General features: G+C 38.4%; 56 protein-coding genes (2 of these 56 only partly in view). 6 read left to right on the plus strand and 50 right to left on the minus strand.

The features are described 5' to 3' along the window. Positions 1-604 carry the 5' portion of a bifunctional glutamate--cysteine ligase/glutathione synthetase gene (gene gshAB / locus IGJ03_RS11425; protein ID WP_002368430.1) on the minus strand. The gene continues 1,667 nt to the left of window position 1, outside the view, so 604 of the gene's 2,271 nt are visible here — the first part of the coding sequence; its start codon is at positions 602-604; its stop codon lies off the left edge, out of view. A 170-nt stretch (positions 605-774) separates the two neighbouring features. On the opposite strand from gshAB, the gene IGJ03_RS11430 reads away from it, so the two are divergent. Then, entirely contained in the window at positions 775-1,281 is a 507-nt protein-coding gene (locus IGJ03_RS11430) for a cysteine hydrolase family protein (protein WP_375804769.1), read from the plus strand. Between the two features lie 189 nt (positions 1,282-1,470). Continuing rightward, a complete protein-coding gene (locus IGJ03_RS11435; protein WP_002365354.1) occupies positions 1,471-2,367 on the plus strand; it encodes a YitT family protein in 897 nt (298 codons plus the stop codon). 50 nt (positions 2,368-2,417) lie between these two features. On the opposite strand, the gene IGJ03_RS11440 is transcribed toward IGJ03_RS11435, so the two are convergent. The 25 genes from IGJ03_RS11440 to IGJ03_RS11560 all read right to left on the minus strand — a co-directional run bounded on the left by IGJ03_RS11440 (position 2,418) and on the right by IGJ03_RS11560 (position 31,566). Beyond that, positions 2,418-2,816, minus strand: a complete 399-nt coding sequence (locus tag IGJ03_RS11440) for a VOC family protein (RefSeq protein ID WP_010707014.1) — start codon at positions 2,814-2,816, stop codon at positions 2,418-2,420. Positions 2,817-2,935: 119 nt separating this feature from the next. Beyond that, positions 2,936-3,421: a cupin domain-containing protein gene (locus IGJ03_RS11445; RefSeq protein WP_438711142.1), complete on the minus strand. Its 486-nt coding sequence runs from the start codon at positions 3,419-3,421 to the stop codon at positions 2,936-2,938. Between the two features lie 158 nt (positions 3,422-3,579). Then, complete coding sequence (gene ftsY, locus IGJ03_RS11450) at positions 3,580-4,908, minus strand: signal recognition particle-docking protein FtsY (RefSeq protein ID WP_375804770.1); 1,329 nt, start codon at positions 4,906-4,908, stop codon at positions 3,580-3,582. A gap of 2 nt (positions 4,909-4,910) precedes the next feature. After that, positions 4,911-5,738, minus strand: coding sequence for a Cof-type HAD-IIB family hydrolase (locus IGJ03_RS11455; protein ID WP_002359053.1), 828 nt, complete (start codon positions 5,736-5,738; stop codon positions 4,911-4,913). 24 nt (positions 5,739-5,762) lie between these two features. After that, positions 5,763-9,341 (minus strand): chromosome segregation protein SMC, encoded by a 3,579-nt coding sequence (gene smc / locus IGJ03_RS11460; RefSeq protein ID WP_113848589.1) that lies wholly within the window; start codon positions 9,339-9,341, stop codon positions 5,763-5,765. 20 nt (positions 9,342-9,361) lie between these two features. Continuing rightward, complete coding sequence (gene rnc / locus IGJ03_RS11465) at positions 9,362-10,054, minus strand: ribonuclease III (RefSeq protein ID WP_375804798.1); 693 nt, start codon at positions 10,052-10,054, stop codon at positions 9,362-9,364. A 329-nt stretch (positions 10,055-10,383) separates the two neighbouring features. After that, a complete protein-coding gene (gene opp2A, locus IGJ03_RS11470) occupies positions 10,384-12,162 on the minus strand; it encodes an oligopeptide ABC transporter substrate-binding protein Opp2A (protein ID WP_002395965.1) in 1,779 nt (592 codons plus the stop codon). Positions 12,163-12,190: 28 nt separating this feature from the next. Beyond that, complete coding sequence (gene opp2C, locus IGJ03_RS11475; protein WP_002365358.1) at positions 12,191-13,114, minus strand: oligopeptide ABC transporter permease Opp2C; 924 nt, start codon at positions 13,112-13,114, stop codon at positions 12,191-12,193. Between the two features lie 27 nt (positions 13,115-13,141). Then, positions 13,142-14,104, minus strand: coding sequence for an oligopeptide ABC transporter permease Opp2B (opp2B, locus tag IGJ03_RS11480; protein WP_002354943.1), 963 nt, complete (start codon positions 14,102-14,104; stop codon positions 13,142-13,144). Continuing rightward, complete coding sequence (gene opp2F / locus IGJ03_RS11485) at positions 14,104-15,048, minus strand: oligopeptide ABC transporter ATP-binding protein Opp2F (RefSeq protein ID WP_002354942.1); 945 nt, start codon at positions 15,046-15,048, stop codon at positions 14,104-14,106. Before opp2F ends, opp2B begins: the two co-directional genes overlap by 1 nt. Continuing rightward, a complete protein-coding gene (gene opp2D / locus IGJ03_RS11490; protein ID WP_002367425.1) occupies positions 15,048-16,088 on the minus strand; it encodes an oligopeptide ABC transporter ATP-binding protein Opp2D in 1,041 nt (346 codons plus the stop codon). Before opp2D ends, opp2F begins: the two co-directional genes overlap by 1 nt. Positions 16,089-16,351: 263 nt before the next feature. Continuing rightward, the gene (gene acpP, locus IGJ03_RS11495) at positions 16,352-16,591 is read right to left on the minus strand and encodes an acyl carrier protein (RefSeq protein WP_002354939.1); all 240 of its coding nucleotides are present in this window, start codon (positions 16,589-16,591) and stop codon (positions 16,352-16,354) included. A 136-nt stretch (positions 16,592-16,727) separates the two neighbouring features. After that, positions 16,728-17,729 (minus strand): phosphate acyltransferase PlsX, encoded by a 1,002-nt coding sequence (gene plsX, locus IGJ03_RS11500; RefSeq protein ID WP_002395966.1) that lies wholly within the window; start codon positions 17,727-17,729, stop codon positions 16,728-16,730. 102 nt (positions 17,730-17,831) lie between these two features. Beyond that, entirely contained in the window at positions 17,832-19,868 is a 2,037-nt protein-coding gene (recG, locus tag IGJ03_RS11505; protein ID WP_375804771.1) for an ATP-dependent DNA helicase RecG, read from the minus strand. Between the two features lie 115 nt (positions 19,869-19,983). Next, positions 19,984-21,660 (minus strand): DAK2 domain-containing protein, encoded by a 1,677-nt coding sequence (locus tag IGJ03_RS11510; protein WP_002354936.1) that lies wholly within the window; start codon positions 21,658-21,660, stop codon positions 19,984-19,986. Positions 21,661-21,742: 82 nt separating this feature from the next. Beyond that, positions 21,743-22,105 carry an Asp23/Gls24 family envelope stress response protein gene (locus IGJ03_RS11515; protein ID WP_002354933.1) on the minus strand — a complete coding sequence of 121 codons (363 nt, stop codon included), beginning with the start codon at positions 22,103-22,105 and terminating at the stop codon, positions 21,743-21,745. Between the two features lie 211 nt (positions 22,106-22,316). Beyond that, positions 22,317-23,036 carry a LytR/AlgR family response regulator transcription factor gene (locus IGJ03_RS11520; protein ID WP_438711144.1) on the minus strand — a complete coding sequence of 240 codons (720 nt, stop codon included), beginning with the start codon at positions 23,034-23,036 and terminating at the stop codon, positions 22,317-22,319. A 1-nt stretch (position 23,037) separates the two neighbouring features. Continuing rightward, positions 23,038-24,366: a sensor histidine kinase gene (locus tag IGJ03_RS11525; RefSeq protein ID WP_438711146.1), complete on the minus strand. Its 1,329-nt coding sequence runs from the start codon at positions 24,364-24,366 to the stop codon at positions 23,038-23,040. A gap of 228 nt (positions 24,367-24,594) precedes the next feature. Next, positions 24,595-25,836: an ABC transporter permease gene (locus tag IGJ03_RS11530; protein WP_375804774.1), complete on the minus strand. Its 1,242-nt coding sequence runs from the start codon at positions 25,834-25,836 to the stop codon at positions 24,595-24,597. Beyond that, a complete protein-coding gene (locus tag IGJ03_RS11535; RefSeq protein WP_002370094.1) occupies positions 25,829-26,719 on the minus strand; it encodes an ABC transporter ATP-binding protein in 891 nt (296 codons plus the stop codon). Before IGJ03_RS11535 ends, IGJ03_RS11530 begins: the two co-directional genes overlap by 8 nt. Before the next feature lie 16 nt (positions 26,720-26,735). After that, complete coding sequence (locus tag IGJ03_RS11540; RefSeq protein WP_010821913.1) at positions 26,736-27,449, minus strand: SDR family oxidoreductase; 714 nt, start codon at positions 27,447-27,449, stop codon at positions 26,736-26,738. Between the two features lie 22 nt (positions 27,450-27,471). Next, positions 27,472-28,395 carry a hypothetical protein gene (locus tag IGJ03_RS11545; protein WP_002370096.1) on the minus strand — a complete coding sequence of 308 codons (924 nt, stop codon included), beginning with the start codon at positions 28,393-28,395 and terminating at the stop codon, positions 27,472-27,474. Beyond that, entirely contained in the window at positions 28,388-29,623 is a 1,236-nt protein-coding gene (locus IGJ03_RS11550) for an aminotransferase class III-fold pyridoxal phosphate-dependent enzyme (RefSeq protein WP_002370098.1), read from the minus strand. Before IGJ03_RS11550 ends, IGJ03_RS11545 begins: the two co-directional genes overlap by 8 nt. Further along, entirely contained in the window at positions 29,613-30,374 is a 762-nt protein-coding gene (locus IGJ03_RS11555) for a class I SAM-dependent methyltransferase (protein ID WP_002380958.1), read from the minus strand. The genes IGJ03_RS11550 and IGJ03_RS11555 overlap by 11 nt, the downstream gene beginning before the upstream one ends. Next, positions 30,367-31,566 (minus strand): hypothetical protein, encoded by a 1,200-nt coding sequence (locus IGJ03_RS11560; RefSeq protein WP_375804775.1) that lies wholly within the window; start codon positions 31,564-31,566, stop codon positions 30,367-30,369. Before IGJ03_RS11560 ends, IGJ03_RS11555 begins: the two co-directional genes overlap by 8 nt. Before the next feature lie 621 nt (positions 31,567-32,187). Between IGJ03_RS11560 and IGJ03_RS11565 the strand changes: the two genes are divergently transcribed. Together IGJ03_RS11565 and rpmB are read left to right on the plus strand one after the other, a co-directional pair. After that, entirely contained in the window at positions 32,188-32,316 is a 129-nt protein-coding gene (locus tag IGJ03_RS11565) for a hypothetical protein (RefSeq protein WP_002386259.1), read from the plus strand. A gap of 503 nt (positions 32,317-32,819) precedes the next feature. Further along, the gene (rpmB, locus tag IGJ03_RS11570; protein WP_002354928.1) at positions 32,820-33,008 is read left to right on the plus strand and encodes a 50S ribosomal protein L28; all 189 of its coding nucleotides are present in this window, start codon (positions 32,820-32,822) and stop codon (positions 33,006-33,008) included. A gap of 103 nt (positions 33,009-33,111) precedes the next feature. On the opposite strand, the gene IGJ03_RS11575 is transcribed toward rpmB, so the two are convergent. The 11 genes from IGJ03_RS11575 to gmk form a co-directional block, all read right to left on the minus strand. Further along, positions 33,112-33,756 carry a thiamine diphosphokinase gene (locus IGJ03_RS11575; RefSeq protein ID WP_002361010.1) on the minus strand — a complete coding sequence of 215 codons (645 nt, stop codon included), beginning with the start codon at positions 33,754-33,756 and terminating at the stop codon, positions 33,112-33,114. Beyond that, the gene (rpe, locus tag IGJ03_RS11580; RefSeq protein ID WP_002354925.1) at positions 33,753-34,406 is read right to left on the minus strand and encodes a ribulose-phosphate 3-epimerase; all 654 of its coding nucleotides are present in this window, start codon (positions 34,404-34,406) and stop codon (positions 33,753-33,755) included. The genes IGJ03_RS11575 and rpe overlap by 4 nt, the downstream gene beginning before the upstream one ends. Positions 34,407-34,429: 23 nt before the next feature. Beyond that, the gene (gene rsgA / locus IGJ03_RS11585) at positions 34,430-35,323 is read right to left on the minus strand and encodes a ribosome small subunit-dependent GTPase A (protein ID WP_002359046.1); all 894 of its coding nucleotides are present in this window, start codon (positions 35,321-35,323) and stop codon (positions 34,430-34,432) included. A 248-nt stretch (positions 35,324-35,571) separates the two neighbouring features. After that, the gene (gene ireK / locus IGJ03_RS11590) at positions 35,572-37,728 is read right to left on the minus strand and encodes a serine/threonine protein kinase IreK (RefSeq protein ID WP_002370103.1); all 2,157 of its coding nucleotides are present in this window, start codon (positions 37,726-37,728) and stop codon (positions 35,572-35,574) included. Further along, complete coding sequence (locus IGJ03_RS11595; protein ID WP_002354922.1) at positions 37,725-38,474, minus strand: Stp1/IreP family PP2C-type Ser/Thr phosphatase; 750 nt, start codon at positions 38,472-38,474, stop codon at positions 37,725-37,727. The genes ireK and IGJ03_RS11595 overlap by 4 nt, the downstream gene beginning before the upstream one ends. A gap of 1 nt (position 38,475) precedes the next feature. Then, positions 38,476-39,855 carry a 16S rRNA (cytosine(967)-C(5))-methyltransferase RsmB gene (rsmB, locus tag IGJ03_RS11600; RefSeq protein ID WP_375804776.1) on the minus strand — a complete coding sequence of 460 codons (1,380 nt, stop codon included), beginning with the start codon at positions 39,853-39,855 and terminating at the stop codon, positions 38,476-38,478. A 5-nt stretch (positions 39,856-39,860) separates the two neighbouring features. Then, entirely contained in the window at positions 39,861-40,802 is a 942-nt protein-coding gene (gene fmt / locus IGJ03_RS11605) for a methionyl-tRNA formyltransferase (RefSeq protein WP_002365369.1), read from the minus strand. Further along, positions 40,795-41,289 carry a peptide deformylase gene (gene def, locus IGJ03_RS11610; protein ID WP_002371656.1) on the minus strand — a complete coding sequence of 165 codons (495 nt, stop codon included), beginning with the start codon at positions 41,287-41,289 and terminating at the stop codon, positions 40,795-40,797. The genes fmt and def overlap by 8 nt, the downstream gene beginning before the upstream one ends. Positions 41,290-41,315: 26 nt before the next feature. Then, positions 41,316-43,748, minus strand: coding sequence for a primosomal protein N' (gene priA, locus IGJ03_RS11615; RefSeq protein ID WP_002365371.1), 2,433 nt, complete (start codon positions 43,746-43,748; stop codon positions 41,316-41,318). A 154-nt stretch (positions 43,749-43,902) separates the two neighbouring features. After that, positions 43,903-44,205 (minus strand): DNA-directed RNA polymerase subunit omega, encoded by a 303-nt coding sequence (gene rpoZ, locus IGJ03_RS11620; protein ID WP_002354916.1) that lies wholly within the window; start codon positions 44,203-44,205, stop codon positions 43,903-43,905. A 4-nt stretch (positions 44,206-44,209) separates the two neighbouring features. After that, positions 44,210-44,824 carry a guanylate kinase gene (gene gmk, locus IGJ03_RS11625; RefSeq protein WP_002354915.1) on the minus strand — a complete coding sequence of 205 codons (615 nt, stop codon included), beginning with the start codon at positions 44,822-44,824 and terminating at the stop codon, positions 44,210-44,212. A gap of 222 nt (positions 44,825-45,046) precedes the next feature. Between gmk and IGJ03_RS11630 the strand changes: the two genes are divergently transcribed. Then, the gene (locus IGJ03_RS11630) at positions 45,047-46,528 is read left to right on the plus strand and encodes a DUF1958 domain-containing protein (protein WP_002403258.1); all 1,482 of its coding nucleotides are present in this window, start codon (positions 45,047-45,049) and stop codon (positions 46,526-46,528) included. Positions 46,529-46,571: 43 nt separating this feature from the next. Here the strand turns inward: IGJ03_RS11630 and IGJ03_RS11635 are convergent, their stop codons facing one another. The 13 genes from IGJ03_RS11635 to gnd all read right to left on the minus strand — a co-directional run bounded on the left by IGJ03_RS11635 (position 46,572) and on the right by gnd (position 56,639). Further along, positions 46,572-46,877, minus strand: a complete 306-nt coding sequence (locus IGJ03_RS11635) for a hypothetical protein (protein ID WP_002383233.1) — start codon at positions 46,875-46,877, stop codon at positions 46,572-46,574. 55 nt (positions 46,878-46,932) lie between these two features. Then, a complete protein-coding gene (locus tag IGJ03_RS11640; RefSeq protein ID WP_002365374.1) occupies positions 46,933-47,817 on the minus strand; it encodes a YicC/YloC family endoribonuclease in 885 nt (294 codons plus the stop codon). A 16-nt stretch (positions 47,818-47,833) separates the two neighbouring features. After that, positions 47,834-48,052: a YdbC family protein gene (locus IGJ03_RS11645; RefSeq protein ID WP_002381076.1), complete on the minus strand. Its 219-nt coding sequence runs from the start codon at positions 48,050-48,052 to the stop codon at positions 47,834-47,836. Positions 48,053-48,227: 175 nt separating this feature from the next. Beyond that, the gene (locus tag IGJ03_RS11650; protein ID WP_002354908.1) at positions 48,228-48,698 is read right to left on the minus strand and encodes an ASCH domain-containing protein; all 471 of its coding nucleotides are present in this window, start codon (positions 48,696-48,698) and stop codon (positions 48,228-48,230) included. Positions 48,699-49,013: 315 nt separating this feature from the next. After that, entirely contained in the window at positions 49,014-49,667 is a 654-nt protein-coding gene (locus IGJ03_RS11655) for a bifunctional 4-hydroxy-2-oxoglutarate aldolase/2-dehydro-3-deoxy-phosphogluconate aldolase (RefSeq protein ID WP_002354907.1), read from the minus strand. Between the two features lie 4 nt (positions 49,668-49,671). Next, positions 49,672-50,745, minus strand: a complete 1,074-nt coding sequence (gene uxuA, locus IGJ03_RS11660; protein ID WP_033600546.1) for a mannonate dehydratase — start codon at positions 50,743-50,745, stop codon at positions 49,672-49,674. A 23-nt stretch (positions 50,746-50,768) separates the two neighbouring features. After that, positions 50,769-51,221, minus strand: coding sequence for a PTS sugar transporter subunit IIA (locus tag IGJ03_RS11665; protein ID WP_002354905.1), 453 nt, complete (start codon positions 51,219-51,221; stop codon positions 50,769-50,771). A gap of 77 nt (positions 51,222-51,298) precedes the next feature. Beyond that, entirely contained in the window at positions 51,299-51,805 is a 507-nt protein-coding gene (locus tag IGJ03_RS11670) for a PTS system mannose/fructose/N-acetylgalactosamine-transporter subunit IIB (RefSeq protein ID WP_002354904.1), read from the minus strand. 21 nt (positions 51,806-51,826) lie between these two features. Then, a complete protein-coding gene (locus IGJ03_RS11675) occupies positions 51,827-52,699 on the minus strand; it encodes a PTS system mannose/fructose/sorbose family transporter subunit IID (protein WP_002354903.1) in 873 nt (290 codons plus the stop codon). A 20-nt stretch (positions 52,700-52,719) separates the two neighbouring features. Further along, positions 52,720-53,556, minus strand: a complete 837-nt coding sequence (locus tag IGJ03_RS11680) for a PTS mannose/fructose/sorbose/N-acetylgalactosamine transporter subunit IIC (protein WP_438711148.1) — start codon at positions 53,554-53,556, stop codon at positions 52,720-52,722. Between the two features lie 12 nt (positions 53,557-53,568). After that, complete coding sequence (locus IGJ03_RS11685; RefSeq protein ID WP_375804778.1) at positions 53,569-54,675, minus strand: iron-containing alcohol dehydrogenase family protein; 1,107 nt, start codon at positions 54,673-54,675, stop codon at positions 53,569-53,571. A 14-nt stretch (positions 54,676-54,689) separates the two neighbouring features. After that, positions 54,690-55,691, minus strand: coding sequence for a D-isomer specific 2-hydroxyacid dehydrogenase family protein (locus IGJ03_RS11690; protein WP_282897130.1), 1,002 nt, complete (start codon positions 55,689-55,691; stop codon positions 54,690-54,692). Positions 55,692-55,703: 12 nt separating this feature from the next. After that, entirely contained in the window at positions 55,704-56,639 is a 936-nt protein-coding gene (gene gnd / locus IGJ03_RS11695) for a phosphogluconate dehydrogenase (NAD(+)-dependent, decarboxylating) (protein ID WP_025190639.1), read from the minus strand. 376 nt (positions 56,640-57,015) lie between these two features. Here gnd and IGJ03_RS11700 point away from each other — a divergent pair, with 376 nt between their 5' ends. Continuing rightward, a protein-coding gene (locus tag IGJ03_RS11700) for a MurR/RpiR family transcriptional regulator (protein ID WP_002383224.1) crosses the window boundary here: on the plus strand, positions 57,016-57,671 show its 5' portion. Its footprint extends 232 nt past the window's final position; only the first 656 of its 888 coding nucleotides appear in the window; it begins with the start codon at positions 57,016-57,018; its stop codon lies beyond the right edge, outside the window.

Here is a 57,671-nt window from a genome sequence, read left to right on the forward strand (position 1 = left end):
CTTCACTAACTGGTGAAGCCCCAAAAAGATACGTAATTAACCAGCGATAACGTAAAAAGTTACGGGCAACTTTCATGTACACTTTCGTTTTAAATTGTTTGCAATCTGTCACTTCGGATTGTTCATCATATAATTGCTGAATCAGGGCTTGGTCATATTCAAAATTAAAATGAATTCCGCTGACCATTTGTTTTCGTTTGCCATACTCTTTTGCCAAATAACGACGATATAACACTGCATCATATTGATCTAATTTAGCAATTTTAATCTCTTCATCTTTTGTTGGTAATTGTGGCGGCATACTTAATGGCCACAACATTTCATCTTCTGGAATCGAACGACGAGCAACATCGTGAATGGCATCTAAAAAACGAAGCATTTCTGTGCCGCTATTTGCTACAGGCGTGATTAGTTCTAATTGTGTTTCACTAAAATCTGTTTGAATATATGGATGATAAGAACGGTTACCAAAAACCGTGGGATGATCAGTTGTCGCTAAAAGCCCTTCTCGTGTACTACGTTGGTTTTCTTTTTCTAAACCAAAACGAGCCATCAATACGTAAGGACGAACATTTTTCTTTTGCATTAATTCTCTATAATTCATCTTGTCGCCTTTCTTTCTACAAACTATCTGTTTCTCTTACTATTATATAGGAAAATGAGTAAATATGCTGTTTTTTTGAACGTTCGCTTGAGAATTTTCGAGACACTTTTAGAGAGCGCCTTTTTCCGTTATACTGAAAACAACTAGTTTATAGAAAGTGGGGATTGCCCATGAAAAATCGTGCATTACTTTTAATTGACTTTCAAAAAGGCATCGAAAGTCCGTCGCAGCAATTGTACCGTCTGCCAGCAGTATTGGATAAAGTCAATCAGCGTATTGCTGTCTACCGCCAACACCATGCGCCCATTATTTTTGTTCAACATGAAGAAACCGAATTACCTTTTGGCTCAGACTCTTGGCAACTTTTTGAAAAGCTGGATGCACAGCCCACAGATTTTTTCATCCGCAAAACACATGCGAATGCCTTTTACCAAACAAATTTAAATGATTTATTGACGGAACAAGACATTCAAACGTTAGAAATCGCTGGTGTCCAAACCGAGTTTTGTGTAGACACTACAATTCGGATGGCTCATGGTTTAGGCTATACGTGTTTGATGACACCGAAAACCACTTCCACCTTGGATAATGGACATTTAACCGCGGCACAAATTATCCAACATCATGAAGCTATTTGGGCTGGCCGCTTTTTGACTTTTTTGCCTTCAATAAATTGAGGGCTTTTCCAAAAAATTGTTTGTTCACTATGTTTTCTTGTCGTATTTCATGTTAGTATAAGGAAAAAGTGTTCAGTTGATTAGTTGAAGATTTAGAGTGTGGGACATAAGTCGATTAGGCTTGTCTCTCATGTTCTGTCTTTTTTTATGTCATCATTCACTAAACTAATAAATAATTGGAGGTATTTTATGAACAAATTTTTTACAGCCCAACGTTTAAAAGACACCGCCTATGTAACAGTTGGTGCATTCATTTTGGCCATTTCAATCAATGCGGTCTTATTGCCAAATAAACTTGTCGCAGGCGGAGCCAATGGCATTAGTATTGTTATTAATTATGTTTTCGGGATTAGTCCCGCCATTGTTCTTTACGCCATCAATATTCCTCTTTTAGTGCTTTGTTTCTTACTTCTTGGGAAAGAGGTCGGTGTCAAAACCATTTATGGCAGTCTTATTTATCCATTTTTTGTAGGAATTACTTCAGGGATGCCTGTTTTAACACATAATATTTTTCTTGCAGCATTATTTGGCGGTATTATTACAGGTGCTGGCCTAGGCTTGGTTTTCCGTGGCAATGCTTCAACTGGTGGCACAGCAATCATTTCACAAATTGTCAATAAATACTTCAAAGTTTCCTTAGGTATTGCTATTTTATTCGTCGATGGTTTAGTCATTTTATCAGCAATGTATGCTTTTAATGCAGATATTGTGTTATTCTCTTTAATTTGTTTATTTACAATTGGTCGTGTCGTTGACATGATTCAAGTTGGTCTGGTTCGCTCGAAGAATGTGATGATTATTTCACCAAAATATGTCGCTATTCAAGAACGCTTATTACGTGAACTAGATAAAGGTGTGACCTTGGTGCCAATCGAAGGCGGTTATCGAAGCGCGAAAGGCATGCTCTTAATGACTGTCATTCGTGAAAAAGATTTTCCCCGCTTAAAAGAAGCCATTCTTGAGATTGATGAAGAAGCCTTTTTGATTTCAATGAGTGCGAGTGAAGTCTACGGAAAAGGATTTAGCTTGAAAAAAGTAGCTGATTCTTATGGCGTTGAAGCTACTAATGCCAATAATTTACAATAGTTTTTTGTAGGAAAAGAGCCGCAAAATCTGTAGAGATTTTGCGGCTCTTTTTACATCTTCATCCAGACAGGTTCTAAGCTATTGCCATCCAAATCTTGCACTTCTAAGCCATACATTTGCTCTTCTGGTATTTCCATATCAACTCGGTAGCAGTTGCCTCCGTTAGCTTTGGCGGTTTCGCCAAACTGTTTTACAGCTTCGGCACTCTCTAAACTAAAGGAAATTAATGCTCCACTGGTTGTTTGCGCATCAATAATTTGCTTTTCTTGGATAAATTTCCCATAAAAATCATGGTTCAACAACATAATCCAAAATTGATCATCCCACATCATCGAACTAGCTTCCTCTGTTGAAAATTCCTCGTTCTTTTTGAATCCAAGTTTTTCATAAAATGCTGTAGAACGTTGGACATCCGCTACTGGGAAGTTAACAAAAACCATTGTGCCCATGTGATTCATCCCTTTCTTTTAATCATCTACGACAGCTAAGTGTGCGTTGCGACAAAATCAACAAGCTTGTTTGATTTATACTAGCATATTCATAAAAGAAATGTTACTAAAACGTTTTCTTAAGGTAATTCTCGATAAGCCAAGTGCTGAATGATTTCACTATGTTGTGGATAATCGTTTAACAATTCCGCTTGAGTAAATAACTCGAAGTCTTCAAACTCAAAGCCTGGTGTAACCACACAACTGACTAACGCAAATCCTGTCGCTACTGTAGAGCCAAAGATTGTGCCGGCAGGAACTGAGAACGAAAGCTGTTGTCCTTGAACTAAGTCTTTCCCTAACTGAACAGCTTGATACGTTCCATCAGGAAAAATACAGTGAACGGTTAACGGCTGACCATCGTGAAAAAACCATAATTCATCCGCTTTTAAACGATGAAAATGTGACGGACTTTCTGTATTTAATAGAAATAAAATCGCTGTATGCAACGCCCGTTCGCCTCGTTTGGTCGGAATCAATTGTTCACTTTTATTGGTTTGTTTAAAATAACCGCCCTCAGGATGCGTTTCTAATCCTAACTTCTCAATCCACATTTGTTCTGTCATCTTCTCCCTCACTCCTTCATTTTTTCAGAAACAATTTAGGAAGAACTTAGAACATCCGTCCTAATCCTAAAATAAACGGCGGGACAGGAGTAGCTTCTTCATTCTTGAAGCTAAATACTCCTGTCCCACGTTCTTCCCAAACCTGTTATTTTCTACAACTAAACATCTTTTAATAAGCCTTTAAATAAGCCCATTGCGAAATCGTTGGCATTGAATGGTTCTAAATCGTTAATGCCTTCACCTAGACCAACTAATTTCACTGGCAAGTGTAATTCATTCCGAATAGCAATGACAATACCACCTTTGGCTGTTCCGTCTAGTTTGGTTAAAACTAAGCCAGTGACATCGGTTGTTTCTTTGAACTGTTTGGCTTGTGTCATCGCATTTTGCCCAGTAGTTGCGTCCACGACTAAGAGAACTTCGTGAGGCGCATCTGGAATTTCTCGTTGAATGACTCGTTTGATTTTTTCTAATTCCTTCATTAAGTTGACTTTATTTTGTAAACGACCTGCTGTATCCACTAGCAAAACATCGGCCTGTTCTGCTTTGGCACGTTCTACTGCATCGAAAACGACCGCTGCTGGATCGCCGCCAGCATTCCCACGTACAACTTCAACGCCAGCCCGTTCGCCCCAAACAACTAATTGATCGATGGCGCCCGCTCGGAACGTATCGGCAGCGGCCATTAAAACTTTCTTTCCTTCCAACTTGTATTGATGGGCTAATTTACCAATGCTGGTTGTTTTACCAACTCCATTAACACCGACAAATAAAATCACGGTTAAGCCATTTGGCTGTAAGTTAATTGCATTATTTTCATTAATTCCTGCTTCTTCATACAAATCAACCATTTTTTCAATGATGGTATTTTGAACTTGAGCTGGTTTTTTCACGTTTCGCAGTTTCACTTCTTGCCGCAAGGCTTCTGTAATTTTTAAGGATGTATCAAAGCCTACGTCTGCACCAATTAACGTTTCTTCTAATTCTTCAAAGAAATCTTCATCAACGCTTCGGAAATTAGCAAACAATTCGTTCAACCGTTGACCAAATGTTTTACGCGTTTTTTCCAAACCTTTTTCATATTTTTCTTGGACTTGTTCTTCTTTCGACTCTTCAATTTCTTCTGAAACCTGCGTGTCTGTTGGTTCTGCCAACGGAGTCACGACGCTATTTTCTTCCTCAGGCGCTTCCACAACAACTTCTTGTGTTTCCTCTGTCAGGATTTCTTCTGGCTCTTCATCTAACGCTTCTTCTACATCAGCTAATTTTTCCATTTCAGCGTTATCTGTTAAATCGGCTGTTTCTGCAACTTCTTCTGCTGTCGTTTCTGGCGTTATTTGCGCCTCTTCTGTTGCGGTTTCTTTTGATTCAGCAGGCGCTGATTCATCACTAGGTGTTTCGTCTACTGTTTCTTCAATTATCTCTTGTTTTTCTTCTTCCTTTTTTTCAGCGGAAAAAGCTTTTTTAATTTTATCAAAAAATCCCATTCTTATTGGCCTCCTTCCAACGGCGTTAAAATATATTTTTCGACCGCTTTGGCAACGCCATCTTGGTCATTCGTGTCTGTGACGACATCTGCGGCTTCTTTAACTAATGGAATCGCATTTGCCATGGCGACACCTAAGCCAGCGTATTCGATCATCGGTAAATCATTTTCTTCGTCCCCTAGCGTCATGATTTCTTCTGCACGGATTCCTAAATCTTTGGCTAACAAGGAAATACCATAGGCTTTCGTAATCCCTTTTGGCATAAATTCTAATAAGTTATTTCGCGTTTTAATAATTTCAAAGCGCTCATAAAAAGAGGCCGGAATTTCCTTGATGCGTTCATTTAAATACGCTTCATCAATCGCAACAACAACTTTGTTATAAATTCGATTCGGGGTTAACTCTTCTAATTTGTAGGACTCAAAGGTTAATAATTTGTTTAGAGAACTATAAATTGAAGGATAATTAGGTGCAGAAGGCAGTTGCATCACGACCTCATCGGATAAGACATCAAACGGCATGTTGAGTGTGGTTGCTAATTGGTACAGCTCATGAATCGCTTCCAAGGGCATCAATGTTTTCTCAATAATGGCCCCTGTATCATTTTTTTGAACCAATCCGCCGTTAAAAGTAATGCTATAATCGCCTTCATCTTGTAAACCTAATTCTTCTAAGTAAGGACCAATGGCTGCCAAAGGTCGACCTGTGCAGATAACAACTTTCACGCCTGCTTGTTTCGCAGCCATCAGTGCTTGTTTATTCCGTAAAGAAATCTCTTTTTGGCTATTTAATAATGTTCCATCTAAATCAATAGCAACTAATTTTATCAAACGTTCGCTCCTCCTTGCTTCTGGCTAATTGCTTTTTTCAATTGCGCCACCTTCTTTGACCTCTTCCAAGCGAACTGAAACGATTTTTGAAACCCCAGATTCTTGCATAGTCACGCCATATAAAACATCTGCGGCTTCCATTGTCCCTTTACGATGCGTCACCACAATAAACTGTGTGCCATCTTCAAATTCGCTTAAATAATGGCCAAAACGAGCAACGTTGGCTTCATCTAAAGCTGCTTCTACTTCATCTAAAATACAGAACGGAACTGGTCGAACACGAATAATTGAAAAGAGTAACGCAATCGCCGTTAATGCCCGTTCGCCTCCAGACAACAAGCTTAAATGTTGTAATTTTTTCCCTGGTGGTTGCGCCTCAATCTCAATCCCTGTATTCAAGAGATCCTCTGGGTTGGTTAGCACCAGTTCTGCCCGTCCGCCACCAAACATATTGGGAAATACCACTTTGAACTGGCCACGAATTGCTTCAAAGACTTCTTTAAACCGTTCTTTCACTTCTTGGTCCATTTCATCCATGGTTTCAAATAATTGTTCTTTCGCATTTAATAAATCATCTCGTTGACTGACTAAAAATTGATGGCGTTCATCGACTTGTTCAAATTGCTCGATGGCACTTAAGTTAACAGGTCCTAACCGCTCAATTTCTTGTTTTAGGCGTTTCACTGTTTGCTGTGCTTGCGCTAAATCATCGATTGGGAAATACGCTTCATAGGCAGCTTCAAAGGTTAAGCTGTATTCTTCCTGTAAGTAACTTAATGAGCTATCTAATTGCATTTCTGCACGATTTTTTAGGACTTCAATTTGTGTTTTATCTGCTAAATACTGTTGTTGGCGTTTGTTTTCTTCCGCTAATTTTGTATCTAACTCGTCTACTTCTTCTTGCAACGCTTGTCGGTGACTACGTGCCGTTTGTAAAGAGGTTTGCAACGCTGTTTGTTTCTCCGCTAATTGCGCGACTTGTGCCGCTAAGCCTTCTTCGGTTAACTGGTGATCGCTAGAATGGCTACTTAGTTGTTGTAGCTGTTGACGGATGGCCGTTTCTCGAATCAACAATTCGTCCAATTGTTCTTGTTTGTCTTGCTTTTGACGAGCAAAATGGGCACATTGTTCCGCCGCTACTGCTTGTTCTGCTTGAACTGTCGTCAAGCGTTCTTGCGCTTGGGCTTTAAAGGTTTCCATTTGGCTAGCTTCTTGTTCCACTTGTTTCATTTCAGCATCTAAACGTTCTTTCGTTGCCGTTAAGTTTGCTTGTTGCTCTGTCAATGTGGCTTTTTTCGTTTGATATTCGGTTAAGAATTGATGCAATTCCCGTGATTCATATTCAAACAGACGTTTTTCTTTTGTTAAACGAGTAATCGTTTCTGTTTGATTGGCTAATTTATTATCAATTTCTTGTTGTTTTAAACGATTTTGTTCACCAGCAGAGCGCAACATTTCTGCACGTTCCGTGGCTGTTTTCACTTCTTGCGAGAGCGCTTGGACTTCTTGTTCTACACTTCTTAGTTGTGTTTCTAATTGAGTCATTTGTTCAGTAATTGTTTGAAGTTCTTGCGCTTGTGAAAATAGGCTTCCTTGGTTGCCACGTTTATTGGCTCCCCCAGTCATCGAACCGCCAGGATTCATCACATCGCCTTCCAATGAGACAACGCGATATTGGTAATTGACTAATTTTGCTAACTGGTTGGCACTCGTTAAATCTGCCGCTAAAATCGTGACGCCTAAGAGATTTTGAATAACGGTTTGTACTTGTTCTGGATAACGAACTAATTCACTGGCAATCCCCACGAAGCCCGGTGCACCAGCCAAACGATTCTGAACCATCGCCGATACAGAGCGCGGCTTAATGGTAGTCAATGGTAAAAAGGTTGCTCGGCCACTGTGTTGTTGTTTTAAGAAGGTGATGCCTGCTCGACCATCTTTCTCATTTTCCACAACAATATGTTGCGCCGCACCACCTAAGGCCGTTTCAATCGCCAACGTATATTCTTTAGGCACTTCAATTAACTCAGCCACTGCGCCAACAATCCCAGTTAGTTGGTTTTTGTGACGCAATACAGCTTTCACGCCTTGATAGAAGCCAGCGTAATTTTCTTGAATTTCTTGCAAACTTTTTTGGCGTGCCTTCGCTTGTTGCACTTGATTCATCGCTTGGTACATATCATTTTGACGCTGTGCTAATCGTTCACGTTTGGCTTCAAGCGTTGCTTTCAACGCAGTGTATTCTTCCAGCTGTTCTTGTAAGCCTTGTTTTGCAACTTTTTGCTCTTTTTCTAGCGTCTCTTTCATTGCGAGAGCTTCAACCATCTGTTCTTCTAGCGCTTCGTGTTTTGCTAGCGATTGTTGATTTTTAGCTGTTTCTTGTTGATATTGTCGTTCTAAATATTTTAAGTCATTGGCTGTATTGGCTTGTTCTTGCATGACTTCCACATACTGGCTGCGCAATTCCTCCATCAATTCTTTAGAAGACTTACTATATTTTTCCACATCTTTCGTTGCCAAAGCCAATGCTTCTTTTAACGTCTGACGTTGTGCCGTTTTTTCTGCGATTGCTGTTTCCAGCGTCTGCAATTCTTCTCGATAACGAACAATTTTTTCGGCCGTTTCTGCCAATGTCTCTTCGTATTCGCTTGCCGTTTGGGAGGTGTGTTTGGAACGTTCAATTAAAACATTTTTTTGTCCTTCTGCTTGTTTCAACGCTTCTGTCACTTGTAATAATTGTTGTTGTTCCGTTTCAATTTGTTCATCTAAACGATTGCGCTTGCTGCGTAAACGTACCAATTTGCCTTCTAAGTCATGGACTTGCTTACTTGCGCCGGCTAACTTTTCTTCAATGGCTGTTAATTCTTGCGTTTTCGTTTCCCAAATAGCTTTTGCTTCTTGAATTTCGGTCACAGTTAAATTGACATCAATTTCGGTAAGTTCTTCTTTCAAAGCTAAATACTTTTTAGCCGCATCTGCTTGGGCGGCTAGAGGAACTAATTGGTCTTCCAACTCGTAAATGATATCTTGGACACGGCTTAAGTTGTCCTCAGTTTCGAAAAGCTTTTGTTCAGCCTTTTTCTTCCGTTGTTTGTATTTTAAAACGCCCGCTGCTTCTTCAAAGATCCCACGACGGTCTTCAGGTTTACTATTAAAAATCGCTTCAACTTTCCCTTGTGAAATAATTGAAAAAGATTCTTTGCCTAACCCTGAATCCATAAATAAATCTTGAATGTCTTTTAAACGGCACGCTTGTTTATTAATAAAAAAGTCACTTTCGCCCGTTCGTTTTAAACGACGGGTGACACTAATCTCACTATAATCCAATGCTAAATAATGGTCGCTGTTGTCTAACGTCACGGTAACTTCCGCAATATTTAGCGGCTTACGACCTTCCGAACCGGCAAAGATAATGTCGTTCATTTTGCCACCGCGAAGGTTTTTCGCAGATTGTTCACCTAATACCCAGCGAACAGCTTCCGTGATATTACTTTTCCCACTTCCATTCGGACCAACCACTGCTGTCACATCATCTTCAAATTCAATAATGGTTTTATCTGCAAATGATTTAAATCCTGTAATTTCAATTCGTTTTAAATACACGAATATTGCTCCTTCCAGCCTTACTGAGGAATACTTTTCAGTGCCCGCTCAGCGGCATCCTGTTCAGCTAACTTCTTCGATTTTCCTTGGCCTAACCCAATGAGTTCACCATTCATGTAAACTTCAGTGAAAAAGGTGCGGTCATGAGCAGGGCCTTCTTCTTTAATTAAGCGATATTCAATTGAAACATCGCCTTTGCGTTGTAAAACTTCTTGTAATTGTGTTTTGTGATCCATCTCATGTGAAAAAGCACCGGCATCAATTTTCGGAAAAATAACGTCTTCAATAAATTTCTTGGCTGCGCCAAATTTTTGGTCTAAGTAGAGGGCACCTAAAAAGGCTTCAAATAAGTCACATAATAATGATGCACGTGTTCGTCCGCCCGATGCTTCTTCTCCTTTACCTAATAAAATGTAGTTGTCGAAGTGACATTCTTTCGCAAATTTGGCTAAACTATCTTCCCGAACGATGGCTGCGCGCATCTTCGTTAATTTTCCTTCTAGAAGTTCTGGGAATTTTAAATACAAATATTGTGAAACAATTAATTCTAAAACTGCATCTCCTAAAAATTCAAGACGTTCATTATCGGATAATTTTAAATAGCGATGCTCATTCACATAGGATGAATGAGTAAAAGCTTGCTCTAATAGATTGACATCATGGAAAACAATGCCGTAACGTTCTTTTAACTCTGTTGTTAACTGATTGTCCATTCTCCACATTCCTTTACATTTATTTACACCTTGTTTCATTATACTTTTTTTTTCACTTTTTTTAAATGGTTCTATTCAGAAAAAGCCTGTTATTCACTGTGTTCTCATTATTTTTTAGAAAAAAATAAATAAATAGAGCTATGACTGAGATAAAAGCGTTTGTTTACGTAAGAGATAGAAAGAGCGTGGGACAAAAATCACTTTGGATTTTTGCGCCACGCTCAAAAACTGATAAACGGCGGGAACAGAAGCAACTCCTCCTTATTTCTCGGAGTTAAACACTTCTGTCCCGACCTCGTTCTATCTCTATTAAATCAGCGGAACGTTGTTTAACGTTTTTCCGCAGTGACACCCACCGTTGCCCATGGATTATCTTTCGTATCAACTGCCCAAGTAAAGTCAACTACACGGTCGTTGACAGGCAAGACTTCATTTCTGTAAAGCGTTGGGATTACAAACGCTTCATCAATGGCATACTCTTGCCAATCGTAGAAGGCTTTTTTACGTTTTTCTTCATCAAATGATGCTTTTGAATCAATCGCATCAAGTAATTTAGTATTTTCTTCTGACTCAAAACGTGTATAGTTAAAGGCTGAGTTTGGACCATATAAGCCGGTTGGTGAAGGATCTGAACCTGTGCCCCACGCGCCTTGATAGATATCTACTTCTGGGTCATCATTTTTCAATTTATCATAGAAGGCTTGGAAATCAATTAAGCGTCCTGTTGTATACGTTACGTTTAAGCCAATTTCTTTCCATTGTTGGACATAGTAATCAGCAAGTGGTTGTGCAGTTTCGCCGCCTGACATTGAAGCAAACTTGATTTCTAGTGGTTTGCCTTCTTTGTCTTCGCGAATGCCATCGCCGTCTACGTCTTTATAACCAGCATCGTCTAATAATTTTTTCGCTTTGTCTAAATCAAGCGTATAGCCTTTCGCTTCGCTATCATGCAAGCTCTTGAAGACTGGTGGGATTAACGTTGTTGCCCCTGTTCGTAAGCCGTTGTAGAATTTTTGGCCGACTGCATCATTGTCAATTGCATAGCCCATGGCTTGACGTAAGCTTTTATCTGCCATTTTAGCTTTTGGATTGTATTTCACTGTATTGGTTTCTTTGTCAAACGTACCCATTTTAAAGCCAATATACGTGTAGGCTTGTTCGGGACGTCCTAAGATTTGATACCCTTCAGTATCTTTGTATGTTGGATACGTATCTGTTGGCATTGATAATGCAATATCGTATTGTTTCGCTTTCATCGCTTCTACAATGCTCGCAGAAGGAACAGATTTGAACACTAATTTATCTAATTTAGGTTTGCCACCGTAGTAATACTCATTTGGTAGGTATTCAACAGATTCACCTGTCACAATATTACTCATGTAGTATGGTCCAATAGTCACAGGGTTTTTACGAACTGCATCGCTTGACTCCATGTCTTTGACAGCAATTCCTTCAAAGGCATGTTTTGGTAAAACTGAACCCCAAACACCGCCACCTAATTGTTGCATTCCTGGGTGAACTTCTTTATAAGTGATTTTAACTTCTTTATCATTGACTTTTTCTATGCCAGAAATGGTTGGCGATTTACCAGCATGGTAGTCTTCCATACCAACAATATTCGTAAAGTTATCATCATAACGAATCCCTGTATAGTCTTTATGACCAATGACTTCATAAGAGAAAATCACGTCATCTGCCGTCACATCTTTACCGTCAGACCATTTCAAATTGTCACGTAATTTAATGGTTGCTGTATTGGCATCTTCATCTAATTTCAGATCCGCAGGACCCCCATCGACAATCTTAAAGTCTGCATCATTGTTAAATAATGGCTGTACCGTTGGAAGCATGTATTGTGCATCATAGTTGTCTTGATAAAATTCTTGCTGGAAAAGTCCTTGGAATTGTGTATCCATAACTACAGCGACATCTAATGTCCCGCCATCAATTGCTTTTTTATCATTTTTAACAGCGATTGGCATTTTTGAAATGTCTTCTGTTTCCGTTGCTTTATTGCCCCCGCCTTTATTGCCGCCACCACATGCAGCTAACCCGAATACTAACACAGAAGCTAACGTGATTGCACCTAAAATCCGTTTCTTGTTCATCTCTTTTCCTCCCTCATTTTTTGGCTAATTAGCCTAATCGTTGTCGTGCATCTGCTGAGCGCTTAAATGCTTGTCCAACATAGTTTATACTTAACATCAAGACTAAAATTAGAATTGATGCAGGTAACCAAACCCATTGTTTATTGACTAATACATCCCCACTGCTGGCGTAGCCAATTAAGGTTCCTAAACTTGGGACACTTTGTGGTAACCCGAAGCCTAAGAAAGTTAACGTTGTTTCGATCCCGATATTGGCCGCGAAATTAATCGTTAAGTTCGTAATAATTAATGAACTTAAATTCGGCATAATTTCTCGAAACATAATTTTAAAATCGCTTGTTCCCATTGTCTTAGAGGCACTAACGTAATCTCGGCGCCCTTCAGATAACGTTTTACTGCGGAACAACCGCGCTTTTCCAACCCAATAAAACGCACACATAATCCAAATAAAGGACCAGATACTATATTTAGGAATCACGGAAACGAACACAATAATAATTAACATAATTGGCAAAATCATAATAAAATCCACGATACGCATCAAAATATTATCAATCATGCCTCCATAATAACCGGAAATAATCCCTAAACCGACCCCGATAATAGACGTAATAATCGTAATGGCAAAACCGATTAAAATCGAGTTCCTAGCCCCGATAATCAATTGTCCTAAAACATCACGACCCCCTTCATCGGCACCTAAAATGAACTTGGTGCCATTCATTGTAACGGTACCTGGTTCCGCATACTTATCTAAAATACTTACATGCATAACGGCACTTTGGTCTAACACTAACGAACCGATAAAAACGGCTAATAAGATAATGACCAAAAGGATTAAAGAAAACATCGCCATTTTTTCTTTGACGAATTCTCGCGCAATCATCCGAAAGCCCATTGGTGGAATACTTTCTTGTAAGACTTCTTCTCTTTTTTCTTCTGTCAATTCCATTTTTATCACCCTTTCTTCGTGTTTTTTCTACTGAATTCGAATTCTTGGATCAACAATACTCATTACAATATCAGAAATTAAGGTTCCGATAAGGGTTGCCAATCCCAAAATCAACACGAGAGCGGTAATAACGGAATAGTCACGTTGAATGATACTATCAATAAATAATTTTCCAATTCCTGGGAAAGCAAAAATCTTTTCAATAACGACTGATCCGGCAATCAAAGCAGTAATTTCATAACCTAATTGAGAGGCAATTGGTAATGCTGCATTTCTAAAAATGTGTCGATTAAAAATTTTATTCGTTGGCACTCCTTTTGAACGAGCAGTACGAACAAAGTCCATGTTTTTAACATCAATCACTTCACTGCGCAAATATTGAATAGTGACCGCTGTCCCTAGCAACGCTTGAGTGACCCCTGGTAAAATTAAATGCTTCAGTTTATCTAAATAATACGGCCACGTTCCCTCAGCCAAACCAACAGTCACGGTTCCACTCGTTGGGAACCAGTCTAAGCGATACCCAAAAATAAAGAGCATAATCAAGGCAAAGATGAATAATGGCACGGCAAAACTGAAGAAGTTGTAGATAACCACCATTTTGTCAAACCATGAATTTTGGTAACGGCCAGCAATTAAACCGAAAGGAATGGCGATTAAATACGTGATTATAACTGACACAGCGGCCAATGCAATCGTATTCCCCACCCGACCAGCAATGAGCGTGGACACAGGTAACTTAAAGATAAAACTATGCCCAAAATCTCCATGTAAGGCATTGCCAATCCAACGGAAATATTGTTCGTACCAAGGATCATTTAACCCGGCAGCTTCGCGCATGGCTTCAATCACTTTCGGGTCTTGGTTCGGATTAATCAATCCTGTAAACGGATCACCTGGCATCATTTTAGCCAACAGGAAAATCAAGACACTTAAAATAATCACTTGCGGAATCATCAATAACAAACGGCGTAAAATTGTTTTCCACATTATTCAGCACCTCCATTTTTTAACGCTACTTGGTGGGTTGGACTAATCGCATGTAAGTTATAAACCCGCCCATTTTCATCATAATAGTCTTTATGATTTTCCCGATACTCTTGCTCAACTCTTCTTCGTTCTTCTTTGTGAGCTTCTCGGTTCGCTACGTCAATTTTAGGAATTGCTGAAAGTAAGCGTTTGGTATAAATGTGTTGTGGATTAGTGTAAATATCTTGGCGTGTACCGATTTCTACAAAACGGCCTTTGTACATAATGGCAATGTTGTCACACATATGTTTAACTACGCCCAAATCATGGGAAATAAATAAGTAACTTAACCCATATTCCTGTTGAATGTTCTTCATAAAATTCAATACCTGTGCTTGCACAGATAAGTCCAGTGCTGAAACAGGTTCATCTGCAATAATTAATTTGGGACTGGTAGCCACCGCTCGGGCGACGCCTAAACGTTGGCGTTGTCCACCAGAAAATTCATGAGGATATTTGTACAACGCATCTTCTGGCATCCCCACAATGTCCAACAAACTTTTGACTTTTTTCTTTTCTTCTTGGTCACTTAACCGTTCAAAATTTCGAATTGGTTCGGCGATAATATCTAGTACTCGTTTTTTAGGGTTTAAACTTGACATCGAATCTTGGAAAATCATTTGGACATCTTTGTTGTATCCGATCGCTTTTCGACTTCGCGGCTTGGTTACATCTTGTCCTTGATAAATAATTTCACCATTTGTAATTTTTTCTAAACCAATAATTGCTTTTCCTGTCGTTGATTTTCCAGAACCCGATTCACCAACTAACCCATACGTTTTACCTTGTTCAATCATGAAATCCACACCATCAACCGCCAAAACATGATCAGTGATTCGATTGAAGAAGCCGCTGCGAATTGGATAATGAACTTTTAAATCTTTAATTTGAATAATTTCTGTCATTACGCTTCCCCTTCCCCGTCTCTAAAATGAAAATGTTTATAACATGTACAACGAACATAATGATTCGGTGCAACTTCATGTAATGTTGGATTTTCTTCATGTTCCGATGCATCAATCCAAGGAATTCGTGGGGCAAACCGACAACCTTTTCTAGGTAATTTGGTTAACGAAGGAACAATCCCTTCAATCACATGAAGTTCTTCTTCATCTGAATTCTCTTGGGGAATGGACTGAAGTAAGGAACGTGTATATGGATGTTTCGGATGACTAAACAATTCTTCAGCAGTGGCTACTTCTACAAACTGACCCGCATACATAACCGCTACACGATCAGCCATTTCCGCAACTACACCTAAGTCATGGGTAATTAAAATAATGCCGCTCCCTGTTTCTTCTTGTAAATCTTTTAACAAATCGAGAATTTGTGCCTGAATGGTAACGTCTAAGGCCGTTGTTGGTTCATCTGCAATTAAAATCGGTGGTTTACACGCGATTGCAATGGCAATAATCACCCGTTGGCGCATGCCGCCAGACAATTCATGAGGATACTGTTTCCCGACACGCTCTGGGTTGGGAATCCCCACTTGATCTAACAGTTCAATGGCCCGTGCTTGTTTTTGTTGTGCAGTCATTTTGGTATGATACGTGAGACTTTCTTTAATTTGGTCTTCAATTCGCATGAGCGGATTCAGTGCAGACAACGGATCTTGGAAAATCATCCCAATATCGTTTCCTCTGACTTTGTTGTACAATGTTTCATTAAACGTAGTTAAGTTTAAATTGTTGTATAAAATTTCCCCAGTAATTTTGGTATGATTGGGATCATGTAAGCCCATAATCGTTGTTGCTAAGGTACTTTTTCCACAACCAGATTCTCCGACGATTGCCAGAATCTCATTTTTCTTCAATTCAAATGAAACATCATCGACGGCATTATAATAATCATCTTTAATTCTAAATGCTGTTTCTAATCCTGAAACCTCTAGTAATTGTTCATTTCCTTGCATCCATACGCACCCCTTACGTCCTTTCAAAAACATTATATAAATTAACTAATATTTAATGATAGCACTTTCTAATTTTTATCAATGTTAATTTACAGCTCATTGTTTTTTCATAATTTTATAGAATTATTCCATAAAAAGCAAGATAAAATAACTTTTTTCGCAGTTATTTTTTTACATGTATGATTTTTTTTACAAAAATATGTGTAAAAATAGCCTTATTGCTTAATAAAATAACCATTATGTACGCAAAAAAAGTCGATTAACAGGAATGTTAATCGACTTTGTCTTATTATTTTTTATGAATTACTCACAATATAATCTACAGCGGCACCAACTGTTTCAATTTTTTCTGCATCTTCATCTGAAATCTCTGTTCCAAATTCATCTTCAAGTTCTAAAACAAACTCCATTACGCTAATTGAGTCAGCGTTCAAATCATCTTTAATGTTTAATTGATCTGTTACTTGATCCGCTTCAATATCAAAGTGGTTTGAGATAATCTTCGCTACTTTTTGAAGTACTTCTTCACGAGTCAACTGTATTCACCTCCACTGCTTTTGAAAAAAGGTTCTTTCTTTTACTAAAACGCTAAGATACATTGTACTCACAATTTGGGTATTTGTCCATCTTTTTTTCATTTGAGTAACAAACTGATGTCAAGACAATTGCAAATTACTCTACTTTGCCTTCATAATATTCCACTAATTGTGGGACAACTTGGGTTTCTAACATTGTATGAATTTGACGAATGGTGTAGCGGACGGCATCAGGACCCGTGGCCCCATGCGTTTTAATGACTGGCGCTTTTAAGCCAAATAAAACCGCCCCCCCATGTTTTGAGTAGTCCATTTCGTCTTTCATGCCACGCAACGCATTCTTTAATAATAAGGCGCCCATTTTTCCTTTGACACCTTCAGAAAGAATCGCTGTTTTCAGCAAGCTCATCATGTTCATAGCTGTGCCTTCGATGGATTTTAAAACGGCATTCCCTGTGAAGCCATCTGTCACCACCACGTCAGCTACGCCATTTAATAATTCTCGTGCTTCAACGTTTCCGACAAAATTAATCGTTTCATCTGCTGCTAACAATTCGAAGGCTTTTTTCGTTAATTCACTGCCCTTTGTTTCCTCAGTTCCGTTATTTAATAGACCAACACGAGGATTCTGAACGTTCCGAACTTTTTCAGCATAGAATGAACCTAAAACGGCATACTGAACCAAATGTTCTGGTTTATTGTCTGCATTGGCTCCTAAATCTAACATGTCAAACCCTTTGTCTGGTTCTCCCATGACAGGTAAAGTTGACATCAAACCGGGACGTTCCACATTTTTGATGCGGCCGACAATGAACAGACCCGCTGCTAATAGCGCTCCGGTGTTGCCTGCAGAAAAAATCGCATCGGCTTCCCCATTTTTAACTGCTTGCGCTGCTAAAACCATGGAAGCAGTTTTCTTACGACGGATTGCTTTAACTGGCTCATCGTCACTAGCAATTTTTTCATCGGTATGAATAATCGTAATGTTTTTTTCATCGGTGATGTATTTTTTTATTTCGGCTTCTTTTCCATATAATTGAAATTCAATGTCTGGGAAGTCTTGTTTGGCTAGCATAACCCCTTCAACAATTGCTTGTGGGGCGTTATCTCCACCCATTGCATCTACAGCAATTTTCATGAGTGATTCCCTCCTACTTTTTTGTTTCCTAACAAGTATAACATATTTTTTTCAAAGAAATACGCATTGGCTTTTACTTTCTGGCTTCAAAAATTACCTCTTCTAATCGAAAAATTGGGCTGCCTCATCTTGGGGTTTCACTCGATTGGCTAAGCCTTGATAAACAGGATATTGCCACCATTCTTTCACTTGCCATAGGGCACTTGCTTCTTGGCGCGCAACTTCTAAAATGTTAAAGTCCGTCACGATATCTCCTACCGCAAATTGAGGCACCCCTGATTGCCGTGCACCGAACACTTCCCCAGGCCCGCGAAGTTCCAAATCACGCTCACTCAAGACAAAACCATTGGTGGTTTCTGTCATGATTTTCATACGCTCAACGCCCATTTCATTTTTCGGATTGGCCACTAAAATACAATAAGAAGCACTGGAGCCACGCCCAACACGGCCCCGTAACTGATGTAACTGTGCTAACCCAAACCGGTCCGCATCCATAATTAACATCACTGTGGCATTTGGTACATTCACGCCAACTTCAATAACGGTGGTAGAAACCAATAATTGCAGCTGATTGTCTTTGAACTCCTGCATAATGTCATCTTTTTCTTGGTTTTTCATTTTACCATGTAGTAATCCCACTTGATATCTTGGGGAATAAAAGCTTTGCATATGTTCAAAAATTTCTGTTGCGTTTTTCACATCTAAGGCTTCTGATTCTTCAATCAATGGACAAATAATATAGGCTTGATGTCCTCGATCCAGTTCTTTTTCCATCCATTCTAAAACAGTATCTAACTGCGGCGGCCGAATCCAACGTGTTTCGATTGGAATCCGTCCAGCTGGCATTTCATCAATGATTGATACATCCATTTCGCCATAGGCTGTAATGGCCAGCGTTCGAGGAATCGGAGTGGCCGTCATAAATAGAACATCTGGTTTTAAGCCTTTTTCTCTTAATATTTTTCTCTGATTCACACCAAAACGATGTTGCTCATCGGTGATTACCAAACCTAATTGATGGAAACTGACATCTTGTTGTATCAAAGCATGGGTCCCTACCACAATGTCAATCTCGCCATTGGCCAGTTCTTCGAGAATTAGACGACGTTCTTTCGTTTTGGTGGAACCTGTTAATAAGGCCGTTCGCACTTCTAATGGATCAAACAACTGCTGTAAGCTTTCCATGTGTTGCTGCGCTAAAATTTCAGTCGGAACCATTAACGCCCCTTGAAAGCCAGCGGTCATGGTGGCGTATAGCGCAATCGCAGCCACTACCGTTTTCCCACTCCCCACGTCACCTTGAAGCAATCGTTGCATATGCTTCGGACTTCGCAAGTCTCGACAAATTTCATTGGTCACTTTTTTTTGGGCGCCTGTCAATTCAAAAGGCAGTCCTTGGGTGAACGTTTTTAAGCGATCCACGTCATATTGAATAGCTAAACCATTTTTTTCCGCTTTTTCTTGTTTCTTCAATCCTTGCATTTTAAGTTGGAAAAGGAAAAACTCTTCAAAGACTACTCGCCGTTTAGCTTGATGGCTTTCTTCTGGATTACTGGGAAAATGCATCGCCCACATTGCTTCTTTTCTAGGCATCAAGCGGTACTTTTCTAATAAATCATTCGGTAAAATCTCTTCAACCAGTGAACCATACTCTTCAAAAGCAGTGCGGATTAACTGAACCAACGTGCTTTGGCGGACTTTTTTATTCACATGATAAATGGGGGCGAAATCTTCATTGTCTCCTTTAGAAGCTAAGATTTTCATGCCATTTAATGATTTTCTCTTGGCATCCCATTTGCCATAAACAGCAATTTCTTCGGAAAGAACTACTTTGTCTTTTAAAAAAGGTTGATTGAAGAAGGAAACATTAATGACCGCATGTTCTTGCATCATTCGAAACGTTAACCGGCTCTTCTTATAACCGTACCGACTAACGACTGCTTCCGAAACCACTAGCCCCTTTAGCGTAACTTTTTCCTGATCCTGAATCTCACTTAAATCCTTTTCTTGGATATCATCGTAGCGGAAGGGATAATACGTCAATAAGTCTTCAATTGTAGCAATCCCCAGTTCTTGTAAATTTTCAGCACGTTTTGGGCCAACACCGGGCAATACGCTGACTAAATCTGTGATGTCCATAAAATCCCCTCCTCATTAATATACGCAAAAAAATGGATCATTCATTAAATAGGCTGGTTCATTAGCCCTAACTAATGAACCAGCCTATTCGTTTTTATTTTTTCATCACGAAAACCTATTCTGCTGAGAATAAGTATGGATACACAGGTTGTCCACCTTCATGAAGTTCTGTTTCTAGTTCATCGTTTTCAGAAACTAAAATAGCGATTAGCTTTTCAGCTTCTTCAACCGAACCATCTTCGCCGACAATAATTGTCACGATTTCAGTGTCTTCATCAATCATGCGGTTCAACGTGTCTAATGATGCATTAAAACGATCTGCTTCAGAAACGACGATTTTACCATCAATCATTCCTAAGAAGTCATCTTTTTTAATTTCAACGTCATCAATGGTTGTGTCACGAACAGCTGTGGTTACTTGACCACTCACAACGCTGTCTAACATTTCCGTCATACTTGCTTTGTTTTCTTCTAATGATTGTTGATCATTGAAAGCTAACATTGCTGTCATTCCTTGAGAAATGGTTTTAGATGGAACAACCGCTACTGGTACATCGGCAACTTCTGCTGCTTGATCAGCCGCCATAAAGATGTTTTTGTTGTTTGGTAAAATAATGACTTGCTCTGCATTCACTTCTTTGACTGCTTTTAAAATATCTTCCGTACTTGGGTTCATTGTTTGGCCACCACTAATAATGTAGCTTGCACCTAAACTTCGGAATAATTCTTGAACGCCTTCACCGGCTGCAATAGCAATCACAGCAAACGGTACGCGAACTTTTTCAGTCAACGCTTCTTGCTGAGCATCGCGTTCAACTAACGTTTCATGTTGTAAACGCATATTGTCTACTTTTATTTTTACTAACGAACCAAATTTTTGGCCGTAGTTCATCACTTCACCTGGATGCTCAGTGTGTACGTGAACTTTGATAATTTCGTCATCGTTAACGACTAATAGAGAATCGCCTAGTTCATTTAAGTAGTTTCTGAATGTTTCATAATCAAAAGCGCTGTCCACGGTTGGGCCTTCGCCGATACGAACCATAATTTCTGTACAATAGCCAAATTTAATGTCTTCTGTCGCAACGTGGCCACTAACACCACGATGATGTTCAGCATTAACCATTTCGTCCATTTCGGCAGGACTTGGTTCGTACGTTTCAGTTGGTAAAAATTCACCACTAAGCGCTTCTAAAAATCCTTCATAGATAAATAGTAGTCCTTGACCCCCACTATCTACAACGCCGACTTCTTTTAGGACAGGTAATAAATCAGGTGTTTTCGCTAAGGCACGTTTAGCGCCTGCTACAACAGCTGTCATAACTTCGATACAGTCATCTGTTTCTTTCGCTTTACGTTCACCAGAACGCGCCGCTTCACGAGAAACAGTTAAGATTGTTCCTTCAACGGGTTTCATCACTGCTTTATACGCTGTTTCTACACCATGTGTAAAGGCAGCGGCCAAGTCTTTGGCGTTTAATGTTGTAACCTCAGGAATTTGTTTTGAGAAGCCACGGAATAATTGAGATAAAATAACCCCAGAGTTTCCACGAGCACCCATTAATAACCCTTTGGATAACGCACCTGCTAATTCTCCTACTTTTTCAGAGCGAGAATCGGCCACAGCCTTTGCACCACTGGTCATTGATAAGTTCATATTTGTTCCTGTATCACCATCGGGTACAGGGAAAACGTTTAATGAGTTGACATATTCTGCATTTGTGTGCAGACGAGTCGCACCTGCCTGGACCATTTCCTGGAACTGACCTGCGCTGATTTCTGTTACATTCACCTAAAAAATCCTCCTTCAGATTTACCGCTAACGGCAACACACGACTTCCTTGTGCAATTGCATCGTTGACAGTACACTACCTCTAATCCGGTAATACACGAACTCCTTGAACAAAAACGTTAACTGAATTCGCAGTGACACCTAATAATGTTTCAAGATTATATTTTACTTTTTCTTGGACGTTACGAGAAACTTCAGAAATTTTTGTACCATAACTAACAATCGTGTAGACATCCACTGCGATTCCGTTGTCTTCTTGACGAACAACGACACCACGTGAGTAATTCTCACGACGTAAAATATCGTTTAAGTTATCTTTAATTTGATTTTTGCTTGCCATTCCGACAATTCCGTAAATATCTGTCGCAGCTCCGCCAACTACTGTAGCGATCACATCATTGGTAATCTCAATGGTACCTGCGGGTGTTTGAATTTTTACAGCCATTGATGAAAGCCTCCTTATAAGAGCACATTCGCCCTATTTTCTTCCATAACATTTTATCATATCCAGCCTTTAATTAAAAGGAAGTTCGTCAGATATTATAGACCCTTCCTCATAATTACCAACATTTGTACAATTTACAACGTTTGTCGTGCATTGTCAATGCAGAAAAAGACAAAATTCGACTTGGTTCATTGAATCTTGTCTGCTGATTTTAGAGGTTTTTCATGGCTCTCACTGAGACTAAACATCTTTCTCCATTACTCATTTCGACAATCCGTTCGCTTTTTATAACTTTACTTATATGCTTGCGGTTGATTAAATATGATTTGTGACAACGATAAAAGTCATTAGACTGTTCTTCAATCTCCTTTAAGGAACCATAAAATTCAATTTCTCCGTTTTCAAAATGTAAAACGATTTCATGCGATACGGAAGAAGATTCAAAAAAAATGATTGTTGCCATATCTACAGACCGAATGGTATCGCCGTCCTTAAATTTAAATAATTTTTTTGTATCTCCACGTTCACTAGTTATACGTTCATGAGCCAATTGAATATTTTCACAAATTTTCTGCTGTAGATGTTCTTTGTTGTCTTTAATGATATAATCCAGCGCTTCCACTTTATACGTAAACGTCAGATAGGACAGTTCCCCATGTGTTGTGACAAAAACGATTTTACCTAAATTATCGTAGTCTCTGATTTTAGCTGCTAAGGTTAATCCTGACATTTCATGTTGTAAATCAACATCTAGAAAATATAACCCAATTATTCTAGACTGACTTTTGACAAATTCAAGTACTTCTAACGGATTTCCTGTTGAAAAAACCAGTTCCATATCAAGACTTTCCATCATTATGTAATTTTTAACATAGGTTTCCAACATTTGTCGTTGTCGCCAATCATCTTCGCAAATAATAATAGAAATCACCTTATTCGCACCTCCTATTGTTTTCAATCGTCAATTTTTGAGTAAACCATCCATCACTGATGGATGTAGCTAGTTGAACATTATTTAGGGATTGAAGCAATTCTTGAACATTACTCAATCCCATTCCTCTATCAGTGCCTTTTAATGAAAAACCGCGTTGCTTAAGTAGATGGAATTTTGGTAAATTTTTCCTACATGAATTTTGGATAATAATATGTACAGCAGAGGCATCTTTATATACAGCGATTACAAGCTTACCCTCACCTAAAAATTCGATTTCTTCTATAGAGTTATCTAAAAAAATACCTAGTATTCTAACCAAAGAAATTGAATCAATGGCTAATTCTTCAATTGGTTCAGTCACTTCTAACTGTACATCCATTCCTTTTTCTTGCGTTGAAATCAACTTAGACACAAGGAGACTTTTAACTTCTCTTACTCGAATGTTTCCAATCGCTTCTAACTTGAACCCATTTTGGTCAATGCATTTTGATGCTTTCTTTATTTTACTGAAATAATAGTCATTAAGACTCTCGTAATCTCCACTTACAATAAAATCTTCTAATGAATTTAGGATATTTTTATAATCATGCCGAAACTTCCGAATCTCCTTGAATTGTTTCTCCATTGCCTCCATATATCTCTGATTTTCTAAATATTCTGTTTCCTTCTGTTGAATATCATATTTATTTTTGAGCGAACTAAGATACACAATAAAAGAAATTAATGAAACGACTAAATAGAGCGTGAGAAAGATTGAATTTACTACAATTATTTCCTTGTTATTCCCCAAATATTTTCCTAAAATCAGGCTGGTATAGTAGATAATCATTGTGCCGATTCCTATCAAATTAAAAAGCAGAAGACATTCATTGATAATAGAAAACTTTTTTTCTAGTTTTTTTATCCCCTTTATCATTAATATCGTCAGAATTACTGATAGTGCTAGCCGAAATGTACTATGTAAAAACATGGTTAAATTACTTGAAAAAATTAGTTCTGTGCCAAATATTTTTTCCTTTATAAAGGATACAAACTGACCACTTATAGCTGAAATAATGACGATATAAGAATTTATACCTAAAACTTTAATAAGGCTTTTAGAGATAAAAAAATAACCTAAAATTATTATACTCAAATAAATCCAAGCAAATCCATACATTCCTATAGCAGAAATTATTTTGCCATTCAAAATTGCGATAACCATCAAGCCGAAAATACTATGTAAAGTAATTTTTTTATTAAGCTTTACTACTTTTGACTTTAGATAATTAAAGAACACTTGAAACACTACCGTGATATTACTTAGAATAAAAAGAAATCTCTCCAAATTAAAACCTCCTTATATTTCAGTTAATAAAAAAAGTATATACTCTAATAAAAGACAATTCAAGCTTTCTTTACAAGTGAAACTGAGAAAAAGTAATTTTCAGTGCCCGACTATTACGCTATAAACAAAAATTGTACACTCGCTATACTGAGTGTACAATTTCAATTACTTTTTTATTTATCAAAATAAATGTTTTATACATGAGAGTTGCGACAAGATTTTTTATACTCATCTAACATAATATTTCCCAGATTTAAACGCTTTTTTGAAAATATTTATAAGTTTATCTCCACTATAAATAAACACGCCCCCTTGATAAACACTTTTGCCTAGAAACGCTAAAATCATAGTAAAGACCAGATTAATTCCCATCGCTACTGCAAAAGCATTTAACGATGCATCCCCCAGCATATAACGTGCGTACATGACTATCGGTGATAGATACGGTATATAAGATGAAATGATAGTCGCTTGGTTACTTCCTAATCCAGTTGCAAGAATCATTACCATAAACATCGCAATAAATAAAGGAATAATCAAAATATACATCAACTGTTGAACTTCCTGAACAGAGGAAACAACAGAACCTAAAATAGCAGCCGTAACAGAATATAGCAAATAACCTAAAACGAAACATATGACAGCTAAGATGATTGCTTGACTATTTTTGCCCTCACTCAAAAAGTCAAATACTCCTGTACTATCTCCAAAAATTCCATAAGATGCATACGCAGCCCCCAAAATTGCTGCTGCTTGCGTTACCCCAACTAGCCCAATGCCAACAATTTTACCAATTAAATGCTGAACTGGTGTAATTGTTGTGAGTAAAATTTCCATAACTCTTGAACTCTTTTCCACCGCAATGTCTTGGGCAACCATTGTAGAAAAGAGCATAACTGCAATGTAGAGAATAAAACCAACAATATAAACTAGTATTAATGTTTGAACCGAATTATCTTGATTTCCAGCTAAAGATTCTAAGGATAAACGTGTGCTTTCATTCAAAAACTGTTGTTGCGTCGCATCAATATTTAATTGATTTAATTTAATCGATTGATTTACAGTGGTTACAAGACTTTGTAATTGTTCAGACACATTATATTGGAGAGCTCCTTCGTAATAAATTTTTCCTTCGTATAGACCAGCGCTACTCTTTTCAATTTTCAAAATGGTTTTACTCGCTCTATCTTTCAGCTCTTTCTCAGCATCTGATAACTTTTGACCGCCGTCAACAAAGTTCAGATTGGTACCTTTACCAACTTCTTTCAGCATAGTAACAGTCTCTTGATTATTTGAAACAACAAGGATGGTTTCTTTACTTGGTTCCTCTTTTTTTAGAATCCCTTCATAATTCATTCCCAAAAATGTCCCTACCATCAAAACCAACAGTATAATAACAAACACTTTTGACACGACTTTTTGTTTGTATGTTTCTAAAGCAATCGTCACTATATTTTTCACTTTACTCACCCACTCTTTCTAGAAAAATATCATTTAACGAAATTGGCTCAATTCTGAATTGCTGAATATTTTCTGATTGAAAAATAAATTTTTGAATTTTCTTCGCAGTACATTCATCTTTTACATAAAAAGAAATAACATCATTTTCTTCTTTATACGATTCTATTTCAAAATCTTGTTTTAATATTTCTCTGTCAAAATCAGCCTGAACAATCACTTTTCTTTTATCCGTTTCATCTTTGATTTCTTTTAAATTTCCTTCTAAAAGAACCTCACCCTTTTTCATCATACAAATGTTTTCACAGATTTCTTCTACGTTTGCCATTTGATGAGAGCTGAAAATTATCGTAGCACTATTTTCCTTCAAAAAAAGAATTGCTTCTTTTAGTTGATTCGCATTAATCGGGTCTAGCCCAGAGAATGGTTCATCCAAAATGACAAGCTTGGGTCCATGAATGATCGACGCAATAAATTGAATCTTTTGTTGATTCCCTTTTGACAATTCACTAATTTTTCGATCTACGTTCTTTTGTATCTTAAAAAAATCCAGCCAAAAGAGGATACTTTTTTCAATTTCTTTCTTTTTCATTTTACGGAGCTTCCCAAAGAAAGTTAATTGTTGTCTCACCGTTCTTTTCGGATATAGGCCACGCTCTTCTGGAAGATAACCGACCTCTTTAGCATCAAAGCGATCAACTTTACGTCCCTGCCATGTTATTTCCCCTTCATCAGGAGAGTAGATGCCTAAAATATGGCGAAAAATAGTAGTTTTACCTGCACCGTTTGCGCCTAAGAAGCCGTAAATTTCGCCTTCTGGAATAGTCAAATTGATTCCTTTAATAATTTCCTGCTCATTCATTTTCTTTTTCAACTTTTTAATTTCTAAGCTCATATTTTCCCTCTTCCTGTTAAACAATGGTATAGCCATAATCCACGATAATGTTTTGACCTCTAATTGCTTTACTGCGATCTGATAACAGAAAATCAATGGCTGCAACAACATCTTCCAGTTGAACAAATTTCTTTAGTGGGATTTTTTTTAGCAATTTCTTTCCTTCAAAAGATTCTGTTAATAACTGCTTATTACTTTGATTTAGAATATATGATGGGGAAACAACATTAACTTTAATATCTTTTTCCTGATCCTTCTCAAAATCCAAAGTTAAATTTTTAGCTAATTGAATCAACGCCGCTTTAGATGGACCGTAATCTATTCTCTGTTCATGCCCAACCACACCATTTTGAGAACCAATCAGAACGATAGCTACTTGTTCTTTAAATAATGGATACAGTTCCTTAATCATGAATACAATAGACTTTAGATTTACAGAAAATGTGTAATCCCATATTTCTTCATCAATACTATAAAAACTTTGAAAAGGATTAATCCCTACTGAAAATAATAGACTATCTAATTTTATCCTCTCGCATTCAAGTTTTTTTCTTATTTTTCGAATGTTGTTTAAATCTGTTACATCTGCAATAAATTCTTGCTTAATAAAATCTGGACAACTAGTATTCTTGACTTTATCTATTCCCCAAAAATTATATTTTTCTTTATTTTTTTCTATATAAGACCTACCTAAATATCCAGCAGATCCCACAACTAATAAATTTTTCATACTTACTCTCCTTCGTATTCTCTTAAAAGAACAACTGTATCAGCTGTATGGCTCCCATCAAGATAATAAAAAAAATAATAACAATATTTGCTAAAGATAATAAAATTTCTACTAGCCTAATGTCTTTTTTCTCTTTTTTGATCCATGATTTAAAAGAACTCATATAGTCTTGTGAATCAATCAACAAATTAACAATCCAATATCCATCTGTTTTTATAAAAGGTAGTAAGTTAATCAAAATATTAAAGCTATTTAAAAAAAAGAGCAGTATTAATATACGTGAAGAATTAACCAACATTATCAAACAAAGAATCCCACTGATCATCATCTGAATCTGAATACCACCTATCATAATTTTTAATTGCTTTTTCTTTGATAGTTGTTCAATAAAATTCACATTCGTGTAAAACATAAATAAGAAAAAATATCTTAACAAAAAACCAAAGCGAAACTGATTCGAACTGATATATTTTTGATAATAGTAATAGTGTCCCAGCTCATGAATCATAGTGATTATCAATTGACCAACATACACAACTACCAGTGTCCTCCAGTCTACTCGCTTCATCTCAGTAAAATAAACTATAAGTTCTTTTTGAAAAAAAAATGGCAAAAGAATCACACCTATTAGGGTGAAAGCAAAACGTATCTTTGTTATAATCGTCGCATCCATAAATTTAAAAAAAACTAAAAAAAATGATTTAGATATAGAAAAACCTTTCAACTTAATATCTAATAACTTTCTTTTTCCTGCACCAAAAATAAAATTGTCAATTGCTGGATCATTCGTACTATCCCCCGATTTATATTCTTTTAAATAATTAATCATATCAATTGTTGATTGGACCATTCGTTCATTATTTGTATTATAGATATAGACACCTTCATCACATTCTATATACTCAAAAAGAACTTGATCTACTTTCAAATAACGTACATCAAGCATATGCGTTCACCACTTTAGCTATACGCCTTATTATTTGTAACATCTTTTGATAGTTTGTATAAAATGATGGCATCAATGTCAATCCATTGTCTTCATCAGAATTAAAATATTGATAACATAATATCCCTGTCTGTTTTAATGACTGAATAATCAAAGGTAGTGCTTGTTTGTCATCTATTGGTATTGCAAACATACAACCTATTCCTCTAAAAGAAATACCATATACATTTAACTCTGTTAAAATAAGTTCATTTAAATTTTGGATATTTTGCACAATTTCTACTTCATGTTGTCGATAATAATTTAAAGTTTCATATGCACTGATCACACCAAGTAAATTACCATTCTGCGTCGAAAAATGTTCTAATTTTTCTTTTTTCAATTCACAAACAATATCATTTGATAACAAAACAACTCCAAACGGTAACATACCATTATTTATTCCTTTACTGAGATTTATAATATCTGGTTTAAAATCTAAATAATGAAAATAAAATGGTTTTCCGGTCCGATAAAAACCAGTTGCCACTTCATCAAAAATAACTATTATACCGTATTTTTTTAGTAAACTTCCTAATTTATTCAAGAATCGAATTGAAGGCATTTTTATACCTGCAGAGCCCAAAACAGGTTCAATAATCATTGCACTATATTCATGGTGATGATATTCAATATGCTTAAAAAAATTCTTCTCCTCTATATCATTCTCCGGAGATTTTATAAATTCCATATTACTCAGTTTAGGTGAATAAATGTCTGTTACTTCTTGATCTAACCCACTGATTGACATCCCTCCCCAAAAAGTACCATGATACCCTTGAGAAAAGGCTAGTATCTTTTGATTGCTTTTATTTATTTGACGCGATATTTTTAATGCCAGCTCGGTACATTCAGACCCACTGTTTGTATAAATAACCTGTTCATAGAATCCTTCTTTATCGGCAAATGTTGCAAGTTTTTTAGCATATTCTTGATAAACTGGGTGATGAAAAGAATGAATATCTAGATAAGTTAAGCTCTTTGATAGTTGTTCAGTGAATCGTTGCCTGATTATCTCATACAATTCTTTTTTATAGCCTAAATTTGTATTCCATAATCCACTTCTTAAATCCACAAATCTCTTCTGCTCTTCATCAAATACATACTCCTCTTCAGCTCGAACAATAGTAGTTTTATGTTCATTCACTTTTGTAATATCACCCATCGGGACTAGATAATTATATTTCATTTTTTTGCACCTCCATCATAATATAATCAGGTTGTTTTTTTATGATTCTTGACGTATAGCCTAATTGTTCACCTAAATGATTTACTTGATCAATGGTGTAAATATTCTTTATTGAATAACCTAACTTTCTACTTCCCTTAGCTGTTTTTGTGTAAATGTTATAGATGAACTTTTTTCCTTGGACAAAGTTTCCTGACATAAATAATTGATCGCTAATCTTATCAATAGAAACCACTCCATCTAATTTTTTTATCTGCCCTGGATTAATAAAATCAAAAATAATCTTACCTTTACTATTTAACACTTTCTTTGCTTCAGACAAAAAATTTGAAAAGATTTGTTCATCAAACAGAGAAACAGAAGTAGCAGGGATAATAATATAACTATACTTTGATGTATGATTAAATTGAGTCAGTTTTTCAATCCCTCCAATATATACACGAGATTTTTCTTCTTCATTTAGAAATTCTAGCATCGCTTGCTCTGGCTCAATTCCGTAGATATCAATCCCATGAGCCAATAAAGGCTTCAAAACACGTCCATTTCCTGTTCCAATTTCCAATACTCGATCGTTTTTAGAAAGCATATCTAGATAATATTCAATATCACCACTTATAGATTCACATGCAACTGCTTCATAGTATTGTGCAAATTCTACTTCTTGATAAATATTATTTATTATATCTATTTCTTTACCATCCCTCAGTTTTTCTTTAAATGTTCCAAAAAAGACTGTTTCAGCTTTATACACTAAACATCAACTCCTGCTGCTCTTTAATTAATTCATCTGTGATTTCTCCATTCTTACTTTTGGCTAATTCAACACAATTTTTCATTTGTGCCTCAAAAATTTCTACAAATAATTGATTAACTTCAAATGTTCGATTACTTGGTACATGTAATGCAAAATAAGTCTCTCTAGTAGAAAAAACTACCCATTCACTGGGATAATTGCCTAAATTAATAGAATCGAATTGATGTTTATTAAATGGTGTAATAAAGGTTAGATGTGCATCCTTTATTGATGCAGCAATACTTACTAACAATGGATAAATTTCATAAAGTCCATTTTTTTTATTCTTATGACTAATTCTACTTTTCCCTAGTTCTATTTCTGAAAATGTACAGTTTATTGATGAAGATACTTGTTTTTTTCTTTGATAATCCAAATAAACTCCATCTGAAAAGATAAATAAACCACGTTCTAATCCGAGTGATAATATTTGAGAATAATCATAAATTCCACTCTTCCTTGTTTCCCAGAATACAGTCCCATTTTCTTTAAATTTCTGTAACAATTTATCTAGCTCTTTTTCGGAAAGCACCTCTAATTCAATATCTTTCGTAAAAGTTCGTAAAGAATTTTTGAACGTGATAATACCAGGAATTTTGCTATCAAAATTTTTTTCCAATTCATCGATATATAATCCATAATTAATTGCACAATTTAGATATACTGAAGGATGAAGCTTCTCTGCATCTTCCAATTGTTCAAAATAAAGATGTTTAATCATGTTCTTTTTAAATATTCTTGGATAAAGACCTGTGAAAAGTGCCATTAAACCATTTTTTAAAACTTGTTCTGATCTGTCTATCTTTTTTTCATAAAACTTAAGTTTATCTCTATCAATATACTGCTTAGTTAGAGAATCTCCATCTTCTATAGACACAGAATGAAATATCGTTGTCTCACTAAATGCATTTAAAAAAGAGATAATTTTAGGCAACCGCTTTGATTTTGAAAAATTGACAAAAATATAGTTTGTATATTCTTGAAACTCTACGTATTCCAATAAATCTAAAAAAGTGTTTGTATCAAAATTATATGTATCAGTACTCAATTCTTCTATAAAAGCACCTTCTCTCATGATATCAGACAGCGCTACATCTTCAATATTTTTTAATACATAGTTGCTTTCTTCTACTAACGTTATTCCAATCATTTCTTCCACTCCACTTTTATTTAATATTTAACTAGTTTAATTATAATGGCCTAATACACCCCGTTTACATTTTCTCTTAACTTCTTAAGTTTTGGTCCCTATTGTCTTTTCTAACATTTACGACTGCCCAAACGTTTAAAGAACTTCAATTTCTAACGAATAAGTTAAAGAACACATAGTTGAAGAAAAAAAATATATATTCTTTCACACCTCATATACTTTAAGTGTGCACAATAAAAATATTTAGGAAAAGAGGAGATAATAGTATGAATAAAATTAAGTTTAAGGAAACAGAAAAAAAGGTAATCAATAGCTTTTGGCATGGTGTAGGTGTAGGTATTGGTATTGGTGCTGCAGTTGTAGTATTAACATAGGGAAATTTTAAGTTAAAAAAACAGGTAACAAAGTAAAATACTACCTGAATATTATTGAGGTGTTAACGTTAGTACGCTTTTGATTCTTGTATTTTTTAACTCAGTAAAAGAAATACCCATATTTAGACTACTAGGAGGTGAGCCAACATGAAATGGTTTTTCCCATCTCCAATCATCATTTTGCCAATTTGGCGATTTTAAGAAGTAAAAAACTATAACTAATATTTTTTATAAAGGAGAGATAATAATGAAATTGATTAAATTTGTAGAGGTAGATCACAAGACATTAAATTCACATGGCACTGATTTTTGGACTGGGGTCGGTATTGGTGCAGGCCTTATTGCAGCAGGTGTAGGTCTTGCTGCATTGACTTAATTAACTAGGAGGAAACGATATGAAAATCAAAATGACTGAATGTACAATTAAAAATCTAAATTGCGGTTGGTGCATGGGAGCTGGAGTACTTGCTGGAGCAGGTGCTAGCGTTGGTATAGCAATCATTATCACATAAGTATAAATAAAAAGGAAGAAGGTGTTCCTTATATGAATCAGAAGTACATCACTGTACTACTATGTTTACTATTCCTACTTGTAGCAATGACGATTTTCGTTAAGCCTGTAGCTATAAAAGCAATATTAGCCATTGCAACAGTTATTTTTAGTGGATATTTTTATTCTTCGTACTTATCCAGTGTGTCTATGAAAGTGAAAAAATAGGAATATAAAAAATCAGTGATTTTAAATTGAAATCACTGATTTTTTATATTCCTATTTTCTCACTAAAAATCTTCTTGCAAATCAGTGCCTAATATGATAAATTAAGTTAGTATGAGCTGAATATTATCGCTCCAAGATCAAGGCAAAGGAGGAAACTTAAAATGGCAAAAGTATGTTACTTCACTGGTCGTAAGACTTCAAGTGGTAATAACCGTTCACATGCGATGAACTCAACAAAACGCACTGTGAAACCTAACTTACAAAAAGTTCGCGTATTAATCGATGGTAAACCTAAAAAAGTTTGGGTGTCAACTCGTGCTTTGAAATCTGGTAAAATCGAACGTGTTTAATAAACTTAAATAAGCAAAGCTGGACGTTCGTTGTTCGGCTTTTTTTATTGCATAAAAAAAAGAGGTTGGACCTTCATCGCATTGATGAAGGTCCAACCTCTTTTTACTTGTCTTTACTTTGAATAACCGCAATCATCCCTGCATCGAAGGAAAAAGCAGCGGCTTCTTCGATAAATTCATTACTTGCATACGATGTTGGGTAAGGAACATCTTGATTGGTTAATAAATATTTACTGCGTCGTAGCGTCAAGTTTTCTACAGGCGTCAAACAGCAGTAGGCCAGATATTCTTTATCTGGCTCTTTCGGTACGATATACGAACCAGGGGCGTAATACTGGATGCTATTTTGACGATCGCATAGACGGATTTGGCGAAGTACACCTTGAAATCGTGGTTCAAAGGGTAACCAAAGATTGGCTAATAAGTGGTCAATTCTGCCCCCTGTCGCACCGATAATCGTCATCTCTGCTTGTGGAAATCGTTGTAAAGCTTCTTGAAGCGCTAATTGTGTATCTGTATCATCTTTTTCAGCAGGTGCTTGAATGAGTGTTTCGGCAGTTTCTTGGACAAAATGGTATTCTTCTCGTGATAATGAATCAAAATCGCCCACCGCTAATTGTAACGGTAAATCGGCCTCTAATAAATGGAGACAGCCGCGATCAATACCTACGAAATAATCATACGTAGCTGGTTCAATGGTTGGCCAATCACTTGGATTGCCCCCAGCTACCAGTAAGACACGACTCATTTGTCTAGCACTGCTCTCAGTGCATCGATTCGTTCTTGAGGATTTTCAGCATTATAAATGTAGGAGCCTGCAACAAACACTTCCGCACCAGCTTCTTTGCAGCGTGCGGCAGTTTCAGGAACAATCCCGCCATCGACTTCAATTTCATAGGTGTATCCTTTTGTTTCTTTCCATTCTTTTAATTGAGCAATTTTTTCTAGTGAGTTTTCAATAAATGATTGTCCGCCAAAACCTGGATTGACAGTCATTACCAAGACTTGATCTGCCAAATCTAATACATTTTCGATCATCGAAAGTGGTGTCCCAGGATTGATGGTTACGCCAGCTTTCACACCCGCATTTTTAATCATTTGTAAGGCACGATGAATATGGGGTGTTGCTTCTTGATGGACGGTAATAATATCCGCACCGGCTTCCGCAAAAGCATTGATATAATTTTCAGGTTGTACAATCATCAAATGAACATCCAATGGTAGTTTTGTCACTGGACGAATCGCTGAAACGATATTCGGTCCTAAGGTAATGTTGGGCACAAATTGACCGTCCATGACATCAACATGAATATAATCTGCTCCTAATTCTTCTACTAAACGGATATCTCTTTCTAAATTGGCAAAATCGGCACTTAAAATGGATGGTGCTAGTTTCATTTGGCTCGCTCCCTTTATATTTGCTATGATTTTTTCTTATAAACAGGTCGTCGATTCTCGATTTCCATTAAAAACTGTAAATAATTTTCGTAACGACTCGTCGCAATGGTTCCCGCTTCCACTTGACGTTTCACTTCACAACCAGGTTCTTTGTGGTGCATACATTCACGAAACTTACAGTGAGAGGCCGCGGCAACAAATTCAGGAAATTGCTTTGGTAATTCCACTGCTTCCATCTCCAAGAAATCGATGGCACTAAATCCTGGTGTATCAGCGACCAAACCGTCGTATAACGGAATCAATTCCACGTGACGGGTCGTATGTTTGCCCCGTCCTAAAGATTGGGAAATTTCCGCAGTTGCTAGTTGTAATTCTGGTGAAATTTGATTCAACAATGTTGATTTTCCAGCGCCTGATTGTCCCATAAAAACAGTCAACCGTTCTGGGAAAAAGCGTTCTAATTCTTTGGTGGCTTCTACGTCTTCCGAAGCGATTACCGCATAACCTAACGCTTCATAAATCTGTTTAATTTCAGTGACTTCTTGACGTTGCGGCTCATCTAATAGATCAACTTTCGTTAAATAAATAACTGGTTCTATATCCTTATACTCTAAGCTGACTAAGAAACGATCCAACAAATTAAACGAAAAATTTGGCGAAACCATACTCATGACAACCACACCTAGATCCACATTTGCAACAGGCGGGCGCACTAATTCATTTCGTCTTGGTAAAATTTCCAACACATAACCATCTGTTAAATTATCGCTTTCAAAAAGTACTTCATCTCCCACGAGTGGCGTAATTTTTCGATTACGAAAATTCCCTCGCGCTCTTGTTTGATATGTTTCTCCATCTGCGTATACATAATAAAAACCGCTTAACGCTTTTCTGATTTGACCTTTCAGATAAACCACTCCTAACTACTTTCGAATATACAGGATAGTGGCAGAGAAATCAAGGGAACCTCTCGATTCTATTAATTAAAAAGAGCCTAGGACATAAGTCGAAATGACTTACCTTCCTAGACCTAAATCTTAAGATAAATGGCGAGACAGGAGCAGCTTCTTCTTATTGCTGAGAAACACTATTTGAAAAGCAAATAGATGTTAAACAGTACCTACTTGGTTCTTGAAGCTAAACACTCCTGTCCCAACCTCTTGTCTTAATTACTCGTACTACTTTCACTAGTGGTGCTTTTTGAATCATTTGCTTTTGAATAATAAACTGTAACAGAGTCGCCTTTTTTGACTTTGCTGCCAGCGGATGGGCTAGTTCGTTCAACGACTTGGCCATCGCCAGAGCCAGATAATCCTTGTTCATTGATTTTAAGGCCAGCGTTATTGATGCTGTCTTCTGCAGCTTTTGGCGAATAACCTGAAATATCAGGAACAGTTACTGAGTCACTGCCTTTGCTGACATGTAAAGTAATCGTGTCATTTTTCGGATCAACAGCGGTACCAGAAGCTGGTTCTTGACTAATCACGGTATCTTTTTCAACTTTGTCGCTTTCTTCGTCCACTCGTTTAATTTGAGATTCTGGGATACCTAAAGCAATTAAGCGACTTACCGCATTATCGTAAGAAATTCCGCTATAATCAGAAAGTGTCACTTTGTCGCTACCTTTACTTACATATAACGTCACTTGGCCATTTTTAGGTGTCACGGTGCCACCTGGTGCGGGGTCTTGCGTAATGACTAAACCTGGTTCTACCGTATCGCTTGCTTGGTCGACACGCGTAATTTGAGATTCAGAAATGCCTAATTGTGCCAATGCATTTACTGCATTTGTGTAAGAATAACCGGCGTAACTAGGCAAAGTAACCGCTTCTGGTCCTTCACTGACCGTTAAAGTGACGTTGTCTTTTTTCGGATCAACTTTTTTACCTGCAGCTGGTTTTTGTTTAATAATGTTATCTGTAGACACAGAATCACTGTATTCTTTTTTTGTTGTAATTTGGTCTTCTGAAAACCCTAGTTTTTTCAAGGCTTCGACAGCAGATTCATACGATTCGTTTGTATAATCGGCCATCTCAATTTTTTCTGTTCCAGAGCTGATATATAAAGTAACAGATCGGCCTTTTTTCACAGATGATTTTGCTTCGGGGTCTGTTTTGACCACCTTGCCTTCTTCAATCTTATCATCGGGAATTTTTTTGGTTTCACTATCGACTTTCAGCCCGGCACTTTGTAGCGCTTGTGAAGCGTCCGCTTTCGTTTCATTTGTAACATCAGGAACTTCAACGTCTTTACCACCCGACATTGCAAAGGCTAAGCCACCTATTGCTAAAGCAATTAATGCCGCAATTGCTAAGCCAATCCACAATTTTTTGCGGTTTTTCTTCGGTGGTTGTTCAGCTAAAATGTCATCTGCGATATCTTCTGGAACTTCGACAGGCGTTGTCTCTTCCGGTTCAGCGATGTCTTCGGGAATCGGAGTTAATACTTTCGTTTCTCCTAATAAAGCCGTTGGTTCCCACGCAGGTTCGTTTAAACGACTGGCTGACAAGGACGTGTATAAGTCTTCTGCCATCTCATTCGCTGTTTTGTAGCGATCGCTTGGGTCTTTTGCTGTTGCATGACGAACCACATTTTCCAATGATTGAGGAATCCCTGGATCAAACATTTTGACAGAGGGAATTTCTTCTTGAAAATGTTTTAAGGCAATCGTTACGGCTGATTCACCATCAAAAGGTACATTCCCTGTTAGCATTTCATAGAGAATAATTCCCACAGCGTAAATATCTGATTGGTTGGTCGCCATGCTTCCGCGCGCTTGTTCTGGCGATAAGTAATGCACCGAACCTAACATTGTGTTCGTTTGCGTAATTGACGTTTCTGACAAGGCAATCGCAATCCCAAAGTCAGTAATTTTGACTGTGCCGTGTTCGTCAATCAGAATGTTTTGCGGTTTTAAATCCCGGTGAATAATTCTATGTTCATGTGCCATTGCAACAGCAGATAAAATTTGTTGCGTAATGTCCACAACTGTGGAATAAGGAATTGGGAAATGCGTTTGGATGTACCGTTTTAAGTCCATTCCTTTCACATATTCCATGACTAAATATTGTAGTCCATCTTCTTCGCCTACATCGTACACACTGACGATATTCGGGTGAACCAGCTCAGTTGCGGCTAGTGCTTCACGCTGAAAACGTCGGATGGCGGCTTGATCGTTTTGGAAGTCAAAGCGCAAGACTTTTACTGCAACGTCTCGGTCTAAAATTAAATCGTGTGCTAAATAGACGTTGGCCATGCCGCCGCTTCCGATGCTGCCAATAATGTGATATCGACCATTCAGCTTCTTGCCGATTTCTATCATTGGTTTTCCTCCTTCTGTTCGTCAAAGTGTATCACTAACACGGTAATGTTATCTAAACCACCTGCTTCATTTGCTTGGGCAACGAGTTGGCTTAATTTGGATTCTAAGGGATCTGACGTCTCTAAAATTTCTAAAATTTTTGTCTCAGGAACCATATTGGTTAAACCGTCCGAGCATAACAGTAAATAGTCATTAGGCAGCCATTCATGATTGGTTACATCGACTTCGACAGTACCAGGCATTCCCAAAGAACGTGTTAGGACATTTTTTCGTGGATGATTTGCAGCCATCTCACGAGTAATCTCCCCTGATTTTACTAGTTCATTCACTAAAGAATGATCTTCTGTTAATTGTAACATGTGTTGGTCACGAACTAAATAAGCACGACTGTCCCCCACATTTGCTAAGACAAATGAATCCGGTAAAAGGATGGCACCAACCACGGTTGTCCCCATTCCTAAATACTCTGGTTTCGATTGTCCGCGTTCATAAATTTTTTCATTTTCCTTTTGAATTGCTTGAATTAACCACTGTGCAGATTTTTCAGCTGAGTCGACAGACGCATTGGACCAACTCTCACCTAAATTATTGACTGCCATTTGGCTAGCGACATCACCTGCTTGGTGACCACCCATGCCATCTGCTAAAACAGCAAAGGTTATGTGTTGTTGGTTCTCAAAAACGTTGGCATAATCTTGGTTCGTATTTCTTTTGCGACCGACATCTGATTGAACGTTGATTTCCAAATTATTTCACCTCATTTGAACTAACTTTCCGCATACAGCAAATAAAGAAGCCATCTGTCATGTATTGATGGGGATACAGAACCAGTTCTTGCTCTTTTACTACTGCTTGGACGTTTTCATTTGCAACAATTTCAATTTTTTCAAATTCAGGGTGTTTGGCTAAAAAGGCTGCCACCACTTCCTGATTTTCTTCTGGCGTAATAGTACAAGTGCTATAGACCATTATACCCCATTGTTTTAGTGTTGGGGCAACACTTTCTAAGATTTCTAACTGAATTTTAGGTAAATTTTGAAAATCATTGGCCGTTTTATGGTATTTAATGTCTGGTTTACGGCGCATTAGCCCTAAGCCTGAACATGGCGCATCAACTAAAATCCGATCAAAGGTTTCTGCGGGAAATTCTTCGGCCACTTGTCGCGCATCAAGCTTTTCTGCTTGGACGACATCCGCCACATGGAGGCGTTGCGCATTTTCATTAATTAGCTTAATTTTGTGCGCATGAATATCTAAAGAAGTCACACGACCACCTGCTTCAGCCTCTAAAAAAGTTGCGATATGAGTCGTTTTGCCACCAGGAGCCGCACAAGCATCCAAGACACGATGATGCGGTTCAATTTGCATCGCTGGAGCCACGAGCATAGAGCTTTCATCTTGAATGGTTAAACAACCGTTAATAAACAGTTCACTGCCAGCTAAGTAGCCTTTTTCAGCGACAACACCATAAGGGGAAAGTTGACTTTCCTTCGCGGTAATCCCTGTTTCTTGTAGTTCTTCCAGCGCTTCTTCTCGTGAAATAAACCGTGTGTTTACTCGGCCACTCGCATGGCTTTTTTCAAATAATGACAAACCCAACTGCCGTGTTTCTTCTTCGCCTAATTGGGCAAGTAATTTTTCTGTTAACCAACGTGGCATGCTAATTTCCGTTGCTAAACGATCAACTGGATCGCTAATTGCGGCCAAACTAGGTGCTCCATTTCGTTGGAACGCCCGCAGCACGCCATTCACGAATTTACCAATCCCAGGATTGCCACGACGTTTGCCAATTTCAACCGCTTCATTAATGACTGCATGATCAGGCACTTTATCTAAATAAAGTAATTGATATAACGATAAAATCAATAAATTTTTCACCCAATTATCGACTTTTTGCGGTTTCTTAACAAATGGTGTTAAGTAGTATTCCAACAATAATTTGCGACTAATTGTGCCGTAGACAAGTTCTGTAAACAAGCGGCCATCTTTCTCGCTTAGTTCTGATTTTGTCATCATTTCATTAAGTAAAAGATTGGAGTACGCCCCACCTTTATCCACACGTTCGATGGTTTCTAAAGCAACGTATCGAACAGAACGTTTTAATTTCTTGGGGATTTTTTCAGCCATTTTTGTTAGTCCACCTTATCTTTTTCTGCGACATTTTGACCAACGCCATTTAAAAATTCTTGAATCGTTAATTGACCTTTACCTGCTGGTTGCAGGCGATCAATTTGAAGAACTGTCCCTTCGCCACAAGCAATCCATAGCGCTTTTTTACTACGTTGGATAATCGTTCCTGGGGCGCTGGTTGTTGTTTCAGTCAGTGGTGTCACTGCCCAAATTTTCCAATTGGTCCCTTGATAGGTTGTGAACGCTGTTGGCCAAGGACGCATACCACGCACTTGGTTATCAATTGCCTCAGCAGTTTTTTGCCAGTCAATTCGTTCTTGTTCCCGGGTAATATTGGGTGAAAAAGTAGCCTCTTCTTCCACTTGTGGAATAGGCGTGATTTCGCCAGCAATTAGCTTGGGTAACGTTTCTAATAAAAGTTCTTTTCCTAGAATGCTTAATTTTTCAAACATGGTGCCTACATCGTCTTGTTTCGTAATCGGAATTGCACGTTGCGATAAAATCGCGCCAGCATCCATTTTTTTCACCATTTCCATAATCGTGACGCCTGTTTCTTTTTCTCCTTCAATAATCGAGTAATGTACAGGTGCGCCGCCACGATATTTTGGTAAAAGTGAGGCATGGACATTAATCGCACCTAGTTTGGGCGCTTTTAAAATTTTCTCTGGTAAAAATTGTCCAAAGGCTGCTGTCACAATTAAATCTGGTGCTAAGTCAATCACTTTTTCCATTTCAGGAGAACCTGAAATTTTCTCTGGTTGTAAGACTAATAAGTTATGTTTTAAAGCTGCTTCTTTGACAGGCGTTGGGGTAATCACTTTTTTTCGGCCAACTGGTCGATCTGGTTGCGTGACAACCGCTTGAACGTCATAGCCTGCCTCGATTAAACTTTCTAAAATCGGAACAGAAAAGGCTGGTGTGCCCATAAATACAATTTTAGTCATCAAAATGTTCCTCCATATACGCTTCTAAATCTTCTGGTGCAATTTTCTCAATCATTTTATCGATAAATAACTCGCCATTCAAATGATCAATTTCGTGTTGAAAAGCTCGAGCTAAATAGCCGTAAGCCGTAACTTCCATTTCTTCACCTTCACGGTCAAAATAACGGACAGTCACTTCATCTGCTCGTTCAACGGTTCCATATGTTTCTGGAATACTTAAACAGCCTTCCACATCAATACTGGTTCCCTTTTTTTCAATAATCACTGGATTAATTAGTTCAAAACGACCAGATTCTTCATCGATTTCAATCACTGCCATTTGCAAATTTTTACCAATTTGCGGGGCTGCTAAGCCAATCCCATCATGGGCCAGCATTGTTTCATACATATCCTCTAGTAACTGCACAATTTCATCGGTAATAATCGTCACAGGTTGAGCCTTCATTTTTAAGTGTTCGTTCGGGTGAATCACAACTGGATAGCGCATAAGTGCTCCTTTCAAAGCTGTATTTTTTAAATAAAATTCATGGGTTCTGCATCAATGGAAAGCTTTAAACCACGAGCCGTTGCTCGTTGTGTATCGGTCAAAATTTCTTTCAATAATGGTTGGAGCATTGGTTCTTGTTTATACTTGATAATCACTTGATAAAAGTACCGATTATTGACACGCATAATTGCGTTGGGCGTTGGTCCCAACAAAATGGCTTGCGGCGATAAGCCTTGTTTTAATTTCGTCGCAATTTGAAACATTTGTTTCGCTGCTTCATTTTCTTCAGGATGGCTAGCCGTAATTTGGACCGTAAAATAGTACGGCGGATAATCCCCACGATGACGGATATACATTTCTTTTGTATAAAAATCTTCATAATCTTGGGCTTTTGCCAATTGTATCGCATAATGCTCGGGGTTAAAAGATTGAATGATGACTTCTCCCGGTTTTTCAGCACGACCAGCTCGGCCACTGACCTGTGTCAATAATTGGAAGGTCCGTTCACTGGAACGAAAATCGGGTAAATTCAAGGCGGTATCAGCATTTAAGACACCGACTAACGTCACATTTGGAAAGTCCAGTCCTTTGGCAATCATTTGTGTGCCTAATAAAATATCCGCTTGTCCTTCACCAAATGTTCGCAAAATCTTTTCATGCGCACCTTTGCGACGGGTCGTATCAACATCCATTCGGAGAATACGACTGTCTGGTAACAACGTTTGTAATTCTTCTTCTACTTTTTGTGTGCCTGTTCCGTAGTAGCGAATTTTATCTTGGCCACAGTTAGGACAGCGATAAGGAATCCGTTCTTCATGCCCACAATAATGACATTTCATTGTTTTACTATCCATATGCAAAGTTAAGGAAATATCACAATTCGGACACGGCAACACATAGCCACAATCGCGACACATCACAAATGACGAATAGCCACGGCGATTAAGTAGGAGAACACTTTGTTCGTTTTTCTCTAAGCGTTCTTGGAGTTTTTCTTGCAACGACATGGAAAAAGAAGAGACATTGCCATTTTCTACTTCTTGCCGCATATCCACTACATCAATCGTAGGCAAGGTTGCCGCTTGATTGGCACGCTGTGTTAATCGTAACCGCTGATAAACATTTTTTTGTGCGCGAGCGCGTGATTCCAAGGACGGCGTGGCACTACCTAAAACAACAGGGCAATGATGGTACTCCGAACGCCAAATCGCTAAATCTCTCGCGTGGTAGCGGGGGGTTTCTTCTTGTTTATAACTTGCCTCGTGTTCTTCATCAATAATGATCACACCGATGTTTTCGATTGGCGCAAAAATGGCAGAACGCGCGCCAACCACCACTTCCGCTTCTCCTCGTTCAATCTTCCGCCACTCATCGTATTTTTCACCTTGCGATAAGCCACTGTGCATTACAGCAACATGTTCGCCAAAGCGACTTTTAAAGCGTTGCACCATTTGCGGAGTTAAAGAAATTTCAGGGACAAGCATAATGGCTGTTTTGCCTTGGTTAAGAACTTCTGCAATGACCTGTAGATAAACTTCTGTTTTCCCGCTTCCTGTAATACCTTCCAATAAGTAGGTTTGGCTTTGCTGTTCTTGGACCGATTGTAAGATTGTTTCCACAGCCACCTGTTGTTCTGCATTCAAAGATAACGCAGTCGTTTTTTCAAACGTCTGATTAGCAAACGGATCACGATACGCTTCTTTTTCAATGAACGTTAACCAGCCATTTTTGGCGGCTTCATTTAAAAGTGCGGTACTGAAACCTAATTCTTTCATTTCCTTCACAGCGGTGACTTTTTCAGTGCCCAAGCGTTGTAAATAGTAAAGAAGTTGCTCTTTCTTCTTAGCTCCCTTGCGTAACCCCAAACGAATTTCCTCTAGTTGTTCAAATTCCTTAGCGGCTTGAATGAAGCGGACCATTTTGACTTTATTTCTCGTCGTAACTTCGTAGCGAATATCGACTTTTTGCTGTTTACGCAACGCCATTAGTTGAGGCAAAAGCCCACGTTCTTGCGCTTGGTCCCACGAAATTTCCTCTAAACCATAAAATAACTGATCTTGTAATTCTTCAGAAAGCTCATCCGTTAAATAAATATATTTTTGGTAATCGGCACGCATTACGCTAGGTAACATGGTTTGCAAACAAGTGATTTTAAAGGCAAACGTTTTTTCCTTCATATAATCAGCTAAAGCCAACATTTCTGTATTTAAGACAGGTTTTAAATCCAACACCGCCACTAGTTCTTTCAACTGAACATTGGTTTCGTCAAGAACCGTTGCAGCCATTGGTTCAATGGCTAAAACAAACCCTTGAACATGCCGATTACCGTTACCAAAAGGCACTTCTACACGCATGCCGACAGCCAATTGCTCATTTAAATTTTCAGGAACTAAATAAGTGAATGGTTGATCGGTTTGCATCGTTGGTACATCCACAATAACTTTGGCTACTTTTTGCATGGTGCATCCTCCTTTTTATGTAAATTCTCTTTGCCTATTGTACTAAAGATTGACTGATTTGTCTTGTGTGTCTCGCTGGCACCTTTCAGAATAAACGAAGAGAAAGCCTCTGAAATAGACAGACGGCTTTCTCCATTCGTTGACAATCATTCAATTAATTTTTTTCGTCACGTAAACGGTTTTCTAATTCTTTTTGTTCTTGTTCACGTTGGCGTTTGCGTTCTTCACGTTCAATGCGTAGACGTTCGCGTTTTTCTTCAGGATTTGGATCACTGATCACTGTTCCTGCTTCGATTTCTTCTAACGCACGACCCACACTTTTTACAGAATCAAAGGATTCAACGGTTGGTTGAACGCCTTCATCTAATTCATGCGCACGTTTGCTTGCTAAAATAACCAAAGAATATTTTGAAGGGACTTCTTTTAACAATGAGTCAATTGACGGTTTTAACATCATAAGGCTACATCTCCTCTAACATTTTAATATATTTTCCAATTACACGGTCAACACGGAAGTGCTCACTCGCGATAATGTCTTTAATTCGTTGCACGGCTAAAGGAACTTCATCATTCACTACCGCATAATCATACAGCGCCATCATTTCGATTTCTTCTCTGGCCACAGCCATTCGTTCTTCAATCACAGACATTTCGTCTGTTCCGCGGCCAATAATTCTTGATTTTAATTCCGCTAAATCGGGGGGTGTCAAAAAGATAAATACGCCATCAGGCACTTTGTCTTTGACTTGTTTAGCCCCTTGGACTTCGATTTCTAAAAAGACGTCTTTGCCTTCATCTAGCGTCTGGTTAACATACGTTAATGGTGTCCCATAATAGTTACCAACATATTCCGCATATTCCAACATTTCTCCAGCTTCAATCATCGCTTCAAATTCTTCTCTTGAACGGAAATAGTAATCTACTCCATCCACTTCGCCTTCTCGCTGTTTCCGAGTGGTCATTGAGATTGAATATTGAAAATCATTTTCTTCACTGTCGAAAATAGCCTTTCTTACAGTCCCTTTCCCCACTCCTGAAGGACCTGACAATACGATTAATAACCCGCGCTCTGACATAACGACTTCCTTTCAAAACATAATTTCACAGTATTAGTTCTATTTTGCACTTTTTTTCTGCAATTTTCAAGACTTTCTTGGAGATTCACTGAAAAAATAACATTTCTTCTTTAATTTGGCTTTCATAACTTGTTCTTTTTTTAAACAAATTACCTAGAATTCCTATACAGGCAGCCATTTTTTAAGTAAAATGAAGTGATGACTCCTTTAGGATGAAAAAACGTGAATAAGAAAGGACTGAGAAACATCGCACGAATTAAACCATTTACATTGTTTCTGCTAGGCTTAGTCGTCAGTTGTGGGGCCTTTTTTGCCCAACCTACTGTGACTCACGCAGAAGAAGATATTACCGCGATTGCTAAAAAAATGGGGACGACCCTGAAAGCGGATGGCATTCCCAAAGCAGCCATCGTTGTTGATGCTGATTCTGGAGAAATTCTCTGGTCGCAGCAACCAGATTTAGCGTGGAATCCTGCCAGTATTGCCAAAGTGATGACCATGTACTTGGCCTTTGAAGCAATGGAGCAAGGAAAATTTACAATGGATACGACTGTGACTGCTACGCAAAAAGATGTCGATATTTCTAAAATATATGCCATTAGTAATAACAAAATTACGTTAGGTGTTGCTTATCCAGTCCGTGAACTGTTAAAAATGATTGCTGTCCCCTCTTCTAATGTGGCAACTCTCATGTTGGCAAACTTAATTTCAGGGAACCAGCCTACTGACTTTGTTCATTTAATGAATCAAAAAGCGGCTGAATTAGGGATGACAAATACTACCTATTACAACTGCAGTGGAGCGCAAGCAAGTGCCTTTAACGGCCTGTATCAAATGCAAGGAATTGACCCAAATGGCGATAACGTCTCTACAGCTAGAGATTTAGCTTCACTAACCTATCATTTTCTGAAAAATTATCCAGAAATTTTAGAAATCACCAATAAACCAGTGGTGAAAACAATGGTCGGCACGCCTTACGAGGAAACGTTTGAAGCGTACAATTATTCTTTACCAGGCGCTAAGTATGGTTATCAAGGCGTGGATGGTTTAAAAACAGGCTCTAGTCCAACAGGCGGCTTTAACTATATTGCGACTGTCAAACAAGGAGATTTCCGTTTAATTGAAGTCATTTTAGGCGTTGGTAATTGGCAAAACCAAGATGGTGAATACGAACGGCATGTGGCTGGTAATGCTTTGCTGGACTATGCCTATACGACATACGAACGCAAAAAACTTTTAGACAAAGGACCACAAACCATTGATCACAAAAAAGTCACTTTGGCTAACGATTTATACGGTGTCATTCCCAAAGGCAGTCAGCCTACCTTTAAATTAGTAGCAGGGCAGGTGCAAGTCGACACGCCTTTGACATTGTTAAATAGTACTGTTCAAGCGCCGAAAGTGGCTTACCAAGAAGTTAAGCCAAAACAAACAACAGCTGAAGCTGCGGAAGAATCAAACGAACATTCTGGGGATACCACCGTTGCAGAACCGAATCATTTTATTCCCAAATCGATTGCCACAAGTGTTTTAGTCCTTTTCGGGCTGATTTTCTCAGTAATTACCCGTCAGCTTCAAAAACGTTTAGAACGTCAGAAAAAACACGGCAAAGAAAGCAGTAAAACTGCATCCATGCGGACAATCTTTTTAAGTGCCGCAGTTCTTTCTTTCCTATGCGCCGTTGGCTTGTTTCTTTTATTCTAATTAAAAAAAATACCACCAAGCGTGAAATGCTTGGTGGTATTTTTTATAAGCCCATATTAGAAAGCGTATTGACCACGTTCATCAATTCATCGCGACGACGAACTTGTTTGTCGACAGGGCCGTCAACTTCTTTCACGTCAATGCGAACAACAAAGTGACGATTCAAAGTAACAAACGTGTCTTCGTTAATTTGGATATTTAACTCTGTTTCAGAATAGCTTGCACAAGCATCTTGCCAGACGTCAAATGGTTCTCTGTCTGAAGCGACTTCTGTTTTTACCACAGAACGACCACTTAATTCTTGAAAGGTTACATCATAAAATTTAGTCATTGCTTTCACCTCTGTCATTTATTCGTTACTTCTATATTATAGCGTTTTCTGGAAAAACACGAAACCATTTTCTCTATTCGACATTTTGAATTTGTTCACGAATCTTTTCTAAGGTTGTTTTCATTTGAACGACACTATTTTTTATTTCAATTGGACTTGATTTCGAACCAATCGTATTGACTTCACGGTTCATTTCTTGAATTAAGAAATCTAGTTCTCGGCCCACTGGTTCTGTTTCGTCAAGCAACTGATGCAACTTATCAATATGGATATCCAAACGATCCAATTCTTCATGAATATCGCCTTTTTCCAATAAAATGGCCATTTCTGTTAATAAGCGTGTTTCATCCACTTGGCTACCTAACCATTCGTTTAATTTCGCTTCAAAACGTTGACGGTATTCTTGTTCAAAAACGCCCACAAACGCTTGCAGCTCTTGAATTGATTGGGTCAACACTGCTACGTAGTCAAGCAGGACTTGTTTAATTTGCGTTCCTTCTTGCACACGGCTTTGGTCAAGACTAGCGATGGCTGCTTCAAATGCTTGAACAAGAAATGGTTCAAATGTCTGATCAACGATTTCTGCTTCCACTATTTCGACAAAATCATTTTGCTTTAATAAATGGTTGACCGTGTCCCCTGCATCAAACGTTGCTTCCGGATAGTTTTCCTTTAAATGTTGATCTACCGAAGTTAATAATTGATCAATTAAGTCCCACTGCACGCGCACTTCTTTTTGATTGTTGCCGATTTTTTGGAGATTTACATAGACTTCCACACGTCCACGTTTTAACGTGCGTTTGATTACTTGCCGAATCACCAGTTCATAGGCATTCAGTTCCTTGGGCATACGCAATTGAATATCTAAAAACCGCTGGTTGACACTTTTGACTTCGATATCCAATTGATAATTTTCATTTTGAATGGTCTTTTTTCCAAATCCAGTCATACTTTTCATTGACAGGGTGCTCCTTTTACATGGATTTAATTGTTTTGCTTAATTCAGCAAATTCTTCGTTAGTTAAGGTGATGCCTTTACCCATTTTTTCGTGATCAGGGGCCCACTCACGCAAATCAAATTTTGGTGGACGACCATTCCAACTAATTAAATTCAATTCTTTACGCCAGCCACGAGCATTCTCAGATAACACAGCGACTTCTTCTAAAATTTCATATGAAAATTCTTCTTTCATAACATTCACTCCTTGTTAGTATTCCTTAGGTTATTGTACCATCTTTTCCTCGACACTTAAAATACACATCTCTTTTCTATCACCCTGTCTATATAAACATACGCAACTTTTTCAAAAAATCAGTAAAAAAAGCGACAACTGCTCGTTTCAATCGTGTCAGTCACCGCTTCTCTGTTTATTCTTTTTCTGTATAAAGATCCACCACTTCAAAACTTTGGCAAACTAACAGCATGTCGGGATAAAATTGTAGCTGATAGGGGGCCAGTTCTTCTTTAAAGAACCGCGCATGCTCTTCATACCAATAATCCAGCGTCAAATCTCCTTCACCTTCCGCTTGTGCAAAAGATTCTGAGACCTTGTTCATGGGCATAATTTCAACTTTGGTTGTTCGAATAATAGCCAGCGGTTGAGACTGACCATCTAAAATTATGTCGTATTGACCAGCTTTAGGGAGTTGTTCTTCTTCCATCTTATAAATATCTAAAGAAGAACATGTCGCTGTCTTACGACCAGAAACAACCAATTGACCCAAACGATTACCCATCTCAGAAGAGCCATCACCAAACATCCACACATCGGGCATCAACATATCTAATTCATGTTTATCTAAAAAGTTTTGCCAGAACACTTCTACATTTTTTAACATCCTTTGCTCTCCTTTTTATTTTTACTTCACGCAACCTTCTTTCACTAATTATACATAACTGATTGCTTTTCTCCTATACTATTTTTACAAAATGAAAACTAAAATAATGACAGTAGTATTTGGACAGAAAAAAAAAAGAGAGCGTGGGACAAAAATCACTTTGGATTTTTGCTCCACGCTCAAAAACTTATAAACGGCGGGAACAGAAGCAACTCCTTCGGAAATAAGCCGAAATTCTCCAAAAATTACAGAACAATTTTCGGAAATTCCTTCTTATTTCTCGGAGTTAAACGCTTCTGTCCCGACCTCATCTTTTTATTTTGCTTGTCGTTCTTTGATTTTCGTAAGTAAAGATTGAACATGCTGGCGTGCCGAAGCTTCATCTTCTTGAAGCATCTTTTCCGATAAAATAAAGGAACCGCCCACTGCTAATACTTCTTTTGCTTCCACATACTCTATAAAGTTTGTTTCATCAATCCCACCAGTTGGTAAAAATTGAACATCATAAAACGGGCCACTTAAACTTTTGATGGCTTTTAACCCGCCGTAAATATCGGCTGGGAAAAATTTAACCACTCGTAAGCCATACGCCAGCGCTCGCTGAATCTCCCCAGGCGTAGCTGTTCCTGGAAAAATAGGCACCTCATTTGCCAGACAAAAATCAATGACTTCTGGAACAATCGCTGGGGAAACAATGAACTGTGCACCGTTCGCTACTGCCTCTTGGGCTTCTTTCAAGGTTCTAACAGTTCCTGCGCCCACAATTAAATTCCCTGAAGCAGCAAGTTGTTTGATGGCAGGCAAGGCCAGCTGACTCCGAAAAGTGACTTCAATAAACGGTAATTCGTTTTCTACTAAGACTGATTCTACTTGTGGCAAATAGCGTAAATCTGTTGCAGTGTATAGTGGTAAAAGTTTACATGTCGCTAATTGTTGATACAGTTGATTTTTTTCAACTTTTGTTTCCATTCTGTCACTTCCTATTTTGTTTGGCTTTGGTTGCTTCGTACAGTCCTTGAATATAGGTCAACCCCATTGCTCGATCATATAAACCATAACCAGGCATCGCTTTTTCATCCCAAATTGCCCGCCCATGGTCAGGACGAATAACACCTTCATACCCTACGTCTACCAGTGCTTGCATTAATTCCGCCATATCTAACGAACCAGCGACACTAGGATGCGCCGTTTCTTCAAAACGATGCTCACCTAAATACTTCACATTGCGGAAATGAACAAAATTAATTCTGTGACCTATTTCACGAATCATAGCAGGCAAATCATTCGTCGGATCCGCACCAAGGGAACCTGTACAAAATGTAATCCCATTTGCTGGTGAGTCCACTAAGGAAAGGATTCGTTTCAAATCCGCTAAATTTTTAGTGATTCTTGGCAAACCAAAAATTTCCCAAGGTGGATCATCGGGGTGAATCCCCATTTTGATATTTTCTTCTTCACAGACAGGAATCACACGTTCTAAAAAGTAGCGCAAATTTTCGACCAAATCTTCTTCTGTTACGCCGGCATACATAGCTTTCAATTCTTGAAATTGTTGCAAACGCTCCTCTTCCCAACCTGGTAACCGGAATCCTTTTGACTGACTGTGAATTAATTGATACATGTCTTCTGGCTGCATGTTCTCTACCACAGCTTGATCAAATAACAACGATAAGCTGCCATCTTCATTCTCATACGCCAAGTCCGTTTTAGCCCAACCAAAAATAGGTTTGAAACTGTAGCACACTAAGGAAATTCCGCATTTCCCCAAGTTACGTAACGTTTGGCGATAATTATCAATATAGTGGTCTCGTTGATCCGTTCCCGCTTTAATGGCATCATGAATAGCGACACTTTCAATTCCTAAAAGTGCTAATCCTTCTTGTTCCACCGATTGTTTAAGTGCCTGAATTTCGGCTACTGTCCAAACATCACCTGGTAGTTTATTTAACAAGGTACCGACAACGCCAGTAATTCCTGGAATCTGTCGAATGTGTTTTAACGGAATGGCATCGCCTGCTGCTCCGTACCATCTAAATCCCCATTTCATTGCTTTCACCCTTTACTACATTCTTAAAAATCATCGTCCTCATCCTCTTCATCCTCAAAGGAAGTCATAGAAATATCCCATGCTTGCACACTTTCTTTGCCTTGCGCAACAATCGCTTGCGCCGCTTCAGCAATCGGTGTGCCCAATAATTGATGGTTTATCGCTTCTAAGACCATTGGTAGGTTGGTACCACTCACCACAAAGATTTTCTTTTGTAGTGCTGGTTCGAGTTCGTTAATCACCAAAACTGCCTGATTGTAAGGACTCGCACTTAATAAGTCAACCATGACCAACACGCCATCCCCTTGTTGGACGTTCTCAATCGCTGTTTTAATTTGCCCGCCTAGTGCTTGGACATCGTCTCCACTATTTAGATTAACGGTTTCGATATTTTCGGTTGCGCCCATAATCACGGTAGCTGCGTCTTTCGCACCGTCACTTAGTGCACCGTGTGTAGCAATCACAATCCCTAACATAAAAGTTCCTCCTTCAATTCAGTGGCTTGAGTCATTATTTCAAACAGTCATGCAATGACTCAAGCGACTGACCTTTTTTATAAATTAAATTTGCCTAAAACCTCTTTTAAACTAGTTTTTGGTGCAGAAGGCGTTGCTTGGAAATAAATATCTTCTACGCCATACACCTCATGTAGTTCTTTTAATTTTTCGGCATCTTCTTTGTTTAAATAAACTGATTTGGTTACTAATAAATCTTTTTCTGGATTTTTCTGTGCGATACCGCCGATGTTTAACTCCTTCATAGGGACTCCGTGTTTTACTAAGTCATAAATTACAGAGACGGTTTTAGCGATTAAAATACAGTTGTACTCTTTGAATTGGTATTCATCCCAATAAAATTTGGCTTTTTCCGGCGTAATGACAATGGTTTTTTGTCCTGTCCGACTGCCTGCACTTTTGTATAAATCACGCATAAATTTATCCTTTGCCACCACTTCATCGACAACGAAAATGGAATTAACGCCACTTTTTTGGGACAAGGTCACCATCACTTGTCCATGAATTAATCGTTCATCTACTCTTGCTAAATTTACTACGCCCATCTGATTCACGTCCTTTTCTTTTTATAAAATACCGACTGTTGCTAAGACAATTAAAATACCTGTTAACCACAATAATGCTTGCGTAACTTTCAAGCCTTTTTTCGTATAGAACCAATACACGCCCATTACGACAGCTAGCGGCAAGAGTCCTGGGACAATCTGATCAAGGATATCTTGGACCACAAACTCACGGCCAGAAAGTTTAAATTGAAGAGTTGAAGAAACTTTGACATAATTACCAGCTAAAATTCCCATCATGAACAACCCTAAAACAGATAACATTTCAATGGCTTTTTGAATCCCAGCACTTTGCATTAAGCCTGTGGCATTCCGCCCCATTTTAAAGGATTGTCTCGCAAAGAACACACCTAACAGTACTTGATAAAGGGCAAACGCGACAAAGGGGAAAATCGCACCTAATGCGCTACCTTGTTGCGCCCACGGCACCGCAATCGCAATAAAAATATATTGAACCGTACCTGAGTCAATCGCATCACCAATCCCCGCTAACGCGCCCATCAAGCCAGCTTTGGTGTTATACATTAAATCATCTTGCATCATGATTTCGCGGCCTTCATGTTCTTCTTTGGCCCGCTCTTGTTCCATAGAAGCCATCAACCCAGTAATGACCCCGCCGCCCCAACTTAATTGCGTATTGAAAAACAGCAGTTGACGCATATAAGCGGCTTTTAATTGTTCATCGTCTTTATATAATTTCTTTAAAAGCGGCATCATTGCGTACAATAACGAAGGCGCCAAGTAACGTTCAAAGGAATGGGGAATTTCATTGGCAAAATGCCAACGGAGATAGGCTTTTGTAACATCTTTATTGGTAATTTCTTCTGGTGCTAAATTCGTTGTTTTCGGCACGACTTTTTCTGTTGTTTCCGTCATTTCAGTTCCTCCTTTTTCTTTTAAAACCCGTCATCGTAATCGTCATCATCATCAAAATCAGTGGTGGCACTGGCGGAACCAGCACTTTCTGCTACAGGTTTGCCTTTTTGGACTTGCACAAAAATTAACGCAATAATTACGCCAAAGATGGCATACGTTACCATGGTAATTTCCAATGACTTAAAGACGATACTCATGAAGTATGCAAGGAAAAAGAAAACCAAGAAATCTTTTCGACCAATGACATAGACCGTTGTCGCAATCCCAATTGCGGCTAAACCACCACCGACTACTTCTAACACGTGAATCACAACGGTTCCTTCTAATGCTTTAATAATATCGGCAATGACTGGTGCCCCTAAATAAAGAGCAAAAAAGACTAATGGAACGAATAAAATAAATGAGGCAATCGTTGGATACCAGATAATTGAGCGGGCAATTTTTTTAGAATTTAGTTCAGCCACCGCACGATCGGTATACTTCCCTAAAAACGTGTTAATAAAGAAACGGAATTGATATAAATAACTTCCTAAAAGACCGACAGGAACCGCTACGGCGATAGCCGTTTCCGGCTTCAAATTCCCTAGCAACGCAACTGGCACAGCAATCGCTGCCGCAATTGATGGTTCTGCTGGCATAGAGCCACCTGGTGAAAAAACACCCATGTAAATCATTTGTAATGCTGCGGTGACGATCATCGCTTTCGGGACATCGCCCATCACTAAACCTGCTACTAACCCTGTCATTAAGGGCGAGAAACGCAACGTTAACGTTGCTCCTCCTCCAAGCCATCTGGACATAATTGCTGCCACCCAAAGCGCCATTATCAAACTTTGTAAAACACTTAACGTTTCCATAGTTCCTCCTTCTTATCCTTGGTTTTGGATATACTTTTCTAGCTCTTCAATCCCTTGACGTAAACGTTCTTCCGAAATCTCAATAGGAATTAAATGAACCTTTTCTTTTGAATCAATAAATTGAACCATTGCATCGAGTACTGCTTCTTCTTCTGGGTAAAGGCCCATTTGTCGTAACGACATGGGCAAGTTTAGCTCTTGATAAAAGGGGATTAATGCGTCTATGATGGCCCACCTTTTTTCCAATGCTAATTGATAGAAGATGCCGTAAGCTACTTTTTCGCCATGTAAATAGTCATGACTTTTTGGTAAAAATTTACTCATAGCATCATGCATGGCGTGTGCTGCTGCATTGCGGGCGTATTTGTCACCGAAGCCGCCGACTAATCCAGAAACAGCGAAAACAATTTCTGAAAGATGGACAAATTCAGGCGTGAGTTTGCCCTCATCCATCGCTGCTAAGGCTGCTTTTGAGTCCCGCATAATCGCTTCTTGCGAAAGCTTGGCGGTCGCTCCCGCTAATTGTAAAAAGGGTTCCCCTTGCAAATGGGCTTGGCGTAAAATGGTCTCTGATTCATACCATTTCGCTAACGTATCAGCTAAACCAGCGACAAAATAATCACGGGGCGCATCCAGAAGCAACTTAGGATCAGTGATTAAAAACGCAGCTTGGCGAAAGAAATGTTCCGTTTTGCCTTCGGCCGCGCCATTTTCTTGATACATCACAGCTAACGGTGTCCACGGCGCACAGTTACTAGCCAAAGTGGGGACCAAGCCAAAATTCAGATTGTTTAAATGGGCGCTGTAGCCCACTAAATCGGCTAACTTACCGCCGCCGACTCCCAGAAGAAAGTCAATCTGGTGTTCCTTTATTTGCTGTGAAATTTGTTCGGCGCCAAAATAACTACATTCTCCTGTGTAAGTGTGATAGAAGAATTGATACTCTGAATCTGCCAAGAAGGGCAAAAATGGCTGAGCTTTTTCAAAGGATACGGTGCCATGCACCACCAAAATTCGTTGGGTGTGATATTCCTTGAAAAGTGACGGCACCGAAGCTAAGGCGCCTTCGTGGTAACGATAAAATTGCGGTCCAACTTTCACTTTTAAATCAGTTAACATGCTCCTCCTCCTTCTTAACTAACGTAACGACTGACTTCTTGCACTGCCCGTTGAGGTAAAATACCTTGCACCACGTCTTCCACATCTTGCACGCATTTTTCTCCCATCGCTTGCAGGCATTCCCTGGTATAAGCGGAAGTGTGCGGCGTCATTACTACATTTTCAAACGCAAGATAAGGATGATTTTTCCGACCTGGTTCCTCTTCTAAAACATCTGTCCCAAGCCCAGCAATTTTGCCCGATTCTAAGCCGGCAATCATGGCTTCTTCATCAATCAAGGCGCCTCGTGCGCTATTGGAAAGATAGACGCCGGCTTTCATCTTGGCAATTTCCGCCGAGCCAATCATGTGATAACTTTCTTCAGTTAAATTGGCACATAAACAAATGATGTCTGCTGAAGCTAGCAACGTATCTAAGTCTACTTTTTTGGCTCCATAACTTTGCAGATAAGTGGCGGATTTATAGGGATCATACGCTAACACGTCACAGCGAAATCCGTTTCGTAACGTCTCAACGACACAACTTCCTGTGTTCCCAACACCAATGACACCCACAGTTTTGTTAAATAACGTCCGACCGACAAAATTCGCTCGTTTTTCCCATTGATCTGCTTTAACGCTGGCATCTGCAGCCACGGTTTGCCGTAAAACAGCTAGTAAATTTGTGACATTGTTTTCCGCCACGGCATCTCGTTCTACTAAAGCCGGGATGATGGAAACAATTGTGTCGTGCTGTTTTGCAGCGTCTAAATCGATGTTGTTATACCCAATACCATGGCGAGAAATCAGCAACAATTCATCTTTATGTTCAAAAAATTCTTTCGTGAAAAATGGCGTCACGCTAGCAATAATAATCGTATATCCTTGTAAACGTTCCGCTAACTCTTTCCCACCAATTTCACTGTCGACTGTAAAATGCTTCACGGTGCCTATTTTTTCTAAGCGCGTCAAGTGTTCAGGAAAAATTTGACCAAAACTACTGGAATTCACTATGGCAATTTTTTGTTTTTTTAACATGACTAAACTCCTTTACTGACTTTTTACGACTTCATGCCCGCCAAATCCTTGTCTCAAAGAAGCGACCACTTTGTTTGAAAAATGATTTGCTAGCATACTTTCATTTCGAGTAAATAAGGACAACGCCGTAGTTGGGACGGGCATCTCCAAACGCAATGCTTCTTCAATCATCCATTTGGCTTCGCCATTTGCTGCCACTTTCCCTTCTAGATTGGCTAACGTAGGATTTTCCGCAAAAACCTCTTTCGCTAAGCCCATCAAGCGAGCTTCAATAATCGAGCCGTGATTCCACACATCGGCTACTTTCTCCAACGCAAAATCATATTCAGCAGCTTCTAATAAATTGAATCCTTCGCCCATGGCTTGCATCATGACGTACTCAATCCCGTTATGCACCATTTTCAAATAGTGACCAGCTCCTGATTTCCCAGCATAAAGATACCCTTGTTCACAAGCTAAATCTTCAAAAAATGGGGTTAACACCTTGACAGCTTCAGGCGCACCGCCAACCATTAAACACGCTCCTTCCCGCGCTCCTTTGATGCCACCAGAAGTACCACAATCAATAAAATAAATTCCTTTTTCCTTAGCAAGCTGAGCATTCGCGACACTATCATGAAAATTTGAATTGCCACTATCCACAATGATATCCTCTGGTGCTAATTGCTCTACCAATTCTGCCACTAATTGATTGGTAATCTGACCAGCGGGGGTACTTAAAAAAATCACCTTCCTTTTTTTAAGCGCTTTCAATAATTCTGACAACGAATCTACAACGGAAAGCCCCTGCTCTCTAGCAGTCGCTCTTGCTTCCTTTGTCACATCAAAGCCAATAATGGGCCAGCCTTGTTCGTGAACATTTAACGCCATGTTCAAACCCATTTTCCCAAGTCCAATAAAGCCAATGTCCATTTTTCTTTCACCTGCCTCTTTTGATACTTCAATCATAAAGGATAAAAAAAATAATGTAAACGATTACACTAATTAAAAAATATTTTTTATTTTTTAGCAAAAATCTTGCCTACTCAAAAGGTAAAACGTTTTTATTTTTAAGGAGCTTTCATACAAAAAACACAAGTAAATCTCTTGGTATCACGTTCTTTTTACTGGCTACTTTCTTTAGTTGAGAGAAGTCTTTTCAAGACCCCTTCATTTTTCAGAAAAAAGATTATTTATTTTTTTTGGGCTTTTTTTAAAGAATTTCTTTTTTGTGGAGAAAAAGAGAAATTGTATTTGTCCTCTTTTTCCACTATAATCAGTCTATACCAACAATGAAAAGGCATTCATTCTATTTTAAAAAAAATAAGATTGGAGGAACGTGTTAATGAAAAACCACTATTTGGATCAACGGATTCGGATCAAAAAACCGAATTTGAGCCTCACAGAAAAGAAAATTTCCGATTACTTTGTTCATTCTGAATCATTATTGACACAAATGACGTTAGAAAGTCTGGCCAACGAAATTGGCGTCTCCCAATCTTCCGTGTATCAATTTGTAAAAAAGATTGGCTATTCTGGGTTCCAAGAATTTAAAATTGATATTGCTAGAAATTCTAATTATCAGCCGACTTTTCAAAACGTCAATAGCGTGAATGGCGCCGATGATATTTCACCAGATGATGATAGTATTACCATTGCTAAAAAAGTCTTACAAGCCAATATTTATTCCCTCAGTAACGCCACACAGTTCTTAACAAAGGAGCTGTTAGATAACGTGTTGGCTTTGATGTACTCTGCCAAAACGCTTCACTTTTTTGGGCAAGGAGGCTCCTCGATTGTGGCTTTTGATAGTTTCCATAAATTCATTCGGACCAACTATCGGTGCAACTACATTTTTGATTACCACATGCAGTTAAGTTTTGTCACAAAATTAACCAGTGAAGATTGCGTGTTTATTTTTTCCCATTCAGGCAAAACCAAAGAATCAATCAACCTAGCACGACAAGTTAAAAAAACCAACGCAAAAATGATTACGTTAAC

The sequence above is a fragment of the Enterococcus sp. DIV1315a genome, assembly GCF_051712325.1.
In the GTDB taxonomy this organism is placed as follows: domain Bacteria; phylum Bacillota; class Bacilli; order Lactobacillales; family Enterococcaceae; genus Enterococcus; species Enterococcus faecalis.

Coding starts and splice junctions, on each gene's coding strand:
- IGJ03_RS11535 (WP_002370094.1), bottom strand. CDS start 26,719: ATGAGCTTAGAAATTAAAAAGTTGAAAAAGAAAATGAATGAGCAGGAA.
- IGJ03_RS11550 (WP_002370098.1), bottom strand. CDS start 29,623: ATGAAATATAATTATCTAGTCCCGATGGGTGATATTACAAAAGTGAAT.
- IGJ03_RS11685 (WP_375804778.1), bottom strand. CDS start 54,675: ATGTTAACTGATTTAAAAGTGAAAGTTGGACCGCAATTTTATCGTTAC.
- IGJ03_RS11670 (WP_002354904.1), bottom strand. CDS start 51,805: ATGGGCGTAGTAAATTTAGCAAGAGTAGATGAACGATTAATTCATGGA.
- rpe (WP_002354925.1), bottom strand. CDS start 34,406: ATGAAACTAGCACCATCCATTTTAAGTGCCGATTTTGCCAATTTAGAA.
- IGJ03_RS11515 (WP_002354933.1), bottom strand. CDS start 22,105: ATGGCTGTAAAAATTCAAACACCCGCAGGTACCATTGAGATTACCAAT.
- ireK (WP_002370103.1), bottom strand. CDS start 37,728: ATGATAGAAATCGGCAAGAAGCTGAATGGTCGATATCACATTATTGGC.
- IGJ03_RS11655 (WP_002354907.1), bottom strand. CDS start 49,667: ATGGAAACAAAAGTTGAAAAAAATCAACTGTATCAACAATTAGCGACA.
- IGJ03_RS11560 (WP_375804775.1), bottom strand. CDS start 31,566: ATGATTGGAATAACGTTAGTAGAAGAAAGCAACTATGTATTAAAAAAT.
- IGJ03_RS11690 (WP_282897130.1), bottom strand. CDS start 55,691: ATGTTAAAAAAACAAAAAATTGCCATAGTGAATTCCAGTAGTTTTGGT.
- IGJ03_RS11545 (WP_002370096.1), bottom strand. CDS start 28,395: ATGCTTGATGTACGTTATTTGAAAGTAGATCAAGTTCTTTTTGAGTAT.
- IGJ03_RS11650 (WP_002354908.1), bottom strand. CDS start 48,698: ATGTTAAAAAATGTAGAAGTGTTCTGGCAAAACTTTTTAGATAAACAT.
- uxuA (WP_033600546.1), bottom strand. CDS start 50,745: ATGAAATGGGGATTTAGATGGTACGGAGCAGCAGGCGATGCCATTCCG.
- opp2F (WP_002354942.1), bottom strand. CDS start 15,048: ATGACAGAAATTATTCAAATTAAAGATTTAAAAGTTCATTATCCAATT.
- opp2C (WP_002365358.1), bottom strand. CDS start 13,114: ATGGAATTGACAGAAGAAAAAAGAGAAGAAGTCTTACAAGAAAGTATT.
- priA (WP_002365371.1), bottom strand. CDS start 43,748: ATGCAAAAAGTAGCCAAAGTTATTGTGGATGTACCAACGATGCAAACC.
- IGJ03_RS11540 (WP_010821913.1), bottom strand. CDS start 27,449: ATGAAAAATTTATTAGTTGTGGGATCTGCTGGATATTTAGGTAGGTCT.
- plsX (WP_002395966.1), bottom strand. CDS start 17,729: ATGAAAATTGCTGTAGATGCAATGGGTGGAGATAACGCCCCACAAGCA.
- IGJ03_RS11665 (WP_002354905.1), bottom strand. CDS start 51,221: ATGTTAGGGATTGTGATTGCTACACACGGTGCACTAAGTGACGGTGCG.
- IGJ03_RS11645 (WP_002381076.1), bottom strand. CDS start 48,052: ATGAAAGAAGAATTTTCATATGAAATTTTAGAAGAAGTCGCTGTGTTA.
- recG (WP_375804771.1), bottom strand. CDS start 19,868: ATGGACATCACAGATTTAGTCAGCGTATTGCCCGGTGTTGGCCCAAAA.
- opp2D (WP_002367425.1), bottom strand. CDS start 16,088: ATGTTTTTGAAAGGACGTAAGGGGTGCGTATGGATGCAAGGAAATGAA.
- def (WP_002371656.1), bottom strand. CDS start 41,289: ATGCGCTATCCAGTTGTGATTCACCCGAACGAACACTTAAAAATGAAG.
- gnd (WP_025190639.1), bottom strand. CDS start 56,639: ATGATTGAAGTATCAAAAGAGGCAGGTGAAAGAAAAATGGACATTGGC.
- IGJ03_RS11675 (WP_002354903.1), bottom strand. CDS start 52,699: ATGACGGAAACAACAGAAAAAGTCGTGCCGAAAACAACGAATTTAGCA.
- IGJ03_RS11430 (WP_375804769.1), top strand. CDS start 775: ATGAAAAATCGTGCATTACTTTTAATTGACTTTCAAAAAGGCATCGAA.
- IGJ03_RS11565 (WP_002386259.1), top strand. CDS start 32,188: ATGAAATTGATTAAATTTGTAGAGGTAGATCACAAGACATTAAATTCA.
- IGJ03_RS11640 (WP_002365374.1), bottom strand. CDS start 47,817: ATGAAAAGTATGACTGGATTTGGAAAAAAGACCATTCAAAATGAAAAT.
- ftsY (WP_375804770.1), bottom strand. CDS start 4,908: ATGGGATTTTTTGATAAAATTAAAAAAGCTTTTTCCGCTGAAAAAAAG.
- IGJ03_RS11435 (WP_002365354.1), top strand. CDS start 1,471: ATGAACAAATTTTTTACAGCCCAACGTTTAAAAGACACCGCCTATGTA.
- rpoZ (WP_002354916.1), bottom strand. CDS start 44,205: ATGATGTTAAAACCGTCAATTGACTCATTGTTAAAAGAAGTCCCTTCA.
- opp2B (WP_002354943.1), bottom strand. CDS start 14,104: ATGTGGAAAACAATTTTACGCCGTTTGTTATTGATGATTCCGCAAGTG.
- opp2A (WP_002395965.1), bottom strand. CDS start 12,162: ATGAACAAGAAACGGATTTTAGGTGCAATCACGTTAGCTTCTGTGTTA.
- IGJ03_RS11575 (WP_002361010.1), bottom strand. CDS start 33,756: ATGAGTCGTGTCTTACTGGTAGCTGGGGGCAATCCAAGTGATTGGCCA.
- IGJ03_RS11440 (WP_010707014.1), bottom strand. CDS start 2,816: ATGGGCACAATGGTTTTTGTTAACTTCCCAGTAGCGGATGTCCAACGT.
- fmt (WP_002365369.1), bottom strand. CDS start 40,802: ATGACTAAAATTGTATTTATGGGCACACCAGCCTTTTCTGTTCCGATT.
- IGJ03_RS11445 (WP_438711142.1), bottom strand. CDS start 3,421: ATGACAGAACAAATGTGGATTGAGAAGTTAGGATTAGAAACGCATCCT.
- rpmB (WP_002354928.1), top strand. CDS start 32,820: ATGGCAAAAGTATGTTACTTCACTGGTCGTAAGACTTCAAGTGGTAAT.
- IGJ03_RS11635 (WP_002383233.1), bottom strand. CDS start 46,877: ATGACAGAGGTGAAAGCAATGACTAAATTTTATGATGTAACCTTTCAA.
- rsmB (WP_375804776.1), bottom strand. CDS start 39,855: ATGGCTGAAAAAATCCCCAAGAAATTAAAACGTTCTGTTCGATACGTT.
- gmk (WP_002354915.1), bottom strand. CDS start 44,824: ATGTCAGAGCGCGGGTTATTAATCGTATTGTCAGGTCCTTCAGGAGTG.
- rnc (WP_375804798.1), bottom strand. CDS start 10,054: ATGGACAATCAGTTAACAACAGAGTTAAAAGAACGTTACGGCATTGTT.
- IGJ03_RS11680 (WP_438711148.1), bottom strand. CDS start 53,556: ATGGAAACGTTAAGTGTTTTACAAAGTTTGATAATGGCGCTTTGGGTG.